The following is a 55,736-nucleotide window of genomic DNA, read 5'->3' on the forward strand; positions in this document are numbered from 1 at the left end:
ACCTGCGAAAATGCGCGGATGTTCACCGGAATCATCACCGGCGTGGGGCGTATCGCCGCCATCCACGACCTCGGCTCCTCCTCCTCCCACGGCAAGAGACTCGGCATCGCGGCGCCCGACGGCTACCTCGACGACGTCGGCCTCGGCGACAGCATCGCGCTCAACGGCGCCTGCATGACCGTCACCAGTTTCGACCCCGCACAGAGGCTCTTCACCATCGACATCTCGGCCGAGTCGCTCGACAAGACCGCGGGCCTGACCGAGGAAGGTGCGCGCATCAACCTCGAGAAAGCCCTGCGCGCGAGCGACCGCCTCGGCGGCCACATCGTCTCGGGCCACGTCGACGGCATCGGCACCGTGAGCCGCTTCGAGCCCGTGGGCGAGAGCTGGGAGCTGCGCGTAGTCGCGCCGCAGGCGCTGGCGCGCTTCCTGGCCTACAAGGGCTCGATCACCATCAACGGCGTGAGCCTCACGGTCAACACCGTCGCCGACGCGGCCGACGGCAGCAGCGAGATCAGCATCAACCTGATCCCGCACACCGTGCAGAACACCTCGCTGGGCGACCTGCGCGCCGGTTCGCGCGTGAACCTCGAAATCGACACCGTGGCGCGCTACGTGGAGCGCATGCTCCAGGCGGGCGTGCTGCAGCCGGCCCGGCCGGCCTGACACCGACATTCCCCGCATCCAAGGACCCCGCCCCATCATGAACGCATCCGTCACGCCGATCGGCGCCTCGCGCGCCAATCGGACGCCCGCGCCGATCTCCCCGGTCGAGGAGATCGTGGCCGAACTGGCCGCCGGCCGCATGGTCATCCTCGTCGACGAGGAAGACCGCGAGAACGAGGGCGACATCGTGGTCGCCGCCGACCACATCACGCCCGAGGCCATCAACTTCATGGCACGCCATGCGCGCGGCCTGATCTGCCTCACGCTGTCGCGCGAGATGTGCGAACGCCTGCACCTGCCGCCGATGGTGGCGCGCAACGGCACCAAGCACGCCACCGCCTTCACGGTCTCGATCGAGGCCGCCGAGGGCGTGACCACCGGCATCTCGGCCGCCGACCGCGCCCGCACCGTGCAGGCCGCGGTGGCGCGCAACGCCGTGGCCGCCGACCTGGTGCAGCCGGGCCACATCTTCCCGCTGCAGGCGGTCGACGGCGGCGTGCTGATGCGCGCCGGCCATACCGAGGCCGGCTGCGACCTCGCCGCCATGGCCGGCTGCTCGCCCGCCTCGGTGATCTGCGAGGTGATGAACGAGGACGGCACGATGGCGCGCCTGCCCGACCTGCAGCTGTTCGCGGCCGAGCACGGGCTCAAGATCGGCACCATCGCTGCGCTGATCGAGCACCGCAGCCGCACCGAATCGCTGATCAAGAAGGTCGGCTGCCGCGAGATCCAGACCGCCTGGGGCGCCTTCACGGCCCATGCCTTCGTCGACCAGCCCAGCGGCGGCGTGCACCTCGCGCTGGTGCGCGGCAAGTGGGCGCCCGAAGACACGGTCGACGTGCGCGTGCACGAGCCGCTGTCGGTGCTCGACGCGCTCGAGATCAACCGCTCGCTGCACTCGTGGAGCCTGGACGCCAGCCTCTCGCACATCGCGCAGCTCGACCGGGGCGTGGCCGTGCTGCTGAATTGCGGCGAAACGGCCCACGAGCTGCTGGCCCAGTTCGACGGCACCGCGCGCCCCGCGCAGGCGCCCGAGCGCGGCCGCATGGACCTGCGCAGCTACGGCATCGGCGCGCAGATCCTGCGCGAATGCGGCGTGCAGAAGATGACTTTGCTCGGCACGCCGCGGCGCATGCCCAGCATGGCGGCCGGCTACGGCCTCGAGATCGCCGGCTATCTGGCAAAGGACTGAACGACATGCAAGGTGCAAACCAGGGCGCGGCCGACAAGCCGCTGGACGGCAACAGCGGCAAGGGACTGCGCATCGGCATCGTGCAGGCGCGCTTCAATGCCGACATCACCGATGCGCTCGCCAGCGCCTGCCTCGACGAGTTCGCGGCGCTGGGCGTGGCCGCCAACGACATCCACCACGTGCGCGTGCCCGGCGCGCTCGAAGTGCCGGTCGCGCTGCAGGCGCTGGCCGAGCGCGGCGGCTACCACGCATTGGTCGCGCTGGGCTGCATCATCCGCGGCGAGACCTACCACTTCGAGCTGGTGGCCAACGAATCGGGCGCGAGCGTGAGCCGCGTGGCGCTCGACTACAAGCTGCCCATCGCCAACGCCATCCTCACCACCGAGAACCTCGAGCAGGCCGTCGCCCGCCAGACCGACAAGGGCCGCGACGCGGCCCGCGTGGCGGTGGAAATGGCGCGACTGCTGGCCGACCTTTCATGACCGACGACACCAACCAAGAAGACCAGGGAGGCGCTGCGCCGCAGCGTTCCGCACGACCGGACAAGGCGCGAGCGACGCGCACCGGCCTGACCTCCACCGGCGCGCGCAAGGCCTCGGCCAAGTCCAACCGCACCCGCGCGCGCGAGTTCGCGCTGCAGGCGCTCTACCAGCACCTGGTGGGCCGCAACGAGGCGGCCGCCATCGACAGCTTCACGCGCGACCTCGCGGGCTTCCACAAGGCCGATGCCGCGCACTACGACGCGCTGCTGCACGGCTCGATCGAAGGCGCCGAGCAGCTCGACGCGCTGATCGTGCCGCTGCTCGACCGCAAGCTGGCCGAGATCTCGCCGATCGAGCATGCCGTGATGTGGATCGGCGTCTACGAGTTCCAGCATTGCCTCGACGTGCCGTGGCGCGTGGTGCTCAACGAGTGCATCGAGCTCGCCAAGGAGTTCGGCGGCACCGACGGCCACAAGTACGTGAACGCGGTGCTCAACGGCCTCGCGCCCCAGCTGCGTCCGCTCGAGGTCGAGGCCGACCGCGCGACCGGCAAGGCGCGGCCCTGATCCCTTCTCCTCTTCTCTCTTCTTTCGCGAAGCACCCCGCATGAGGATTTCGACCCGGGCCGAGCGCATCGAGCCCTTCTACGTGATGGAAGTGGCCAAGGCCGCCGGCAAGCTGGCGCGCGAGGTGGCCCACACCGACCGGCCGATGATCTTCCTGAACATCGGCGAGCCGGACTTCACCGCGCCGCCGCTGGTGCAGGAAGCCGCGGCGCGCGCGGTGCGCGCCGGTGCCACGCAGTACACCCAGGCCACCGGCCTCGACCATCTGCGCGAACGCATCAGCCAGTGGTATCGCGACCGCTTCGGCGTCGACGTGCCGGCGCGCCGCATCGTGGTCACGGCCGGCGCCTCGGCCGCGCTGCAGCTGGCCTGCCTCACGCTGATCGAGGCCGGCGACGAGATCCTGCTGCCCGACCCCAGCTATCCCTGCAACCGCCACTTCGTGAGCGCGGCCGAGGGCAAGGCGGTGCTGATCCCGACCACCGCCGAGGAGCGTTTCCAGCTCAGCGCCGACAAGGTCGAGGCCGCCTGGACCGACAAGACCCGCGGCGTGCTGCTGGCCTCGCCGTCGAACCCGACCGGCACCTCGATCGCGCGCGACGAGCTGCGGCGCATCCACGAGGTGGTGAGTTCGCGCGGCGGCATCACGCTGATCGACGAGATCTACCTGGGGCTGTCCTACGACGATGCCTACGGGCAGACGGCGCTGGCGATCGACGACAACGTGATCAGCATCAACAGCTTCAGCAAGTACTTCAACATGACGGGGTGGCGGCTGGGGTGGCTGGTGGTGCCGGATGTTCTGGTGCCTGTGGTGGAGCGGCTGGCGCAGAACCTGTTCATCTGCGCGAGCACGGTGGCGCAGTACGCGGCGCTGGCTTGCTTCGAGGCGGAGAGCATTGCGGAGTACGAGCGGCGGCGCGGCGAATTCAAGGCGCGGCGCGACTGGTTCATTCCGCAGCTCGAGGCGTTGGGGCTACCGGTTCCGGTGGTTCCGGATGGAGCCTTCTATGCCTGGGCCGATTGTTCGGGGCTGGCGGCTCGGCTCGGGATTTCGGGGAGCTGGGATTTTGCGTTCGAGGCTATGAAGCGGGCGCATGTGGCTGTGACTCCTGGTCGCGACTTCGGGACTGCTGATACTGCTAGCTTCATTCGGTTCTCTACTGCCAGTTCTATGGCGCATCTTGAGGAAGCTATTGGTCGGTTGCGTGGTTTGGCTGGATGAAGGTTTCGGCTTTCTGGTTTGAAGCTGCTTTTTTGTTAAGGCTGTTGGCCGGGATTTCGCCCCGGCGGGCGAGTCACTTTCTTTTGCTTCGCCAAAAGAAAGTAACCAAAGAAAAGGCGACCCCGCTGTCTGTGTCCCTTCGCTTCGCTACGGGCAACCTGCGGTGCTCGGGGAAAGCGGGGGTCCGCAGAACTCGCTGCGCTGCGCTTCGCTCAGACAGCTGCGGCCCTTATCCCGCTTTCCCCTGCGCTCCTCGGCACAGCCAGAGGGGACTAGGGTCAACGCGCCGTGGCGCGTCCTTGTGTGGGTTGCAGGAGTGCTTCCGCTCCGGGTCTTCTTTCAAGGCCGAGCGAAGCGAAGGCCCGTTGGGCCTTGGTGGCCGAGCGCAGCGATGGCCCGAACCACCCCTCTGGCTGCGCCGAGGAGCGCAGCGTTTCGCGGATAAGGGCTCGCAGCTGTCTGAGCGCAGCGCAGCGGAGCGAGTTCTGCGAGACCCCGCGAAACGCGAGCACCGCAGGTTGCCCCGTAGCGAAGCGAAGGGGTCGCAGACAGTGGGTCGCCTTTTCTTTGGTTACTTTCTTTTGGCGAAGCAAAAGAAAGTGACTCGCCCGCCGGGGCGAGACCCGGCCAACAGCCTAAAAGAAGAACACAACAAGCAATGACCTACGAGTTCCCCCTACGCGTCTACTGGGAAGACACCGACGCCGGCGGCATCGTCTTCTACGCCAACTACCTCAAGTTCATGGAACGCGGCCGCACCGAATGGCTGCGCTCCCTCGGCGTAGAGCAGAACAAGCTGCGCAACGAAACAGGCGGCCAGTTCGTCGTCAGCGAGACCCAGATCAAGTACCACCGCCCCGCCCGCCTCGACGACCAGCTCATCGTCACCGCCGACCTGCGCCAGATGGGCTCCGCCTCACTGATAATCGCGCAGACCGTGCTGCTGAAGCCGGAGCAGGCGGGCGCCACCCCCACCCTGCTGTGCGAAGGCACGATCCGCATCGGCTGGGTCGACGCCGCCAGCCTGCGCCCGGCACGGATTCCGGCGCAGGTTTCGGGAACCCTCGAACGCTATCGCGGCTCCATGACTCAACCCTTCAAGCCATGAATCAAGATCTCTCCATCATCAATCTCCTGCTCCATGCCAGTTTCATGGTGCAAGCGGTCGTGCTCCTCCTGGTGATCGTCTCGATCGCGAGCTGGGCCGCGATCATCCGCAAGTACTTCGCGCTCAAGCGCATGCGCGCGCTCAACGACGACTTCGAACGCGAGTTCTGGTCGGGCACCAGCCTCAACGAGCTGTTCGCCTCGGCGGCGCAGAACGCCAAGTTCGCCGGCCCCATGGAACGCATCTTCGCCTCGGGCATGCGCGAGTACCAGAAGCTGCGCGAACGCCACGTGAGCGACGCGCCCACGCTGCTCGATGGCGCCCGCCGCGCGATGCGCGCGAGCTTCCAGCGCGAGCTCGACGCGGCCGAACAGAACCTGTCCTTCCTCGCCACCGTGGGTTCGGTCTCGCCCTACGTCGGCCTGTTCGGCACGGTCTGGGGGATCATGCATGCCTTCACCGGCCTGGCCGCGCTGACCCAGGTCACGCTCGCCACCGTGGCGCCCGGCATCGCCGAAGCGCTGGTGGCCACCGCCATCGGCCTGTTCGCCGCCATCCCGGCCGTGGTGGGCTACAACCGCTTCGCGCGCGAGATCGACAAGATCGCGATCGCCCTGGAGACCTACATCGAGGAGTTCTCGAACATCCTCCAGCGCAACCTGTCCTCCAACCCGTCCGCGGCGGCCCCGGCGGGCCCCTCGGCCACCAACCGCTGAACCGGAGCGCGCACGCATGCCCGCCGTTTCGTCCCGCGGCCGCGGTCGCCGCACGATCAACGAGATCAACATGGTCCCGTTCATCGACGTGATGCTGGTGCTGCTGATCATCTTCATGGTCACCGCGCCGCTCATCACGCCGAGCGTGATCAACCTGCCCACGGTCGACCGCGCCAACAAGCAGCCCGACAAGCCGATCGAGATCGTCATCAAGAGCGACGACGAGGTGCAGGTCAAGAAGGACCCCTCCCAGGGCACCGGCGGCGCCTCGGTGCCGATGACGCAGATCGGCAGCATCGCCAAGGCCGCGCAGAACGGCGACGACCAGCGCCCGGTGGTCATCAGCGCCGACAAGTCGGTCAAGTACGAGACCGTGGTGAAGGCCATGAACCAGCTCAAGCGCGCCGGCATCGAGCGCGTGGGCCTGTCGGTCCAGACCACCAACGCCAAGCCGTAGCGCCAGCCGGACCCCGAAACGCATGTCACTTGCCCTCGATCGCCCCGAGTTCGCGCCGCCGCCGCAGCGCGGCACGCCGCGCGCCGTGGTGCTCGCCCTGATCGCGCACGCGCTGCTGATCGCCGCGCTGACCTGGGGCGTGCGCTGGAAGAGCGAAGGCGACGACGACGCGGTGGAAGCCGAGCTGTGGTCGCCCACGCAGCAGGTGGCCGCGCCGCGCATCGCCAACCCGCCGCCGGCCCCCGAGCCCACGCCCGCACCGCCGCCTCCCCCGCCCCCGCCGCCTCCTCCGCAGGCCGTGCGGCCCGATCCCACGCCGGCGCCCAAGGCGCCCGACATCGCGCTCGAGCGCGAGAAGAAGCTGCGCGAGGAAAAGGAACAGCGCGAGCGCGAACAGGAACAGCAGCGCCAGCAGGAGAAGAAGCGCCAGGAAGCCCAGGCCAAGAAGGAAAAGGACCAGCTCGAGGCCAAGAAGCGCGAGGAAGACCGCCAGAAGGAACTGCAACAGCAGAAGCAGGCCGAGCAGCAGAAGCTCGCGGAACAGAAGAAGCGCGACGACGCCAAGAAGCTCGAGCAGCAGAAGGCGCAGCTCGACAAGGACCGCCAGGACAACCTGCGCCGCCTGATGGGCCAGGCCGGCTCCACGGCCGAGCAGACCACCGGTCCGCGCTCGGGCAAGGGCGCGGGCAGCGGCGGTCCGTCGGCCGGCTACTTCGGCCGCGTGGCCGCGCTGATCAAGCGCAACGTGGTGTTCGATCCGAACTCGATCAGCGACAACCCCGCGGCCGAGATCCAGATCCAGACCTCGCCCGACGGCACCATCGTCGGCACGCCGCGCCTCGTGAAGTCCAGCGGCAATGCCGCCTGGGACGACGCCGCCCTGCGCGCGGTGCAGAAGACCGAGGTGATGCCGCGCGACGTCGACGGCCGCGTGCCCTCGCCGTTCCCGATCATCAGCGTGCGGCCGAAATCGCAGTGATGCACTGAAGAAGCAAGCGGCGCGGTGCTTCGGCCCCGCGCCGCCGCAGTCTTAGCGCCGAATGAGCGCGCGCGCCGGCCCGGAACTCGCGGCCTCCGGCCCCCTCTACCGCCCACAACAACACGGCGGGGAAGAGCGCTCCCTCAGAAGAACGATGAAGCCCAACGGACACATCCGGTATGGCAGCAGCCCCCTGCTCGCGAGCAGGACACCGGTCTGGCGCAGCAAGCTCATCGTCGCGGCCGTGGCCTTCGGCTTCCTGCTGCTCGCGGTGCGCGCGGCCTACGTGCAGGTCTTCGACAACGACTTCTTCCAGCACCAGGGCGAGGTGCGCTACCTGCGCACGCTCGAGCTGCCGGCCAACCGCGGCCGCATCCTCGACCGCAACGGACTGATCCTGGCCTCCGACATTCCCGCGCCCAGCATCTGGGCTATTCCCGAGGACATCGAGCGCGACGACCCCGCCGTGCAGGCCCGGTTGCGTGAAGCGGCACGGTTGCTCGGCATGCCGCAGAAGGACTTCGACAAGAAGCTCGAGGACGAGGACAAGAGCTTCGTCTGGATCCGGCGCCAGGTCGATGAATCCGTGGCCAAGCAGGTGGCGGCGCTCGGCATCAAGGGCCTCTACCTGCGCCGCGACTACCGCCGCCAGTACCCCGAGGGCGAGGCTGCGGCCCACCTGGCCGGCTTCACCAACGTCGAGGACATCGGCCAGGAAGGCGTGGAGCTGGCCTTCGACAAGGACCTGGCCGGCAAGGCCGGCTCGCGCCATGTGCTGAAGGACCGGCTCGGCCACATCGTCGAGGACACCGAGGACCAGGTGCCGCCGACCGACGGGCGCGACATCCAGCTGAGCATCGACGACCGCGTGCAATCGCTGGCCTACGAGAAGATCCGCGACGCCGTGGTCGCGAACAAGGCCCGCGCCGGCAGCGTGGTGGTGGTCGACGCGCGCACCGGCGAGCTGCTGGCGATGGCCAACTACCCGAGCTACAACCCCAACGACCGGCGCAACCTCAGCGGCGAGCAGTTGCGCAACCGCGCCATGACCGACGTCTTCGAGCCCGGCTCGACGATGAAGCCGATCACCATCGCGACCGCGCTGCAGCTCGGCCGCGTCACGCCCAAGACCATCATCGACACCAATCCGGGCCGCATCACCGTCTCGGGCGCCACCATCCACGACGACGAGAACTTCGGCGTGCTCACGGTCGAGGGCGTGATCCAGAAGTCGAGCAACGTCGGCGCGACGAAGATCTCGCAGCGCATGTCGGCGCAGGAGATGTGGAACTCGCTGACCGCGGTCGGCCTGGGCCAGAAGCCGCAGACCGTGTTCCCGGGCGCGGTGACCGGGCGGCTGCGGCCGTGGAAGTCGTGGCGGCCGATCGAGCAGGCCACCATGTCCTATGGCTACGGCCTCTCGGCCTCGCTGTTCCAGATCGCCCATGCCTACACCGCCTTCGCGCACGACGGCGAGGTGATCCCGGTCAGCCTGCTGAAGAACGACGGCACGCCGCCCACGGGCGTGCAGGTGTTCTCGCCGCTGGTGGCCAGCGAGGTGCGCCAGATGATGCACCTGGCGGCCGCGCCCGGCGGCACCGCGCCGCTGGCGCAGACCATGGGCTATTCGGTCGGCGGCAAGACCGGCACCGCCCACAAGCAGGTCGGCAAGGGCTATGCCTCCGACAAGTACCGCGCCTGGTACACCGGCATGTCGCCGATCGACAAGCCGCGCATCATCGTCGCGGTGATGGTCGACGAGCCCGGCGCCGGCAAGTACTTCGGCGGGCTGGTGGCCGCGCCCGTGTTCAGCCAGGTGGTGCAGGAGACCTTGCGCATCATGAACGTGCTGCCCGACCTCGCGGTCGCGCCGATGGCGCACTGAGGAAGGACGGCACCGCCACGGTGCTCGTTTAGGATCGTCGGCAACTCTTGTTACCGGCGATCCCGACATGGTCGACTCCTCTCCCGGCGCCCCCTCCCCCACGCTTTCTCCCGTCGGCCTGGCCGACCTGGTGCCGCTGCCCTACCAGCAGGCGCTGGCCGCCCATCTGCAGGCGAACGAGCCCGAGGCCTGGCGCTGGGCCGCCTCGGCCGAGGCGCGGGAGGAGCATGCGGCCGCCGTGCGTGCCGAGCTGCTGCGCCAGTCGTACCGGCTCGACGCCGACGCGCATCCCGAGCTGCATGCGCATGCCGCGCTGGTCGCGCAGCGGCTCGGCGTCACGGTGCCGATCACGCTCTACCAGGGCCACGACGGCGCGATGAACGCCGCCATCCACATGCTGCCGGGCGAGGCCCACATCGTGCTCTCGGGCCCGCTGCTCGAGCGGCTGCAAGGGCCCGAGCTGCAGGCCGTGCTCGGCCACGAGCTGGCCCATCACCTGCTGTGGACGCGCGACGACGGCCGCCACCTGGCGGTCGACCGGCTGCTGCAGGCGACCGCGGCCGATCCGCGCGCCGACGCGAGCCACCTGCAGACCGCGCGGCGCCACAGCCTCTACACCGAGGCCTTCGCCGACCGCGGCGCCTGCGTGGGCTGCGGCGCGCTCGAGCCCGCGGTGAGCGCGCTGGTCAAGGTGCAGACCGGCCTCGCGCAGGTCCATGCCGCGAGCTACCTGCGCCAGGCCGACGAAATCAGCGCCGGGCCCGACGCGGCCACGCGCGGCACCAGCCATCCCGAAGTCTTCGTGCGCGCCCGCGCGCTGCGGCTGTGGAGCGAGCGCGATCCGCAGGCCGATGCCTGGCTGGCCGGCGCGCTCGAAGGCCCGCTCGACCTCGGCACGCTCGACGTGCTGGGCCAGGAGCGCGTGGGCGGCCTGACCCGCGCCGTGGTCGCGCGGCTGCTGCGCGAGCCCTTCATGCAGTCCGATCCGTTGCTCGCGCATGCGCGGCGCTTCTTCCCGGGCTTCGTGCCCTCGCTGCCGCAGGCCGTCGAGCCGCCGCCGCCCGATCCGCTGCCCGCCGGGCTGCACGACTACATGGCCAGCGTGCTGGTCGATTTCGTCGCGGCCGATCCCGAGCTCGACGACGCCGCGCTGGCCGCGGCGCTCGCGCTGGCCGAGCCGCTGGGCTGCGCCGCGCCGTTCGAGCAGCGGCTCGCGCAGGACCTCAAGCTGGCCAAGCGCAGCCTCGCGCGCGTCAAGCGCGACGCCGCCACCGTGCTCGACAAGGCCCGGGCCCAGCACGCACGGAGCGCCACGGCATGACGAGCATCGCACCGCTGTTGCAGTTGCTCGACACCGCCAATGCCCACGGCGGCCTGCAGACCGACGACGTGCTGGCCCTCGCGCTGCCGTTGCTGCGCGAGGTCTCGGCACTGCACGAGCAGGGCCGGGTCGCCGCGCTGGGCCATGCGATGGCCTACCGCGTGAACGAGCTGCCCGCGCTGGAACTGGCCCAGCCCGCGGGCGCCGAGCCGAAGCGCAACCCGCAGGCGATCGCGCCGCTCGAGCGCCCGGTGGCCTCGGTGCTGCGCGTGGTGGGCGAGGAACGCGTCACCGTCGAGGCCGGCATCGGCGTCGCGCGCGAGAACCTCGAGGTGCTGCCCGAGGCCACGCCCGACACGGTGCCGCAGCGCCCGGCCTACCTGCCCGGCTACGGCGCCTGGGAGCAGCGCTTCGCGCACCACGACGCGCTCAGCGACATGCTGTGCCTGGGCCAGGTGCTCGCCAGCCTGGCCTGCGGACTCGACTTCACGCAGGGCGAGGAGCTCGCGCGCTTCGCCGAGCACCGCGGCAACCTGTTCGAGATCAACCGCCGGCTGCACCCGGTGCTGGCCGCGGTGATCGTCGAGATGACGGCGCTCGATCGCCACGAGCGCGCGCGCGACCTGCCCTCGGTGATCCGCCGCCTCGAGACCTACCGCGACCAGCCGCTGGACCTGGGCCTGGAGCGCCTCGCGAACCCGAAGGACGGCGCGGGCCAGCGCCGCCAGGCGATCCAGCTGCACCTGCGCGACCGGCTGTTCGACCTCTCGCGGCGCAACCGGCTGCTGTACTTCAAGCCCACGCAGGCGCACGTCAACCTCACGGTGGCCAGCGTGCCGCTGGTGGTCGACCTGCAGAGCATCCGCGTCGACCAGCTCTGCGTGTGGGACGGCCGCTTCGCCGCCGAGGTCGCGAGCGGCGACCCGGTGCCGCTCGCGCGCTGGCTGCGCTTCGAGGACCAGCCCTACCTGCCGGGCGCGCTCGACCGCATCCTGCAGGAGGCGCGGCGCGACCGCGCCGAATACGGCCTGTCGCAGCTCTCGCTGGTGATCGCTTTCCTGCGCTGGCACAACCTCAAGGAGGACGCCGACGAGCGCATCGTCTCGCCGCTGCTGATGCTGCCGGTGGAGCTCTCGCGCAAGAAGGGCGTGCGCGACCAGTACCTGCTCGAAGCCGCGGGCCCCGAGGCCCAGGTCAACCCGACGCTGCGCCATCACCTGCGCCAGCTCTACGGCATCGTGCTGCCCGAGAGCATCGACCTGCGCGAAACCTCGATCGAGCAGTTCCATGCCGAGCTGGCCGCGCAGATCGCGCGCACCGAGCCCGGGGTGCAGTTGCGGCTGCTGCGGCAGCCCGAGATCGCGCTGATCCACCAGCGCGCGCGCCAGCGGCTCGAGCAGTTCAAGCGGCGCGTGCGCGAGCGCGCGCCCTCGGCCGTGCCCATCGCGGCCACCGACTACAGCTATGCGCAGGACGATTTCCGCCCGCGCGGGCTGCAGCTGTTCCATGCCCGCGTGCAACGCGTGCCGCTGCCGCTGGCCGGCGCGGTGGGCGCGCGCCCGACGCCACGTGCACCGCAGATGGCACCGCAGACGGCGCCCGCCGAGGCCGAGCGCCAGACCTTCGCGCTGCGCGAGAACGCCGGCAATCCCTACCAGTGGGACGTGGACCTCACGGCCGTGACGCTCGGCAACTTCAACCACCGCAAGATGTCGCTGGTGCGCGACTACAGCGGGCTGGTCGAATCGGACATGGCGAGCGAGGCCTTCGACCGCGTGTTCTCGCTGCAGCCGCGCCAGGTCGACGCCGAGACGCCTGCCGTGCTGCCGCTGGCCGAGCAATGGCCGGTGGTGCAGGCCGACGCGACCCAGACCGCCGCCGTGGCGCTGGCGCGCACCGGGGCCAGCTACATCATTCAGGGGCCGCCGGGCACCGGCAAGTCGCAGACCATCACCAACCTGATCGCCGACTACGTGGGGCGCGGCCGCCGCGTGCTCTTCGTCTGCGAGAAGCGCGCCGCGATCGACGTGGTGTTCCACCGCCTGCGCCAGCAGGGGCTGGACGAACTCTGCTGCATGATCCACGACTCGCAGGGCGACAAGAAGGCCTTCGTGCAGAACCTGCGCCAGACCTACGAGCAGTGGCTCGAGGCGCCCTCCACGCTCGAGGCCGAGGGCGGCGAACGCACGCGGCTGCTCGATGCGATGGACCTCGACCTGCGCGCGCTCGAGCGCTTCGACGCCGCGATGCGCGAGGTGCCCGCGCACCTGGCCGTCACGCTGCGCGAACTGGTGGCGCGGCTGGTTGCGCTCAAGACCGTCGACCCCAAGCTCACGCCGCTGCAGGCCGAGGCCCTGCCCGACTACGCAGCCTGGCGCCGCCATGCCGAGCTGGCCGCGCGGCTGCACCTGGCCGTGACCGAGAGCCTGGGCGCGCCCACGCTCGCGCAGCATCCGTTCGCGCTGCTCGCGCCCACGCTGCTGCGCCAGCCCAAGCCGCTGGCCGCGCTGGTCGAAGGCTCGGAACGCGCCGCGACGCAAAGCGGGGCCTGCCGCGATGCGCTGGTCGAGGCCTGGCCGCCGCTGGCCGAAGCCGGCGTGACATGGCGCGACGCGCTCGCGCTGGTGGCCGATGCGCGCCGCGTCGCGACGCTGGCCGCGCGCGGGCAGCTCGCGCTGCTCGATGCGGCCCATCCCGCGAGCCAGGCGCTGAACGCCGCGCTCACCGAACGCCGCGGCCTGCAGCAGGCGCTCGACGAGAAGCTGCAACGCACCACGCATTGGCGCGACAGGCTCTCGCACGCCGACACCGAGGCCGGCCTCGCGCAGGCCCGCGCGCAGCAGCACTCGCTGCTGCGCTTCCTCCAGCCCTCGTGGTGGCGGCTGTCGGGCGAACTCAAGCGCCGCTACGACTTCGCCGCGCATGCGGTGCGGCCGAAGCCCGCGCAACTGCTCGAGGAACTGCTGGCCGAGCACACGGCCCGCGCCGCGCTGCGGAAGCAGGCCGCGCAACTCGAAGCCGACTACGGCTGCACCGACCCCGAGGCCTATGCGCAGCAGATGCAGGCACTGCGCGGCCTCGACGATGCCGGCAGCCTGCGCGTCGCCTTCCAGGCCCATCTGCGCAGCGCGCCCGGCGCGAGCCGCGACGTCGAACGCCTGGTCGCCGCGGGCTCACGCTGCGACGTGCTCGATGCGCTGTGGCGCGACCTGGTCCACGATCCCGCAGCCCTGCCGCTGGCCACGCTCGAGGAGCTCGCGCGCACGCTGCACGACCAGGCCGATGCGCTGCCCGCGGTGCTCGCGCCGCTGCAGGAACTCGCCGATGCCGATCCGGCCGTGGCCGCCGCGCTGCGCGGCCTGCCGCTCGCGCCCGAGGCGATCGAGTTCGCGGTCGCGCGCGAGGGCCTCGAGCGCGTCTACCGCGCCGAGCGCTGGCTGCCGCGCTTCGATGCGGCCACGCTCGCGCGCCATGCGCAGCGCCTGGGCGATGCCGAGCGCCAGTTGCTCGGCCGCAATGCGCGCACCTTGGCCGCCGCCGTGCGCCAGCGCTTTCGCGACCATGTGCAGAAGAGCACCCTGCCCGCGAGCCAGCTCGATGCCGAGGGCAAGGCGTTCAAGAAGAGCTACAACGCCGGCCGCCGCGAGCTCGAGCACGAGTTCGGCAAGACCATGCGCTACAAGGCGATCCGCGAACTCGCGAGCGGCGAGACCGGCCAGGTGGTGCGCGACATGAAGCCGATCTGGCTCATGAGCCCGCTGTCGGTGTCCGACACGCTGCCGCTCGCGGCCGACCTGTTCGACGTCGTGATCTTCGACGAGGCGAGCCAGATCCCGGTCGAGGAAGCCGTGCCCGCGCTCTACCGCGCGCCGCAGATCATCGTGGTGGGCGACGAGATGCAACTGCCGCCGACCAGCTTCTTCTCGTCGGGCCGCGATGCCGAGGACCAGACCGTGTCGGTCGAGGATGAGGACAACGAGGGCGACCGCATCGCGGTGGTGCTCGATGCCGACAGCCTGCTCAACCAGGGCGCGCGCAACCTGCCGGCCACCCTGCTGGCCTGGCACTACCGCAGCCGCTACGAGTCGCTGATCGGCTTCTCGAACGCGGCCTTCTACGCCGGCAACCTCTACACCATCCCCGACCGCAGCCTGCCGAGCGAGGAGCGCGCCGAGATCCTGGTGCAGTCGAACGCCGCCTCGGCCGAGTCGGTGGCCGCACAGGCCGATGCGCTGCTCTCGCGCGCCATCAGCTTCCACCGCGTGACCGACGCGGTCTACGACAGCCGCCGCAACACCGGCGAGGCGCGCCACATCGCGCAGCTGGTGCGCGAGCTGCTGCGCCGCGGCACCGGGCGCAGCCTCGGCATCGTGGCCTTCTCGGAGGCGCAGCAGGGCGAGATCGAGGCCGAGCTGGACAGCCTCGCCGCGGCCGACGCCGAGTTCGCGGCACGGCTCGAGGCCGAGTACGTGCGCGAGGAGGACGACCAGTTCTGCGGCCTGTTCATCAAGAACCTCGAGAACGTGCAGGGCGACGAGCGCGACATCATCCTGCTGAGCATCTGCTACGGCCCGAATGCCGAGGGCCGCATGCTGATGAACTTCGGGCCGATCAACCAGCGCGGCGGCGAGAAGCGGCTCAACGTGATCTTCAGCCGCGCACGCCACCACATGGCGGTGGTCTCGACGATCCGCCACGAGGCGATCACCAACGACCACAACGAGGGTGCCGCGGCGCTGAAGAATTTCCTGCGCTATGCCGAATGCCTGTCGCGCGGCGACGATGCCACCGCCACGCGCGTGCTCGAGGGCATGAACCCGCTGACGCGCGGCGCGGTGCGAGCGGGCCACGTGCCGGCCGACGCGGTGAGCGTGCAGCTCGCGGCCGCGCTGCGCGCGCGCGGCCATGCGGTGGACGAGCAGGTGGGCCAGTCGCGCTTTCGCTGCGACCTGGCGATCCGTGCCGCCGGCACGGATTCAGGTGCGGGAAACAGCCACTACGCGCTCGGCATCCTCGTGGACACGGCGGCCCACTACGAGAACCGCAACGTGCTCGAGCGCTATGTCTCGCGCCCGCGGATCCTCGATGCCTTCGGCTGGGAGGTGCGGCAGGTGCTCGCGAAGGACTGGCTGCACGCACCGGAGGCGGTGCTCGACGGGATCGAGCACGCGCTGGTCGAGAAGGGCGCGCTCAGCGCACCACGACCAGCTGCTTGACGTCGAGCTCGACCTTGTTGCCCACGAGGTCCTTGTCGAACTCGCCGGTGATCTCGACGCGCACCTTGTCGTCGATCCTCACGCCGGGCGGGAAGTACTTGGCGTCGATCTCGACCTTCATGCGGCCGGTGTCGTCGGCGAAGGTGTAGTGCTCGCCGCCGTCGTGCGAGACGATGAAGCCGCGCAAGGTGGCGTGCTGGTCGTCCTTGCCGGTGTCGAGCAATTGCTTGACGGTCATGGCGGGCACCGAGCTCGGGCCGGCGTACTGGGCCAGGCTGCTCAGGGGCAGTGCCAGCGCCAGGGCGGCTGTGGCCAGGAAGGCCTGCTTGATGGATGCGTTGCGGGTGCCGGTGGCGGTCTTGTATGGCATGGCGAATGTTCCTCCTCGAACTTGCCGGTTGAAAACGCGCAGGCGCGAAGCCTGCCCCGGTAAGAAGGCCCGGCCCGCGAGGAGTTCCCGCTATCGCTTTTCGCCGTCCCTGCGCGCCGCGCGGTTATTCGTAGATGACCGCGGCCTTGCCCGCCTCGGCCTGCGCGGTCCAGCTCGCGAGCGCCGCATCGGTCGGGAAGAACTTCGCGCGCTCGCCGAGCTGCAGCTCGACCTGCGCGCCGCCGCGCGCCATCGACAGCCGCACCGGCAGGCCCTGCACCAGCTCGCCATGTTCGCTCTGCTCGGTACGCGCCGGGAAGTCCTTGAGCAGGCGCGCGATGTCGGGCGCCTTGCCGTTGACCGCCACGCGCAGGAACTTGCCGAAGCGGCAGCGCGCGCTGGCCAGGTCCCAGACCTGCTGCACCTGGAAGCGCGCCTCGAAGCCACCGCGCGCGGGCTGCAGGCGGCCCGAGACGATCACCAGCTCGTCGTCCTTGAGCGTGTTGCGGTTGGCGTTCATCAGCGCCTCGTCGGCGGTGGCGTCGATCGAGTCGGACTTGTCGTCGAGCTTGAAGATCGCGAGCCGGCCGCGCTGGCCGTTGATGACGCGGAAGTCGCTCACGATGCCCGCGATCACCTGCTGGTCGCGGCTGTCGAGCAGGTCGGTGATCTCGCGCTTGCAGAAGCGCCGCACCTCGTGCGAGACCTCGTCGAACAGGTGGCCCGAGAGGTAGAAGCCGACCGCCGTCTTCTCGAAGGTCAGGCGTTCCTTCACGCCCCAGGGCGTGGCGTCGACCAGCTCGGGCTCGGCCGTGGCCGAGCCGTGCTCGCTGTCGCCGAAGATGTCGACCTGCGCGGCATTGGCCGCGGTCGCGTTGGCGAATTCGAAGGCGCGGTCGACCGAGGCGATCAGCGAGGCGCGGTTCTGCTGGATGGCATCGAAGGCGCCGGCCTTGATCAGCGCCTCGACCGTGCGCTTGTTGATGCGCTGGCGGTCGATGCGCACGCAGAAGTCGTACAGGCTCTTGAACGGACCGCCCTCCTCGCGCGCGCGCACCACGGCCTCGACCGCGAGCTGGCCCGTGCCCTTGACGGCGCCCAGGCCGTAGCGGATGACCTTGTCGGTGACCGGCTCGAAGCGGTAGTTGCCGCGGTTCACGTCCGGCGGCTCGAAGGTGAGGCCGAAGTTCTTCTGCGCGTCCTCGAACAGCACCTTGAGCTTGTCGGTGTCGTCCATTTCCACCGTCATGTTGGCGCAGAAGAATTCGGCCGTGTAGTGGACCTTGAGCCAGCCCGTGTGATAGGCCAGCAGCGAGTAGGCGGCGGCGTGCGACTTGTTGAAGCCGTAGCCCGCGAACTTCTCCATCAGGTCGAAGATCTCGTCGGCCTTGTCCTGCGCGATGCCGTGCGTGCTCAGGGCACCCGCGCGGAATTTCTCGCGGTGCTCGGCCATCTCCTCGAGCTTCTTCTTGCCCATCGCGCGGCGCAGCAGGTCGGCGCCGCCGAGCGAGTAGCCGCCCAGGATCTGCGCGGTCTGCATCACCTGCTCCTGGTAGACCATGATCCCGTAGGTCTCCGAGAGCATCTGGGCCACGGCCGGGTGCGGATACTCCACGTCCTCGCGGCCGTGCTTGCGCGCCACGAAGCTGGGGATCAGGTCCATCGGGCCCGGACGGTACAGCGCGTTGAGCGCGATCAGGTCCTCGAGCCGGGTCGGCCGCGCGTCCTTCAGCATGCCCTGCATGCCGCGCGATTCGAACTGGAACACGGCCTCGGTCTTGCCCTCGGAGAACAGCCGGTAGGTCGGCCCGTCGTTGAGCGGGATGTTCTCGTAGGCGAAGTTCTCGCGGCCCTTGTGCCGCTTCATGATGAACTCGCGCGCGATCTCGAGGATCGTCAGCGTGGCCAGGCCCAGAAAGTCGAACTTCACGAGGCCGATGGCCTCCACGTCGTCCTTGTCGTACTGGCTCACGGCCGAGTCGCTGCCGGGCTGCTGGTAGAGCGGGCAGAAGTCGGTGAGCTTGCCGGGCGCGATCAGCACGCCGCCGGCGTGCATGCCGATGTTGCGGGTCATGCCTTCGAGCTTCTGCGCCAGCTCGACCACGGTCTTGACCTCTTCCTCCTTCTCGAGCCGCTCCGCGAGCTGCGGCTCCATCTCGAGCGCGTAGTTGTTCTTGTCGCCCTCGATCTTCTGCGCCGGCGGGTACTGCAGCGTGACCGACATGCCGGGCTTGTTCGGGATCAGCTTGCTGATGCCGTCGCAGAACATGTAGCTCATGTCGAGCACCCGGCCCACGTCGCGGATGGCCGCGCGCGCGGCCATGGTGCCGAAGGTGGCGATCTGGCTCACGGCATTGCGGCCGTACTTGTCCTTCACGTAGTCGATCACGCGGTCGCGGTTGCCCTGGCAGAAGTCGATGTCGAAGTCGGGCATCGAGACGCGCTCGGGATTCAGGAAGCGTTCGAACAGCAGGTTGTATTCGAGCGGATCGAGGTCGGTGATCTTCAGCGCATAGGCCACCAGCGAACCCGCGCCCGAGCCCCGGCCCGGACCGACCGGGCAGCCGTTCTGCTTGGCCCAGTTGATGAAGTCGCCCACGATCAGGAAGTAGCCCGGGAACCCCATCTTCAGGATGGTGTTGATCTCGAACTCGAGCCGCTCGACATAGCGCGGCCGCTGCGCATCGCGCTTGGCCGCGTCGGGGAACAGGTGCTCGAGGCGCTTCTCGAGCCCCTCGAACGATTCCTGGCGGAAGAACTCGTCGATCGGCATGCGCACGCCTTCGCTCACGAAGGGCGTGGGGAAGTCGGGCAGCTGCGGCTTGCCGAGCACCAGCGTCAGGCTGCAGCGCTTGGCGATCTCGACCGTGTTGGCCAGCGCGCTCGGGATGTCGGCGAACAGCGCCTGCATCTCGGCGCTCGACTTGAAGTACTGCTCGGGCGTGAAGCGGCGCACGCGCCGCGGGTTGCCGAGGATCTCGCCCTCGGAGATGCACACGCGCGCCTCGTGCGCCTCGTAGTCCTCGCGCGTGGCGAACTGCACCGGGTGCGTGGCCACCACCGGCAACCCCAGCCGCGCGGCCAGTTGCACCGCGGCCAGCACGTGCGGCTCGTCCTCGGGACGGCCGGCACGCTGCAGCTCGATGTAGAAGCGGTGCGGGAAGATGCCCGCCAGGCGCAGCGCGAGCTCGGCCGCGCGTTCGCCCTGCCCCGCGGCCAGCGGCGCGCCGAGCGGACCGGCCTGCGCGCCCGACAGCGCGATCAGCCCGCCCTGCAGTTCCTCCACCCATTCGAGCTTGCAGGCCGCCTGGGCCTGGCCGCGGCCGACGTTCTGCGTCCAGGCGCGTGCCAGCAGCTCCGAGAGGTTGAGGTAGCCCTGCTTGTTCTGCACCAGCAGCACGATGCGCGTGAGCGTCGCAGCGTCCTTGCCCATGCCCTCGAGGAAGATCTCGGCGCCGATCACGGGCTTGACGCCCTTGCCGCGCGCTTCCTTGTAGAACTTGATCCCGCCGAACAGGTTGTTGAGATCGGTGATGGCCATCGCGGGCTGCTTGTCGGCAGCGGCGGCCTTGACGACTTCGTCGATGCGGTTGGTGCCGTCGACGACGGAGAACTCGGTGTGCAGGCGCAGGTGAACGAACATCCGTCCATTGTAGGAAGGCGGGCCTCCACGATGTGAGTTGGCGCGGCCCCTATTGACACCCGAGCCGCCGGTGGTTCGAGAGTGCCCGAGTCAGGAACGGGTCAACCTGCGGCGCCTAGAATTCCCGCCGTGCAAGAGACCCAAGAGATATTGAACATCGCGGCCTACAAGTTCGTGGCCATCGACGACGGCCCGGTGCTGCGCGAACGCCTGCTGGAGCGCAGCCGCGCGCTCGGGCTGATGGGCACGATCCTGATCGCGCCCGAGGGTATCAACATGTTTCTGGCCGGCGAACCCGGCGCGATGGCGGACTTCCTGGCCGGCGTGCGCGCCGATGCGCGCTTCGCCGACCTCGAGACCAAGGACAGCTGGTCGACCGCCCAGCCGTTCCGGCGCATGCTCGTGAAGCTCAAGCGCGAGATCATCCGCATGGACCATCCCGCGATCCAGCCCGCGGCCGGCCGCGCGCCAGGCGTGGACGCGCCCACGCTCAAGCGCTGGCTCGACCAGGGCCACGACGACGCGGGCCGCGCGATCGCGCTGCTCGACACGCGCAATGCCTTCGAGGTCGACCACGGCAGCTTCGAGGGCGCGATCGACTGGCGCATCGAGAAGTTCACCGAGTTCCCGCCCGCGCTGCGCGCGCACCGCGCCGAGTTCGCGGGCAAGACGGTGGTGAGCTTCTGCACCGGCGGCATCCGCTGCGAGAAGGCCGCGATCCTGATGCGCGAGGAAGGCGTCGACAACGTGCTGCAGCTCGAGGGCGGCATCCTCAAGTACTTCGAGCTGGTGGGCGGCGCCCACTACCAGGGCGACTGCTTCGTGTTCGATGGCCGCGAGGCGCTCGCGCCCGACCTCAGCGCCCGCGCGGCCAAGGCCAGCGCGCGCGCCGCCGAAGACCCCGATCTCCACAAGAAACGATAGGCCGACCGCCCCGCGATGCGCATCCTGCTGGTGGAAGACGAACTGGACATGGCCTCCTGGCTGGTGCGCGCGCTCACGCAGAGCGGCTTCGTCACCGACCATGCGCCCGATGCGCGCACCGCCGAGGCCTTCATGGCCGGCACCGAGTACGACGCGGTGGTGCTCGACCTGCGGCTGCCCGACAAGCACGGCCTCGCGGTGCTGGCCGACATGCGCAATGCCGACGACCGCACGCCGGTGCTGATCCTCACCGCGCAAGGCGCGCTGCAGGACCGCGTGCGCGGCCTGCATCTCGGCGCCGACGATTTCCTCACCAAGCCCTTCGAGCTGGTCGAGCTCGAGGCGCGGCTGACCGCGCTGGTGCGGCGCAGCCGCGGCCGGCAGCATCCGCGGCTGCAGTGCGCCTCGCTGGCCTACGACGGCGAGAGCCATGCCTTCACGCTGCGCGGCACGCTGCTGGCGCTCACGCCGCGCGAGCACGCGGCCCTGAGCGCGCTGCTGATGCGCAGCGGCTCGCCGGTCGGCAAGTCGCAGCTGTTCGGCAAGGTGTTCACCAACGACAGCACCGCCGGACCCGATGCGATCGAGGTGGTGCTGCACCGGCTGCGGCGCAAGCTCGCCGACAGCGACGTGCGCATCGTCACCGTGCGCGGGTTGGGCTACATGCTCGAAGGCATCGCCGATGGACCCGCACGCGCCGCCGCCGTCTCCACCCCCCACTGAAAGCTGGCGCTTCGGCATCCGCGCGCGCCTGCTGGCGCTGCTGCTGCCGGGCATGGTCGCGCTGCTCGCGCTCGACAGCTGGAGCAACTACCAGGCGCTGACCGAGAGCCTGGTCGACGCCTACGACCAGAGCCTGCTCGAGCCCGTGCAGGCGCTGGCCAACGGCATCGTGGTCGCGAGCGACGGCAGCGTGCGCGTGCAGGAGGCCTTCTCGGTGCAGGCGATGTTCGAGTCGACCCACCTGCGCTACAAGTACCTGCACGTGGGCGCGGCGCCGCTGGCCAGGGGCGCGGCCGGCACCGAGGAGACGCTGATGGGCGTGCCCGACCTGCCCGCCCCGCCGCCGAAGACCGCGACCGGCGCCGACGACGCGCCGGTGTTCTACGACGCGGTCTACCAGCAGCACCCGGTGCGCGTGGCCGCGCTGCGCCAGACGGTCTACAACAGCCACGCGGGCAGTGCCTACACCGTGCTGATCCAGGCCGCCGAAGGCACCGGCCCGCGCCAGCGCGCGGTGGACGAATCGCTGCGCCAGGAACTGCTGCGCGCCGCGCGCATGGTGCTGGTGATGGCCCTGCTGGTGTGGCTGGGCGTGGCCTGGACCTTGCGCCCGCTCGAGCGGCTGCGCCGCTCGCTGCGCGAGCGCGCGCGCGACGACATCAAGCCGCTCGACCCGGCCGGCGTGCCGCAGGAGGTGGTACCGCTGGTCGATGCGGTCAACCACCACATCGGCCGCCATCGCCGCATGGTGGCCGAGCATTCGCAGTTCCTCGCCGATGCCTCGCACCAGCTGCGCACGCCGCTGGGCATCCTGTCGATCCAGGCCGGCTACGCGGTGCGCGAGACCGACCCCGAGCGCATGCGCGAATCGCTGCATGCGATCGTCGCGCAGCTCGCGCGCACGCGGCGCCTGAGCGAACAACTGCTGGCGCTCGCGCATGCGACGCACGAGGACGAGACCGAGGCCGCCGCGCCCGGGATCGTCGACCTCAACGCGATCGCGCGCGCCGTGGTGCTGCAGTACCTGCCGCTCGCGCGCGAGCACGACCAGGACCTGGGCTGGGTCGATGCGCGCGGCGACACCGCGGCCGAGGGCCTCGCCGCGCCCGACGAGGAAGAGGACGCGGCATCGCCCGTGATCCCGGTGCGCGCCAATGCCGAGGAGCTGCACGAGCTGCTCGCGAACCTGGTGCACAACGCGATCAAGTACACGCCGCGCGGCGGCAACATCACGGTGACGGTGCGGCGCGATGCCTCGCAGGCGCTGGCCGAGGTCTGCGACAGCGGCCCCGGCATCGCGCCCGAGCGGCGTGCCAGCGTGTTCGAGCGCTTCCAGCGCGACCCGGCCTCGCATGGCGCGAACGCACCCGCGATGCAGGGCGCCGGCCTCGGCCTCACCATCGCGCGCGGCTATGCGCGGCGCAACGGCGGCGAGATCCTGCTCGACAGCGCCGACATGCCCGAGAGCGCCAACGGCGGCGGGCTGCGCGCGATCCTCCGGTTGCCGCTCGCTCGTACGTGATAACACGTATTTTGGGCCTCGAAGGCCCTTGCAAGCGTGTTGCGAAAGGGGATTGAAAGGCCCGCTTCCTAGACTGCATTGCTTCAGCCCGAAGGAGACATATGCAGCACAGCACGGGTGGTGGCGCGGCCTCGCAGGCATCGCGCGCCCCATCGAAATTCAAGAAAGACTATTACGGCGGAGCCCTGATGGTGATCGTCGGACTGGCCGCCGCCTATGCCGGCTACGGCTACCGGGTCGGCGAACTCGCGCACATGGGACCGGGCTTCTTCCCGGTCGCGCTCGGGCTGCTTTTGGCCTTCATCGGCCTCTTGATGGTGATCTCGGCGCGCGGCCAGCAACCGGCGCCCGAGGCCGCCGTCTCGCACGGCCATCCCGCCGGCCTGCCCGACCTGCGCGGCTGCGTCTGCATCGTGCTGGGCATCCTGGCCTTCCTGCTGCTCGGCGAGTACGGCGGGCTGCTGCCCGCGACCTTCGCGATCGTGTTCATCTCGGCGCTCGGCGACCGCGACAACACGCTGCGCGAAGCGCTGCTGCTCGCGCTCGCGATGATGGCCATCGCGGTGGTGGTGTTCTGGTGGGCGCTGAGCCTGCAGTTGCCGCTGTTCCAGTGGGGAGGCTGAGACCATGATCGGACAATCGCTCCACGACCTCTGGTTCGGCTTCGGCGTCGCGTTCCAGGGCTCCAACCTGCTCTGGTCCTTCTTCGGCGTGCTGGTGGGCAACCTCATCGGCGTGCTGCCCGGCATGGGCGCGCTGCAGGCCATCTCGATCCTGCTGCCGCTCACCTACGTGATGCATCCGGTGCCCGCCATCCTGATGCTGGCCGGCATCTTCTACGGTTCGCAGTACGGGGGCGCGATCGGCGCCATCCTGATGAACATGCCCTCGCATCCGCCGCATGCGGTGACCTGCCTCGACGGCTATCCGATGACCAAGCAGGGCAAGGGTGGCGTGGCGCTCGGCGTGACGATGATCTCCTCGTTCTTCGCCGCCTCGGTGGGCATCGTGGTGATGATCTTCGCCTCGCCGCTGCTGGTGCAGATCGCGTTCAAGTTCGGTCCGACCGAGATCTTCTCGATCATGATGCTGGGCCTGCTCGCCGGCTCGACCATGTCGCGCGGCTCGGCGCTCAAGGGCGTGGCGATGACGGTGTTCGGCCTGCTGTGCGGCGTGGTCGGCACCGACGTCAACAGCGGCAGCTTCCGCTTCGCCTTCGACCTGCCCGAGCTCAGCGACGGCCTCGAGCTGGTCGCGATCTCGATGGGCCTGTTCGGCGTCGCCGACTTCCTGCTCAACGTGAACCGCATGAAGAGCATCGGCGACACCGGCACGCTCAAGCTCAGTGACATGCGCCCGAGCAAGGAGGAGCTCAAGCGCGCCTTCCCCGCGATGATCCGCGGCACCATCGTGGGCACGATCTTCGGCGCGATGCCGGGCACCGGGCCGACCATCACCACCTTCATCGCCTATGCGCTCGAGCGCAAGGTGTCGAAGACGCCCGCGGCCTTCGGCACCGGCATGATCGAAGGCGTGGCCGGGCCCGAGGCCTCGGCGCATTCGAAGACGCAGGTCGACTTCATCCCGACCATGAGCCTGGGCATCCCGGGCGACGCGGTGATGGCGCTGATCCTCGGCGCGCTGCTGATCCAGGGCATCCAGCCCGGCCCGCAGCTGATCACCGAGCACCCGGACATCTTCTGGGGCCTGATCGCCAGCTTCTGGATCGGCAACGTGATCCTGGTGGTGCTCAACGTGCCGCTGATCGGCGTCTGGGTGAAGCTGCTGAAGGTGCCCTACAAGTACCTGTTCCCGGCGGCGATGTTCTTCATCGCGGTGGGCGTGTTCAGCACGCAGAACAGCCTGTTCCAGATCTGGGAGGTGCTGGTGTTCGGCATCATCGGCGCGCTGCTGATGTCGCTCGAGTTCTCGGTCGCGCCGATCCTGCTGGGCTTCGTGCTCGGGCCGATGGTGGAGGAGAACTTCCGCCGCGCGCTGCTGCTCTCGCGCGGCGACATGTCGGTGTTCGTCACGCGCCCGATCAGCGGCACCTTCATCGGCCTGTGCGTGCTGCTGCTGATCGGCGTGGGCTACTCGGCCTGGCGCGGCTCGCGGCGCAAGTCGCAGCTGCTGCCCGATGCGCCCGACGGTGCGCCACCGGCCGAAGCGGTGACGCTGGGCAAGTAGTTCAGAGGCCTTCGGCGAAGGCCAGCACGCGGCGCCCGTCGGCTTCGGTGTAGACCGCGGCCGGCGTGAGCCCCACATAGCGGCCGCCCTCGTGCGGCCGCGCCTCCACCAACTGGAAGCCCACGACCTCGCCCGACTTCACGTAGCGGGTCTCGATGTAGATGCCGGTCTGGCCGGCCTTGTTGATCGGCAGTTGCGCGACCGCCGCATAGTCCTCGGCCTTGAGCAGCGCGGTCAGGCGGTCCTTGAGGTGGAAGTCGTACCAGGCCTGCTTGTAGACCTGCGACTCGCCGGTCTTCACGTGCTTGAGCATCACCAGCAGCTTGCGCTGGAACAGCTTGAGTTCCTTCATCAGGAATTCGAACAGGTCGCCGTACTCGCCCGGTGCCGTTTCCGGCGTCTTCTGAATGGCCATCTCGCCTCGCTCGCTTTCTTCAACGTCGTTGTGGTTGTGGGTCGCGAGGCCGGTGTTCCCTCCCCCGCGGCGGGCGCACTTTACTATCGGACGATGGCATTTCGCGCCGCCTGGCGCGCGAACGATGCAACAGAGTTTCACAAGTGAACCCAATAGTTTTCAGAACCGCGACGCGCGCCGACCTGGCCGCCATCGTCGCCCTGCTCGCCGACGATCCGCTGGGCCGCGAACGCGAGGCCGCGGGTGCTTCACCCGATGCCGTCGATGCGCGCTACGTCGCCGCCTTCGAGGCCATCGCGGCCGATGCGAACCAGCAACTGGTGGTGGTGACCGAGGGCGACACGGTGGTCGGCACGCTGCAGCTCTCGTTCATCCCGGGCATCGCGCGCCAGGGCGCATGGCGCGGCCAGATCGAGGCCGTGCGCATCGCGGCGCAGCGGCGCGATGCGGGACTGGGCCAGCGGATGTTCGAGTGGGCGATCGCGCGCTGCCGCGAGCGGGGCTGCACCCTGGTGCAGCTCACGACCGACAAGCGCCGGCCCGATGCCCATCGCTTCTACGAGCGACTGGGCTTCGTGGCGAGCCACGAGGGCTACAAGCTCGCGCTGTAGCCGCGCAACGCGCTCAGGTGGGCGTGCTGCCCGTGTCGGGCTCGCGCACGCCGAAGGGCTTGCCCGGCAGCGGAATGAACTCGGTCTCGCCGGGCACGTGGCCCATGCGCTGCGCGGCCCAGTCCTCGCCGGCCTGCAGGATGCGTTCGCGCCGGCTCGAGACGAAGTTCCAGGTGATGTAGCGCGGACCGTCGAGCGGCTCGCCGCCGATCACCACCAGCCGCACCGGCGCGGTCACGGGTGCCGTGAGGTTGGCACCCTGCCCGTCGGCCAGCACCGCCATGGTGTGCATCGGTGCCACGACGCCGTCGATGCCGACGTCGCCATCGATCGGGTAGACCGCGAGCTCGGGCGCCAGCGCGGGCAGCGCGAAGCTCGCGCCGGCCGGCAGGGCGATGTCGAGGTAGACGGTCTGCGAGAAGGTCGTGACCGGCGAGCGCACGCCGAAGGCCTCGCCCACCAGCACGCGCACGCCCACGCCCTGCTCGAACAGGGCAGGAATGGCGTCGGACGCGGTGTGCTCGAAGCTGGGCTCGACCTCTTCATGGGCCTGCGGCAGCGCGGCCCACAGCTGCAGGCCGTGATTGACGAAGGTCTCGGCCAGCAGGCGCTCGGGCTTGCGCTCGGAGTGCACGATGCCGCGGCCCGAGGTCATCCAGTTGATGGCGCCCGGCAGGATCTCCTGCACGCTGCCGATGCTGTCGCGGTGCATCATCGCGCCCTCGAACAGGTAGGTGACGGTGGCCAGGCCGATGTGCGGATGCGGGCGCACGTCGTGCGAGTTGCCCGGCTGCTCGGTGGCCGGGCCGAAATGGTCGAAGAACACGAAGGGGCCGACCGAGCGGCGCACGGCCGCGGGCAGCAGGCGCCGCACGTTGAAGCCGCCCCCCAGGTCCTTGTCATGCGGTTGCAGCAAACGGGTGGTGGGGGTGGCGTCGGTCATCGTGTTCTCTCCGTGGGTGCCCCGGGCCGGGGCGGCCCGCGCAGGCGGTGGTCAGCCGCGCGATCTTGCCACCGCGGCCACGCGCTCGCCGAAAGACCGCGCGGTGTCGAGGTCACCACGGGGAATCTCGGCCGGGCTCGCGTCCGAGGGCGACTGCGTCAGCAGGCCGCCGTAGCCGCCGATGTAGTTGGTCGAATCGCGCGTGGCGGCCTTGTTGTTGGTCGGCAGGATGCCCATGCTGACCCAGATGCCGCTGTGCTGCATCGCGAGCGTCCACAGGTAGGTCATGGTCGTGACCTTGTCGCCGTTGATGGTGGCGCTGTTGGTGAAGCCGGCGAACAGCTTGTCCTTCCAGCCCTGCGTGTACCAGACCTTCGACGATGCATCGGCGAATTTCTTGAACTGCCAGCTCACGCCGCCCATGTAGGTGGGCGAGCCGAAGATGATCACGTCGGCCGCGGCCAGGGTTTCCCAGCCGCCCTCGGGCAGGTTGCCGTCGGCGTCGATGGCGAGCAGTTGCGCGCCGGCGCCGTCGGCCACGGCCTGCGCCACGCGCTGGGTATGGCCGTAGCCGGAATGGAAGACGATGACGATGTTGGCCATGTTCGATTGGTCCTTGTGGTGGATGGATGGGCGCGGCTCAGCGCTTGTCGATGCTGAAGCGGCCCGGGCCGAAGGCGGCGAAGGCGAGCAGGCCGCCGGCGATGGCCATGTTCTTGTTGAAGTTGATCTGCTGCATCATCTTCATCGCATCGGGCACGGCCCAGTACTTGTGGAAGAACAGCGCGGTCACGACGGTGAAGATGGCCATGACGATCGCGGTCCAGCGGGTCTTGAAGCCCAGCAGCAGCGCGATGCCCAGGCCGAGTTCGATGACGATCGCGACCGCGGCCGCCACCTCGGGCAGCGGCAGGCCGGCCGAGGTGATGTAGCCCACGGTGCCGCCGAAGCCCATGAGCTTGCCGATGCCGGCCGGGATGAACAGGTAGGCGATCAGGATGCGGCCGATCAGCGCGAGCGTGTCCTGCGCGCCGTTGGGGGTTGCGGTGGTGGTGGTCATTGCTGGGAACTCCTCTGTGGTTGTGGATGGGAAACGGGGAAAAACAAGGAGGGTGAGCAGGAAGACGCGCCCCGCGGACGGGGCGCCTCCCCTTCTACACCGCTCAGGCGGCCAGGTCGAACACCAGCACCTCGGCGTCCTTGCCGGCGGCCAGCGTCAGTTGCGATTCGCCTTCGAGCAGCGCGGCGTCGCCGCCCAGGAGCTTCTGGCCATTCACTTCGAGCTCGCCGCGCACCAGGTGCACATAGCTCTTTCGCGTCGGGTCGAGCACTAGGCTGGCCTGCTCTTCGCCGTCGAGCAGACCCGCGAAGAGGCGCGCATCGGCATGCACCGTCACCGAGCCGTCCCTGCCGTCGGGCGAAGCCACGAGACGCAGCTTGCCGCGCTTCTCGGCGTTGCTGAACTGCTTCTGCTCGTAGCCCGGCTCGATGCCGCGCACGTTGGGCTGGATCCAGATCTGCAGGAAGTGCGTGGTCTCGTCGGCCTTGTGGTTGAACTCGCTGTGCATCACGCCGCGGCCGGCGCTCATGCGCTGCACGTCGCCGGGCGGGATCGACTCCACGTTGCCCATGCTGTCCTTGTGCGCCAGCTCGCCCGAGAGCACGTAGCTGATGATCTCCATGTCCTTGTGGCCATGGGTGCCGAAGCCGGCACCGGCGGCCACGCGGTCCTCGTTGATCACGCGCAGGTTGCCGAAGCCCATGTGGGCCGGGTCGTAGTAGTTGGCGAAGGAAAAGCTGTGGAACGACCGCAGCCAGCCGTGGTCGGCATAACCGCGTTCCTGGGATTTACGGACTTGCAACATCGTCGGACTCCTTGGGCCGGGCCCCGTGGGGGAAACCTTCGGCCTTCTTCGTATGCCGCGCCGGATGCGCAGCGGATGGGAAGAACTTTAGGCCCGCGCCCCCGAGGGAAAAGCGCCGCGCTTTGATGGCATCATTCAAATTTTTTGAACGATGGAGCCGCGACCATGCCCAGCCCCCGCGACGTGCTGACCCCCGATGCGCTCGCCATGCTGCAGACCGTGGCCCACACCGGCAGCTTCGCTGCGGCGGCGCGCGCGCTCGACCTGGTGCCCAGCGCGCTGAGCTACCGCGTGCGCCAGATCGAGGACGCGCTCGACGTGCTCTTGTTCGACCGCAGCGCACGGCAGGCGAAATTGACCGAGGCCGGCGCCGAACTGCTGCGCGAGGCGGCGCGGCTGCTCGGCGAGATCGACGCGGTGGCCAACCGCGTGAAGCGCGTGGCCACCGGCTGGGAGCCGATGCTCACGATCGCGGTCGACAGCGTGATCGCGCGCGATCCGCTGCTCGACCTCGCCACCGCCTTCTTCGCGCTCGAGCCGCCGACGCGCCTGAAGCTGCGCGACGAGACCCTGCTCGGCACCATCGAGGCGCTGACCAGCGGCGAGGCCGACCTCGCGATCGGCGCGGTGCTCGATGCCGCCAGCCTGGCCCTGACCGCCACCGGCCTGCGCAGCCGGCCGCTGGGCACCTTGCGCTTCGTCTATGCGATGGCGCCGCACCATCCGCTCGCGCGGCTCGAGGAGCCCCTGAGCGACGCGGTGCTGCGCCAGTACCGCGCCGTGGCCGCGGCCGACTCGGCGCGCAGCAGTCCCGGCCTCACGGTCAACCTGGTCGGCGGGCAGGACGTGCTGACGGTGCCGACCATGCAGGCCAAGCTCGCGGCGCAGCTGCACGGCCTGGGCGGCGGCTTCCTGCCCGAGCCGATGGCGCGGCCCTACATCGAGGCCGGCCACCTGGTCGAACGCCGCACCGAGCGCCAGCCGCCGCTGGGCACCATGCACTGCGCCTGGCGCGTGCGCGCGGCCGGCAAGCCCGGGCGCGCGCTCGAATGGTGGCTCGCGCAGTTCGAGCACGAGGGCACGCGGCTCGCGCTGCTCGAACGCCATCGCGGCCGCTGATGCCCGCGAGGCGCGCATCGTCGTTTGCCCCAGGGTGGCTGCGGCGCGCGCGAAGACCGGGTTAGAGTCGGCGCAGCATCCAACCGTCTTCACCTCGTCACAAGAAAAGGGTCCAGCAATGACCACTCGTCCTCGCGCCAAGGCAGACCGCCACCGAACCCCGGCCCCCTCCCCCGACACAGCCCCCGACACGGCCTCCGCCACCGCGCCGCGCCACTACGCCGTCGTCGGCGCCGGCATGGCCGGCGTGGCCTGCGCACGCACGCTGGTGCAGGCCGGCCACCGCGTCACGCTGTTCGAGCGCGGCGACGGGGCGGGCGGCCGCATGGCCAGCGTCGACACCGCCTTCGGCCGCTTCGACAGCGGCGCGCAGTACTTCACCGTGCGCGACGCGCGCTTCGCGCTGGCGCTCGAGACCGTGCCCGGCCTGTGCCGGCGCTGGAGCGCCAACCTCGTGCGCGTGCTTGACGCCCACGGCCGCGTGGCCGAGGCCGCGCTGCCCTCGCTCGAATCGCACTGGGTGGCCCAGCCCGGCATGGACTCGCTGGTGGCGCAATGGGCCCGGCCGCTGGGCGACAGCCTGGTCACCGGCACGCAGGTCACGCGCATCGAGCCCGACGCGCTCGATGCCGCGCGCTGGCAGCTGCGCACCGCCGGTGCCGGCGACTCGCAGCGCGTGTACTCGGGCTTCGACGCGGTGCTGCTCGCGGTGCCGCCTTCGCGCGCCCGCGCGCTGCTCGAGGACGGCAAGCTGTCCCGGACCATCAGCCGCCAGGTCGAGCCGGTGCGCATCGCGCCGTGCTGGACGCTGATGATCGCCTTCCCGCAGGCCAACCAGCCGACCATGTCGCACCTCGGCCCGCAATGGAATGCCGCGCGCAGCACGCACCACCGCGTGGCCTGGCTGGCGCGCGAATCGTCCAAGCCCGGCCGCGAACGCATCGAGCGCTGGACCCTGCAGGCCAGCGCCACCTGGTCGCAGGAACACCTGCGCGACGACGCGCCGCGCATCGAGGCCAAGCTGCTGCGCGCCTTCTCCGAGATCACCGGCATCCATGCCACGCCGGCCCATGCGCAGGCGCTGTGCTGGACCGAGGCCCAGACCCAGGTGCCGGTGGGCCAGAGCCACCTGTGGGACGCCAAGGCGCGCATCGGCGTGGCCGGCGACTGGTGCATCGGCCATCGCGTCGAGGACGCCTTCGTCTCGGGCCTGTCGCTCGCGCTCGCGGCGCTGTAGTTCGCGTTCCGGGGCCGGCCGCGGCCCCTTGCCGTTTTTTCATGCCTCCCGTCGGCCGCTTCGCTCCCTCGCCCACCGGCCCGCTGCATGCGGGCTCGCTGGTCGCCGCGCTCGCGAGCTGGCTCGACGTGCGCGCGCATGGACCGCAGGCGCGCTGGCTGGTGCGCATCGAGGATGCCGACACCGAGCGCTGCCTGCCGGGCATGGGCGAGCGCATCCTGCGCCAGCTCGCCGACTGCGCGCTGATCCCCGACGAGGAACCCGTGTGGCAGACCGCGCGCACCGCGCGCTACGAGGCGGCCCTGGCGCGCCTGCGCGAACGCGGCCTCGCCTACCCCTGCGGCTGCTCGCGCAAAGACATCGACGCCGCGCTCGCGCGCCTGGGCCAGCAGCACGAGCGCCATGGCGAGCGCGTCTACCCCGGCACCTGCCGCGACGGCCTGCACGGCAAGCCCGCACGCGCCTGGCGCTTCGCCACGCAGAAGTTCGAGGCCGCGGCGCCGGGCGAGCTCCACTGGACCGACCGCCGCCTCGGCGCGCAAAGTCAGGACGTGAGCCGCGAGGTCGGCGACTTCGTGCTGCGCCGTGCCGACGGCCCCTGGGCCTACCAGCTCGCGGTGGTGGTCGACGATGCAGACCAGGGCGTGAGCGACGTGGTGCGCGGCGAGGACCTGGCCGACAACACGGCGCGCCAGATCCTGCTGCAACGCGCGCTCGGCCTGCCGACGCCGCGCTACCTGCACACGCCGCTGGTGCGCGGCGCCGACGGCCACAAGCTCTCGAAGCAGAACGGCGCGGCGGCCTTCGACACCGCGACGCCCGAGGCCGCGCGCGCCGCGCTCGATGCCGCGGCGCGCGTGCTCGGCCTGGGCCCGGCCGCAGGTGCTTCGTGCGCCGAGGCGCTGGCCGGCTGGGTGCCCGCATGGCGCGCTCTCTACAATTCGCGGCCGCAATGACCTCTCCCGACACCGTGTCCCACGACCTTCCGCCCGCCGCCGACGACGCAGGCGACAGCACCACGCCCCATCCGCTGCACCGCCGCCTCAAGAGCTTCGTGAAGCGCGGCGGCCGCACCACCGACGGCCAGGCACGCGCCTTCGCCGAGCTGGGCCCGCTGTACCTGCTGCCCTACCGCGAGGAGACGCTGGACCTGGCCGCGGCCTTCGGCCGCGAGGCGCCGACCGTGCTCGAGATCGGCTTCGGCATGGGCGAGGCCACGGCCCACATCGCGACCGTGCGGCCCGACACCAACTTCCTCTGCTGCGAGGTGCACGAGCCCGGCGTGGGCGCGCTGCTCAAGCGCATCGGCGAACAGGCCATCCCCAACATCCGCATCTGCGCGCACGACGCCGTCGAGGTGCTCGACCACATGCTGCAGCCCGCCACGCTGGCCGGCGTGCACGTGTTCTTTCCCGATCCCTGGCACAAGAAGCGCCACAACAAGCGCCGGCTGATCCAGGCCGAGTTCGTGACCAAGCTGGCACAGCACCTGCGCCCCGGCGGCTACATCCACTGCGCCACCGACTGGCAGCCCTACGCCGAGCAGATGCTCGAGGTGCTGTCGGCCGAGCCGCTGCTGCGCAACACCGCCGCCGACTACGCGCCCAAGCCCGATTACCGGCCGCTGACCAAGTTCGAGAACCGCGGCCTCAAGCTGGGCCACGGGGTCTGGGACCTGGTGTTCGAGCGCGCCTGAGCGCGCGCCTGCGTCAGTCCTCGACCACGAAGCGGAACGGCAGCCGCATCGCGCTGCGCAGGCCCTGGCCGTTCGCGTCGCGCGCCGGCTCGAAGCGCCAGGCTTCGAGGGACTTCGTCACCACCTGCGACAGCAGCGGATGCGGCGAGCTGACGATCCGGATCCGGTCGGCGCGCCCCTCGGGGTTCACGTCGAAGGCCGCGACCACCGTGCCCGCCACGCCCTGCTCGGCCAGTTGCGAGGGATAGCTCGGGATCGAGCGCTGCAGCACGCGCGCATCGGACACCGGCGCTGGCTGCCGCGCCGGTGTCGGATCCGCCATGGGCGGAGGCGCGATCGTGGGCGGCGCGGCGATCTCCAGCGTCGGCGTCCCGGTCCCGCCCTGCGAGAAGTCGGCCTCCTGCGCCTGTGGCGCCCTGTTCCGGGCCAGGTCGGTGCAACCGGCCACCACGGCACATCCCAGTGCCAGCACAGCGATCTTGTTCATGCCGGCGATTCTGCAGTGCGCAAAACTTCCCGCCGGGCATCCAAATTGCTACACTTTTTTACTATTTTGAGCAAAGGGTGTCCGATGAACGACGCACGCAGACAGTGGCTGATCAAGACGGGCGCCCTGTTGGCCCTGGGCACGGCCGGGCCGCGCGCGTTCGCGCAGGCCACCCGCGCGGCCGCGGCCGGCGGCGCCCGCGTGGTGCTGCTGGGCCAGTCGGTGCCGCTGACCGGCACGGCCGGCGAGATCGGCCTGGCCTTCGCGGCCGGCAGCCGGCTCGCGGTGAGCGACTTCAACGAACGCAATGCCGCCAGCGGCCTGCAGCTCAAGCTGCTGCAGCTCGACGACGGCTACGACGCGAGCCGCGCGGCGGCCAACGCCCGCACCCTGCTGTCGCGCGACAAGGCCGACATGCTGTTCGGCTTCGTCGGCACCGCCAGCAGCAATGCCGGCGCCGAGGTCGCCACCCAGCAGGGCAGCCTGCTGTTCGCGCCCTTCGCGGCCTCGGACACCTTGCGCGGCCCCGCGCATCCCAACGTGTTCCATGTGCGCCCCGGCATGATCGACGAGGCACTGAAGATCGTGCGCCAGTGCGCCACCGTGGGGCAGACCCGCATCGCATTGGTCGGCGACGACGACGCGATGGGCCATGCCGGCCTCGCGGCGGTGCAGCAGGCCGTGAGCGAACTCAAGCTGCCGCCGCTGGTCGCCACCGCGCTGGTGCCCGCGGGCGGCGGCAAGCCGCTCGAGGATGCGCTCAAGGCCGTGCAGCAGCCCTCGCCCCAGGCCATCGTGCTGGTGTCGCTCTCGGGCACCACGGCCCAGGCCATCCGCACGCTGCGCAAGAACGGCTACACCGGCAGCTTCATGGCCTTCTCGATCGTGGGCATCGATCCGCTCTACGCCGAGCTCGGCAAGGACATCGGCGGCATCGTGATCTCGCAGGTCGTGCCCTCGCCGCGGCCCTCGGCGATCCCGATCGTCAAGGAGTACCGCGCCGCGGTCGACAACTCCGACCAGGCGCCTTCGTACGAGGGCCTCGAGGGCTTCATCGCCGCCAAGACCGTGGGTGAGGCGGTGCGCCGCGCGGGCCGCGGCTTCACGCCGCAGAGCCTGCAGCGCGTGATGAGCGCGATGACCGACTACGACGTCGGCGGCTTCCGCATCAACCTGCGCCCGGGCCTGCGCGACAACGTGCGCAGCATCGACCTGATCAGCATCTCGGCCGACGGGCGCGTTCTGCGCTGAGGTTTCAGGCCAGGTTCGGGTGGTAGCCCACGGGCGAATAGATCACCACCAGCGCCGTGGCCGGCCCCGCGAGCGCATGCCCGCGGTGCGGGATGCGCGCGTCGAAATGCAGCGTGTCGCCGGGTTCGAGGATGAACTTGTCGACCCCGACCTGCCACTCCACGCGGCCCGTGAGCACGTGCATCATCTCCTCGCCCTCGTGCTCGAAGAACACGAACTTGTCGACCTTGTCGGGAAAGGTGAACAGGAAGGGCTGCAGCGCGCGGTCGGTGGTGGCGTCGGTCAGCGCGAAGTAGTCGTAGCCAAAGGCGCTGCCGCCCATCACGGTCGGGCGCTTGTCGGCATGCCGCACCAGGCTCACGCCGCGCCAGCTCTGCTGCGCATGCGTGTTGTCGGTCAGCAGGCTCGCGGCCTCGATGCCCAGCACGCTCGCGATGCGCGCCAGCGAGCCGATCGGCGGCACCTTCTGGCCGCTCTCGATGCGCGAGAGATAGGCCTTGCCGAAGCCGGCCTGCTCGGCCAGCGCCGCGAGCGTGAGGCCCGCCTCGAGGCGCCGCTGCTTGAGGCGCACGCCGAGGTCCACATGGGCCGGCACCTCGGCGGGGGCCGCTGCAACGGCAGCAGCGGCGGGGGCCGCCGCGCGCTTCGGCGCGCGAACGGTTTTCTTTGAAGCAACCATGTTCCGAATTTAACGGAACCGGTTTACCCGCCGGCACACCCGGTTGCCCGGATGGCCGGCACCGCGCAGGAAGAACTCAGTTCTTGTCGGCTTCGAAACCCGCCGCGTTGAAGAACACATTGGGCTTGCGATAGATCGCGAGGATGGTGCAGCCCTCGTCCGAGCGCGTCTCGTGCAGAGAGCCCGGCTGGCGCCAGACGAACTGGCCCGCGCGGCAGATGCCGTCGTGGTCCGAGAACGAACCCTCGAGCACCCAGCTCTGCTCGATCTCGGGATGCTTGTGGAACGGCAGCACCGCGCCGGGTTCCCACTTGAGCAGCACCGTCATCTCGCCCGATGCGTCGTTGCGGTAGAGCACCTTCATCTGGATCTTCGGAAACTGCGAGGGCCGCCATTCGAGCGTGGCCGGGTCTACGTAGACCGAACCACCGGGGGTGGGTTGCAGCTTGCCGGAGAGGCGTTCCTTGAAGACGGCGGACATGGTGTTTGACTCCTGTGGATGAATGGATGGGTGAGGGACGGGGGACATCGCCGCAGCGGGTGGATTCGATTCTAGATCGAAGTTTCCCATTGGACAACTTTTGAAAATCGAAAGCGCTCAGCCCGCGAAGCGCAGCCGGTTGGCCTCGCGCGCGGCGCCGTATTCCATGATCCGGGCCACCTCGGCCGCGGGTGCGGGGCCGAAGCGTTTCTCGATCAGGTACAGCACGGCGTCGATGCACAGCGTGACGCCGCCGCCGGTGACCACGCGGCCGTTGTCGACCACGAGCGCGGGCTCGGTGCGGATCGCTGGATAGCGTTGCCGCAACTCATCGAGCGGCGAGGTCTCGGGTGGCACCACCTCGAACTTGGTGGTCGCGCGCAGGCCGTCGAGCACGCCGGCCTCGGCCAGGATCATCGCGCCAGTGCAGACCGAGCAGACCAGCGCTTCGGGCGCGGCCCGGCGCACGAACTCGAGCACGCGTGCGTCCTGTGAAGCAGCACGCCAGCCGGGCCCGCCGGGCACCAGCAGCACGTCGACCTCGCGCACCTCCTCGAAGCTTTTGTTCGGCAGCACCTGCAGCCCGTTGGCGAGCGTGACCGGCGCGCGGTCGAAGGACACGGTCTGGTAGCCGAGCTCGGGGATCACGCGCCGCGCCATCGAGACCACGCCGATGGCGGCGAGGTCGACGGGCTCGATGCCCTCGTAGAGCAGGAAGGTCATGTGCATTCGCGGGTCTTTCGTTCTGGATGAAAAGGCGTCGGGGTTCATGGTTCGAGGATCAGGCGCTCGCGCTTGGCCGTGTCGAAGGCATGCGCGTCGGCGTCGGCCAGCGGCCGGGTGTCGGCCGCCACTGGCCACTGCGCCGCGAGCCGCGCATTGAGCGCGATCCAGTCGCGCTGGTCGGGCGCGAGGTCGGCCGCGGGATGGATCGCCTGCACCGGGCACACCATCTCGCACAGGCCGCAGTTGGCGCAGGCGCGCGGGTCGATGACCACGAAGTTCGGTCCTTCGTGGAAGGCGTTCTGCGGGCACACCGACACGCACTCGCCATAGCGGCACGCGATGCAGGCTTCGGTCACGACGAAGGTCATGCGGCCGCGCTCAGAAGTTGCGCACCGAGTCGTCGCGCGTCTCGTGCGCGAAGAAGGCCGCCACCAGGGTCACGCAGGCCAGGCCGATCAGCATGATCGACACGCCCGCGGTGCCGCCGAGCTTGCCCACCAGCAGGGTGGCGAGGATCGGCGCCAGCCCGCCGCCGAGCGCGGCCGACACCTGGAAGCCGAACGAGGCGCCGGTGTAGCGCACGCGTGCGCCGAACAACTCGGGGAAGTAGGTGGCCTGCGGGCCGAACATCAGGCCGTGGCCGAAGCTCAGCGCCACCGCGGTCGCGGCGATGATGATCCACGGATCGCGCGTGTCCACCAGCCAGAACAGCGGGAACGCGAAGACGATGGTGAAGAGCGTGCCCGCGAAGTAGAACGGGCGGCGGCCGATGATGTCCGACAGCCAGCCGAACAGCGGAATCGTCACCACCTCGATCGCCGCCGCGACCATGATCGCGTTGAGCAGCATCTCCTTGGGCAGGCCGAGGTTCTTGGTCGCGTAGACCACCATGAACACCGTGAGCATGTAGACCCACGACACCTCGCAGATCTTCAGGCCCACCGCGATCAGGAAGTTCTTCGGATCGCGGAACACGGCCTCGGCGAAGGGGTTGCGCGCAATCTCCTTCTTGGCCTTCATCTCGAGGAACACCGGCGACTCCGACACCCGCGTGCGGATGAAGGCACCGAGCGCCACCAGCACCACGCTCAGCAGGAAGGGCACGCGCCAGCCCCAGGCCATGAAGTCCTCCTCGGGCAAGGTCGACACCATCGAGTAGACGCCGGCCGACAGGATCAGGCCGATCGGGAAGCCGACCTGCACCAGGCTGCCGCAGAGCCCGCGCCGGCGCTTCGGCGCATGCTCGAGCACCATCAGCGCCGCCCCGCCCCACTCGCCGCCCAGGCCGATGCCCTGCACGATGCGCAGCACGATCAACAGGATCGGCGCCCAGACGCCGATCTGCTGGTAGGTCGGCAGCAGGCCGATGGCGAAGGTGCCGAGTCCCATGATCGCGAGCGTCAGCAACAGCATCGACTTGCGGCCCAGCCGGTCGCCGAAGTAGCCGAACACCGCGCCGCCGAAGGGCCGCGCGAAGAAGCCCACGGCCGCGCTGCCGAGCGCGGCCAGCGTGCCCATCAGCGGGTCGTCGGCGGGAAAGAAGATCTTGTTGAAGACCAGCGCGGCGGCGGTGCCGTAGATCAGGAAGTCGTACCACTCGATGATGGTTCCGACCGAGCTGGCGAACACGACACGGCTGACTTCGGAGCTGTCGGTCTCGGCCGACCGTCCCTCCTGGGCCAGCGCGGGATTGGCGGGGTGATTCATGGTGGTGGCTCTCCGATGCGAGGTTGATGGCTCTGCTGACGGGGACCGCCCGCCTCGACGGCGGCGGCGGCGTGGGTTGCCCGTTTTCGTGCACGGGCGGTGAAGCTGCGCGAAGATTAGTTTTGTTTCCCAATGGGAAACATATCGCTTTCCCTGAGAAGCGAAATCCACCGTTTCAGGGGTAAATCCTGTATCAGGAGTTGCCCAAGATTGGTGAATAAGTTTCCCATCGGGCGACTTCTTCGCAAGAGCCATGCCACCGGACAGGCGTGCGCACGCCGCCGCCCGCGGGCGGAATGCATCGGTTCAGGAAAGTCGGGGCGAAGCCGCGCGGACGGCTCAGGCCGTGCTGTCGAGCAGCAGCTCCGCGAAGCGCTGCTGCACGTAGCGCGCGGTGGCGCCCAGCGGCCGCCCCTGCAGCCACAGCATGCGCACCGACAGCCGCGGCAATGCCAGCGCGGGGCACGGCAGTTCCTTGAGGGCCTGGCGGTAGCCCTCGTAGTGCGCGATGTTGACCGGCAGCACGGCCCATCCGAGCTTGTCGGCCACCATCTCGGCCGTGCTGTAGAAGCTGTCGGAGCGCCACACGCGCGGGCTGTAGGCCACCTCGTGCACGTCGTCCGCATGCATCAGCAGTTGCCGGTGCCCGACCAGGTCCTTGCGCCGCACGGTGCGGCCATCGGCCAGCGGATGGTCGACCGCCACGAACACGCCCTGCGGCACGCTGCCGATGCGGCGCAGCTCGAAGCAGGCGCGCGCCGGGCCGCGGTCGAAATGGAAGGCCACGCTCGCGCGCTCCTGCTCCACGTAGTCGGCCACCTCGGTGGCGGTGCCGTTGAGCAGCGTGAGCTCGAGGCTCGGGTACTTCACCGAGATCTCGCGCAACAGCGTGGCGATGGCGGTGTACGGCAGCGCCTCGTCGAAGGCCATCGAGAGCGCGGCCTCGCTGCCGTCGTGCAGCGAACGCGCGCGCTGGTCGAGCTGCTCGGCCTGGCGCAGCAGCTCGCGCGCCTCGAGCAACAGCACCTGCCCCGCCTCGGACAGCTGCGCATTGCGTCGCGAGCGATCGAACAGCGCCACGCCGAGGTCGGCCTCGAGCAGGCCGATGGCGGTGCTCACGGCCGACTGCGCCTTGCCGAGCCGGCGCGCGGCCGCCGAGAACGATCCGCAGTCGGCGGTGGTGACGAACTGGCGCAACTGGTCGACGGTCCATTCCATGGCAGGCCTCTTCTATCTATTTATCAGATGGGTTTCATCTTTATTCATCCATTCTATTGAAGCAAGATCGGCGGTCCAGGCGAGGCGACCTCGCCCCGTCCCTGAAAAGAGAAGTCCGTTCGTATGCCGATCTCCCGTCTCGCGATGCCCCGCATCCACACCGCCCCCCTGACCCTGCGCTGGTGCCACGACCCCGCGCAGGAAGCCGCCATCGCCGCGCTGTTCATGCGCCAGCTGAGCCCGCGCTACATCTCGCATTCCGAGCTGCAGGGCGCGCGCGCCGTCGCGCCCGGCGAATGGCGCCGCGACCTGCCCGAAGTGCTGCGCGCCGAACTGCGCGAAACGCTCGTGCTGCCGCCGGCGACGGCCGCTTCGCTGATCGCCACCGCGCATGCCGGCGATGCGCTGGCCGCGATCGCGCTGGTGTCCATCGACGAGGCCCGGCGCGCCGCGCGCGCCTTCGCCACGCTCGACGACCTCGTGGTCGATGCGCCGTTCCAGTCCGCCGGCGTCGGCGGCCAGCTGTTCGACTGGGTCTGCGCCGAACTGCGGCAGCGCGGCATCGCGCGCCTGTTCCTCGAGAGCGGCATCGGCAACCAGGGCGCGCACCGTTTCTTCGAGGCGCGCGGCTGCATGCCGGTCTCGGTCACGATGCTCAAGGAACTGGAGGCCTGAGCGATGAATACCGTGTTCAAGAAATGGATCACGCTGGTGATCGTCTCGATGGCGCTGCTGCTGATCGTGGTCGACATGACCGTGCTCTACACGGCGCTGCCCACGCTCACGCACGACCTCGCGGCCTCCTCGTCCGAGAAGCTCTGGATCGTCAACGCCTACACGGTGGTGGTGTCGGGCTTCCTGCTCGGCATGGGCGCGCTCGGCGACCGCGTGGGCTACAAGCGCATGTTCCTCGCGGGCCTGATCGTCTTCGGCGCGGCCTCGCTGTGCGCCGCCTATGCCGGCAGCCCCGCGGCGCTGATCGCGGCGCGCGGCCTGCTGGGCGTGGGCGCCTCGATGATGATGCCGGCCACGCTGGCCATCATCCGGCTCGCCTTCGCCGACGAGCGCGAGCGCGCGGTCGCCATCGGCGTCTGGGCCTCGGTCGCCTCGGGCGGCGCCGCGTTCGGCCCGGTGGTCGGCGGCGTGCTGCTCGAGTACTTCTGGTGGGGCTCCGTGTTCCTCATCAACGTGCCCGTGGTCGTGCTCGCGCTGGTGCTCGGCGCCTGGCTGCTGCCGGGGCGGCGCGCGGGCGCCACCGCGCAGCCGAAGCCCTTCGACGTCATCGGCTCGGTGCAGGTGTTCGTGGCGCTGGTCTGCCTGGTGCTCGCGATCAAGGAATTCGCCAAGCCCGTGCCCTCGGGCCTCGCGATGGGTATCAGCGCCACCGCGAGCCTGCTGGCCATGGCGCTGTTCGTGCGGCGCCAGCGGCGCAGCGCGAGCCCGCTGGTCGACTTCCGGCTGTTCCGCGACCCGTATTTCTCGGGCGGCGTGATCGCGGCCATCGTGGCCTCGGTGGCGCTGATCGGCGTCGAGCTGGTGTTCAGCCAGCGGCTGCAGCTGGTGAGCGGCCTCTCGCCGCTGCAGGCGGGCCTGGCGATCCTGCCGGTGCCGCTCGCCGCCTTCGTGGCGGGGCCGCTCGCGGGCATGGTGCTGTCGCGCACCGGCTCGCGCCCGCTGATCCTCGGCGGCCTGCTGGCCACCGCGCTCTCGCTGTGCGGGCTGGCGCTGGCCGTCGATGCCACGGGCGTGCTCAAGCTCGCGGTGCTGGTGCTGCTGGGCCTGGGCGTGGGCGCGACCATCACGGCGGCCTCGAACGCGATCATGAACAACGCGCCGGCCGAACACGCGGGCATGGCGGCGTCGATCGAGGAGGTGTCGTACGAACTGGGCGGCGTGCTCGGCATCGCGCTGCTCGGCAGCGTGCTCTCGTCGACCTACACGGCCACGCTGGCCATTCCCGACACTCTGGCGGTGCCGGCCTCGGCGCGCGACGGCATCGACGGCGCGCTGCTCGCGGCCGAGACGCTGCCCACGCAGATCGGCACGCAGCTGGTGGCGCTCGCGCACACGGCCTTCGACCAGGCCTTCTTCGCGGTGATGGCCGTGGCCGTGGCGATCGTCGTCGCGGCTGCCTGCTCGGTGGCGCTGCTGGGCCGGCGCGTTCAGCCGGCGCGCACCAGCTGCTGAAGCGCGTCGAGCGACACCAGCTCGATGCGCCCGTAGCCCAGCGACACCACGCCCTCGCCCGCCAGCGCATTGAGTTCCTTCGACAGCGTCTGGCGCGTCACGCCGAGCATCATCGCCAGCGCTTCCTGCGGCAGCGCCACGCGCTGGCGCGTGTGCTGCGACTGCGTGGCATCGCCGCGCGCCAGCACCAGCAGGCGGTGCGCGACGCGCGCGCGCAGGCTGCGCAGCGTGGCGTCCTCGGCCAGGCCGTAGAGCATGCGCACGCGCGCGGCCAGCATGGCGGCGATCGCGTTGGCGAACAGCACGTCGCGCATCAGCTGGCCGAAGGCCTGCGGCGAGATCACCAACAGGTCGAGCGCCTCGAGCGCGGTGGCATCGTGGGTGCGCGGCGAGCCGTCGATCAGCGTGATCTCGCCGAACCAGTTGCCGGGCTCGAGCACCGCGAGGATCGCCTCGCGGCCGTCCTGGCGCAGCGACGATATCTTGATGGTGCCCGCCGCCAGCCCGAAGAAGCCGCCATCGGCGATCACCGGATCGCCCTGGCGGAACACCATGGCGCCGCGCCGCAGGTGGATCAGCTCGGCCGCGCCCAGCAGGTTCTCGCGCTGCGCGCGCGGCATGCTCATGAACCAGGGGTTGGACTCCATCGCCGCGCGGTGGGCGGCGGACAGGCGCGGTTTGGCGGGAGCGGACATGCGGTGCGGCGGTGGCCGGAAAAAGGTGGAGGCCGATGGCGCGAGACAAGTCGGCGACAGGCGCGGGCGGGGTTTACCAGCAGCCTCAATTGTCAAATTCTTGACAGTTGAGCGTCAAGCCCGGGTCTACAGTGCCCTCACCCACGAACGAGAGACCCACCGGAGACGACAACGATGAATGCACGGGCAAGCTTCAAGACCATGCAGGACAGCACGCGCGAGGACTGGCAGCTGATCGGCGGCGAATTCATGCAGTTCACGCGCGGCCTGCCGGAGCGCGTGATCAAGCACCTGCAGATCCTCGAGGGCGACTACGGCGGCTTTCCGGTCGACCGCTACACCCACTCGCTGCAGACCGCCACGCGCGCGCTGCGCGACGGCCGCGACGAGGAGTACGTGGTGTGCGCGCTGTTGCACGACATCGGCGACACGCTCGGCAGCTTCAACCATCCCGACATCGCCGCCGCGATCCTCAAGCCCTTCGTGAGCGAGGCCAACCACTGGATGGTGCAGAACCACGGCATCTTCCAGGGCCACTACTTCTTCCACCACATCGGCCTGGACCGCGACATGCGCGACAACTTCCGCGACCATCCGCACTACGAGCGCACGGCCGAGTTCTGCGCGCTCTACGACAACCCGGCCTTCGACCCGAAGGCCGAGACCCTGCCGATCGCCGAATTCGAACCGCTGCTGCGGCGCGTGATGGCGCAGCCCAAGCAGAGCATCTACAAGTCGGCACTGAAGGAGCCGGCCACGGCCTGAACCCATACCTCCAAAGGACCCACACCATGAACGCCACCACCCAATCCGAAGTCCAGAAGCTCGTTTCCGCCGAGGAATGGCAGCTGCGCGTCGACCTCGCCGCCTGCTACCGCCTGGTGGCGCTGTACGGCTGGAGCGACCTCGTGTTCACCCACATCAGCGCGCGCGTGCCCGGCCCCGAGCACCACTTCCTGATCAATCCCTACGGCCTGATGTTCGACGAGATCACGGCCTCGAGCCTGGTCAAGGTCGACCAGCAGTGCAACAAGATCATCGACTCGCCCTACCCCGTGAACCCAGCCGGCTTCGTGATCCACAGCGCCGTGCATGCCGCGCGCGAGGACATCCAGTGCGTGCTGCACACGCACACCAAGGCCGGCATCGCGGTCAGCGCGCAGAAGAACGGCGTGCTGCCGATCAGCCAGCAGTCGACCTTCGTGCTGGCCTCGCTGGCCTACCACGACTACGAGGGCGTGGCCTTCCGCGACGACGAGAAGCCGCGGCTGCAGGCCGACATGGGCCACGCCAACTTCCTGATGCTGCGCAACCACGGCCTGCTGACCTGCGGCAAGACCATTGCCGATGCGTTCCTTTCGATGTACACCTTCGAGAACACCTGCCAGATCCAGATCGCGGCCCAATCGGGCGGCAGCGAACTCACGCACGTGAACCCGCAGATCATCGAAGGCGTGGGCCAGGCCATGAAGGTGCAAAGCGGCGGCCTCGGCGGCATGTTCGTCTGGCCCTCGCTGATCCGCAAGCTCGACCGCATCGACGACAGCTACAAAAACTAAGACGCGTCGACCCCGGTTTCCCAGGCTGCCAGCACCCGCGCGACGGGGGCCGGCAGCCATTTTTTTAGAACGACGAATGAGGAGACAAGACCCATGGATGCCACGCTCATCGTGACCCGCTTCCTGTTCGGCGCGCTCGCGCTCGTGATGTTCGGGCTCGGGCTGTCGCTCTCGCTCGACGACTTCCGGCGCCTGTTCCGGCATCCGAAGGCCGTGACCATCGCGCTGCTGCTGCAGGTCATCGGCCTGCCGCTGGCCTGCTACGCGATCATCGTGGGCTTCGGGCTCTCGCCGGTGTTCGCGATCGGGCTCATGCTGCTCGCGGCCTCGCCCGGCGGCATCTCGGCCAACCTGTTCTCGCACCTGTTCGGCGGCAACGTGGCCATGAACATCTCGCTGACGGCCGTCAACACGCTGCTGTCGATCGTCACGCTGCCGCTGATCGCCAACTGGGCCATCCACCATTTCGCGCAGAGCGGCCAGGTGGTGCCGCTGCAGACGCGCAAGCTGGTCGAGGTGATCGCCATCGTGCTGATCCCGGTGGCCATCGGCATGTTCGTGGCCTCGCGCCGGCCCGGCTTCGCGGCGCGCATGGAGAAGCCGACCAAGATCTTCAGCGGCGTGGTGCTCGCGGTGGTCACGGTGCTGGCGATCGCGAACGAGTGGAAGACCATGGCGGCCACCTTCGCCGAGATCGGCCTGCCGGTGGTGCTGTTCAACGTGCTGAGCCTGCTCGCGGGCTACTACCTGAGCCGCGCCGCGGGCCTCGAGAAGCCGCTGGCCACCGCCATCAGCTACGAGATCGGCATCCACAACTCCACCTTGGCGATCTTCGTCGCGGTCAGCGTGCTCGGCAGCTTCCAGCTCGCGCTGCCGGCCGCGGTGTATTCGGTGGCGATGTACGTCACCGCCCCGCTGTTCGGATGGTTGCTGCTGCGCCGCCGCACGCCCGAGGTGGCGCCTGCGCGATGATGCGCGCATGGAACTGAGGCAACTGCGCTACTTCGTCAAGGTCTGCGAACTGCGCAGCATGGGCCGCGCGGCCGTCGAGCTCGGCGTGGTCACCTCGGCGCTGAGCCAGCAGATCAGCCGGCTCGAGAGCGAGCTCGCCACCCGCCTGCTGCAGCGCAGCTCCACGGGCGTCACGCCCACCGATGCCGGCCTGGCCTTCCTGCAGCAGGCCCAGCTCACGCTGCGCCATGCCGACGACGCGGTGCGCGCGGCGCAGCAGGCGCGGCTGTCGGGCCACGTGAGCGTGGGCCTCGCGCCCACCACCGCCACCGTGCTCGGCGTGCCGCTGATGCGCGCCATGCAGGAGCGCTATCCCGAGGTGCGGCTGCACATGGTCGAGGCGCTGTCGGGCCATCTCACGACCATGCTGCATGCGCGCCAGCTCGACCTGGCCGTGCTGTTCCAGACCGACACGCCGCGGCGCTGGAGCGTCTCGCCGCTGCTGGCCGAGAAGCTCTTCGTGGTCGCCTCGCCCACGCTCGCCAGGCGCCCCATGGGCACCAAGGTGCGGCTCTCGCAGCTGGCCGAGGTGCCGCTGATCCTGCCGAGCGGCAGCCACGGCCTGCGCGCCACGCTGATGGCGGCCTTCCTGCGCGCGCGCGTGCAGCCGAACATCGTGGCCGAGGTCGACGGCCTCGCGCTGCTGATGGACGCGGTGCGCGCCGGCTACGGCGCCACCGTGCAGCCCGGTGCCGCCACCGCGCGCCACGACCGCGACGACCTCGAGCTCACGCAGATCGCCGATGCCCACGTGGGCCGGCGCAACCTGCTCGTGAGCCTGTCGGACGACGAGCTCTCGCCGGCCGCGCTGGCCACGCGCGTGGTGGTGGCCGACACCGCGCGCAGCCTCGTTCGCGACGGCCGCTGGACCGGCGCCAGTCTTCTCGAAAACTGAACACCCGTTGCCGCTTTCGGCCTTTCGCGTGAAGGCCGCGCTGCCTAAAGTCTCCTGGATTCCAAGGAGACCCACGAGTGATAGACGTACTGGTTGTCGGCGGCGGCAATGCCGCGCTGTGCGCCGCCCTGATGGCGCGCGAGGCCGGCGCTTCGGTGCTGCTGCTGGAGGCCTCGCCCAAAGCATGGCGCGGCGGCAATTCGCAGCACACCCGCAACCTGCGCTGCATGCACGACGCGCCGCAGGACGTGCTGGTCGATGCCTACCCTGAAGAGGAGTACTGGCAGGACCTGCTGAAGGTGACGGGCGGCCTCACCGACGAGCACCTCGCGCGGCTCGTGATCCGCGCCTCGTCGAACTGCCGCGACTGGATGCGCGGCCACGGCGTGCACTTCCAGCCGCCGCTGTCGGGCGCGCTGCACGTGGCGCGCACCAATGCCTTCTTCATGGGCGGCGGCAAGGCGCTGGTCAATGCCTATTTCCGCAGCGCCGAGAGGCTCGGCGTGCAGATCCGCTACGACACGCCCGTGGCCTCGGTCGAGCTCGACGGCGAGCGCTTCGTGGCCGTGCGCACCGAGGCCGGCGAACGCATCGCGGCGAAGAGCTGCGTGCTCGCGGCCGGCGGCTTCGAGTCGAACCGCGAATGGCTGCGCGAGGCCTGGGGCCAGAACGAGCGCGGCGAATGGCCGGCCGACAACTTCCTGATCCGCGGCACGCGCTTCAACCAGGGCGTGCTGCTCAAGCACATGATCGCCGCGGGCGCCGACAGCATCGGCGATCCCTCGCAGGGCCACATGGTCGCCATCGACGCGCGCGCGCCGCTCTACGACGGCGGCATCTGCACGCGCATCGACTGCGTCTCGCTCGGCGTGGTGGTCAACCGCGAAGCACGGCGCTTCTACGACGAGGGCGAGGACTTCTGGCCCAAGCGCTATGCGATCTGGGGCCGGCTGGTGGCGCAGCAGCCGGGGCAGATCGCATGGTCGATCATCGACCAGAAGGCGGTCGGCCGCTTCATGCCGCCGGTGTTCACCGGCACGCAGGCCAGCACGCTCGGCGAACTCGCGCAGAAGATCGGTCTGGACGAAGCCACCTTCGTGCGCACCGTGCAGGACTACAACGCCGCCTGCCGTGTCGGCCGCTTCGACCACACCGCGCTCGACGACTGCCACACCGAGGGCCTCGCGCCCGCCAAGACGCACTGGGCCCGCCCGCTGGACACCGCGCCCTTCCACGCCTACCCCGTGCGTCCCGGCATCACCTTCACCTACCTGGGCCTGAAGGTGGACGAGACCGCGGCCGTGCGCTTCGGCGGCCGGCCCAGCCCCAACCTGTTCGTGGCCGGCGAAATGATGGCCGGCAACGTGCTCGGCAAGGGCTACACGGCGGGCGTCGGCATGAGCATCGGCACGGCCTTCGGCCGCATCGCCGGCACGCAGGCAGCGAAGGCCGCCAAGAACATTTCGAAGAATTCCCCGGAGACCGCCCTTGCAGCAGCTCACTGATCTCGTCGCCCGCGCGCGTGCCGATGCGGACGGCATCGGCGCCACCCCGTCGCGCGTGATCCCGATCCAGCCCGCCCTTCCGCTGACCGCCCCCGAGGGCGAGGTCGCGCGCATCCTGCAGATCTGCAACGCCTGCCGCTACTGCGAGGGCTTCTGCGCCGTGTTCCCCGCGATGACGCGGCGGCTCGAGTTCGGCAAGGCCGACACGCACTATCTGGCCAACCTCTGCCACAACTGCGGCGCCTGCCTGCATGCCTGCCAGTACGCGCCGCCGCACGAGTTCGCGGTCAACGTGCCGCAGGCCATGGCCCAGGTGCGCGTGCAGACTTACCACGACTACGCCTGGCCCGCCGCGATGGGCTCGCTCTACGAGAAGGCCGGGCTCACGGTCGCGCTGGCCCTGGCCGGCGGCCTCGCGCTGTTCCTCGTGCTCGCGGTCGCGATGAGCGGCTCGCTGCTGCACGAGCCGCTGGCCGGCAACTTCTACGCGATCTTCCCGCACAACTTCCTCGCGCTGCTGTTCGGCGCGGTGTCGCTGTTCGTGCTGCTCGCGCTGACGCTGGGCGTGCGGCGCTTCTGGCGCGAGGTCTCGCCGGCCAACGACCCCGGCAACGCGCCGGCGATGGCGGGCGTGCGCGGGCCCGCGAGCGCGGAGGCGGCGCACGATGCGCTGCGCCTGAAGTACCTCGGCGGCGGCCACGGCGAGGGCTGCAACAACGAGGACGACCGCTTCACGCTGTGGCGCCGGCGCTTCCATCACTTCACCTTCTACGGCTTCATGCTGTGCTTCGCCTCGACCTGCGTGGCCACGCTCTACCACTACCTGTTCGACCTGCATGCGCCCTATGCGCTGACCAGCCTGCCGGTGCTGCTGGGCACCGCCGGCGGCATCGGCCTGGTGGTCGGCCCGATCGGCCTCTTGTGGCTCAACCTGCGGCGCGACCCGGCGCATGGCGACGTCGCGCAGCGGCCCATGGACCGCGGCTTCATCGCGCTGCTGCTGCTGACCAGCCTCACCGGCCTGGCGCTGCTGGCCTGGCGCGACACGCAGTTCATGGCGCTGCTGCTGGCCGTGCACCTGGGCGTGGTGATGGCGCTGTTCCTCACGCTGCCCTACGGCAAGTTCGCGCACGGCATCTTCCGCTGCGCGGCGCTCTTGAAGTTCGCGATCGAGAAGCGCCTGCCCAGCCGCCTGCAGCTCGGCGCCGACTGAACCCCCACCCGATATCGAAGAAAGGACCCGTGCGATGACCAACCCTGGCGTGCTCCAGATCCCCTCCATGAAGGACCAGTGCTCCCCCGCCGAATGGCAGGCGCGCATCGACCTCGCCGCCTGCTACCGGCTGGTCGACCTCTACGGCATGTCCGACATGATGGCCAACCACATCTCCTCGCACGTGCCCGGCGAGAAGGGTGCCTTCCTCATCAACCCCTACGGGATGATGTACGAGGAGATCACCGCCTCGAGCCTGATCAAGGTCGACCAGGACGGCAACATCCTGTCCTCGCCCGACTTCGGCGAGCTGAACTACGGCATCAACAAGGCCGGCTACGTGATCCACAGCGCGGTGCATGCCGCGCGGCCCGACGTGGCCTGCGTGATCCACACCCACAGCTGGGCCTCGATGGCGGTGTCCTCGCTCGAATGCGGGCTGCTGCCGCTCACGCAGACCGCGATGCGCTTCCTCAAGATCGGCTACCACGACTACCAGGGCGTGGTGCTCGACACCGCCGAGCAGGCCTCGCTGCTCGAGGACCTGGGAGACCGCGAGGCCGTGATCTTCCGCAACCACGGCGCGCTGGTGGTGGGCCGCAGCGTGGGCGAGGCCTTCAACTGGATGCACCGGCTCGAGCTGGCCTGCCGCGCGCAGATCGGCGCGATGTCGTGCAACACGCCGCTCAAGGCCGTGCCGCAGGAGGTGCTCGAGGAGACCTGGAACAACTACCAGCCCGGCACGCGCCGCCCCTACGGGCTCATGGAATGGCCGGCGCTGCTGCGCAAGCTCGACCGCATGGATCCGGGCTTCCGCGACTGAAGCCCCCGCCTCCCTCGAAGAACCAAGACGACTCCCGATGAAAAGAAGACTGTTCCCCGCCGTATTGGCGCTGCTCGCCGCGGCCGTGGCCGTTCCCGCCTTCGCGCAGAAATTCCCGCAGAAGCCCGTGACGCTGGTCGTGCCCTTCGCGCCCGGCGGCAACCTCGACGTGGTCGCGCGCACGCTCGCGCCCGCGCTCGGCCAGATCCTGGGCCAGTCGGTGATCGTGGACAACCGCGCCGGTGCGGGCGGCGCCATCGGCGCTTCGTATGTCGCACGCGCGCAGCCCGACGGCTACACGTTGCTGGTCAGCACGCCCAATGCGCTGGTCGTGCTGCCGCTGATGACGAAGACCACCTACGCGCTCGACAACTTCGCGCCCATCGGCCTCGCCGCCACCACGCCGCTGGTGATCGCGGTGCGCGGCCAGGGTCCGTACAAGGACATCGAGACACTGCTCACCGCCGCGCGCGGCAAGCCGGGCCAGGTCACGGCCGGCCATGCGGGGCCGGGCACCACCAACCACATCGCGCTGCTGCAGCTCGAGCAGGCCGGCAAGCTGAGCCTCAACACGGTTCCCTACAAGGGCTCGGCCCCAGCGCTCACCGACCTGCTGGGCGGCCAGATCGACCTGGTGGTGGACCAGCTCACGAGCTCGGCCGCCCACATCCAGTCGGGCATGTTGCGCGCGGTGGCCGTGATGTCGAAGGAACGCGACCCCGCACTGCCGAACGTGCCGACCCTGCGCGAGGCCGGCCTCAAGGACTTCGACGCCACCACCGCCACCGGCCTGCTCGCGCCGGCCGGCACGCCACCCGACGTGGTGCAGGCGCTCAATGCCGCGCTGCGCAAGGCGCTGGCCGACGAGAACGTGAAGCGCCGTTTGATCTCCGTCGGCAGCCCCGGCCAGGCCTCCTCGCCCGAGGAATGGCTCGCCACGCTGAAGAAGGAAGACGCGGGCGCCCGCCTGCTCGCGAAGAGCGGCAAGCTCAAGGTCGACTGAGGAGGCACGCCGCATGACCCGCCCCTGCCTGCCTCCGCACGAGGCCTTCGCACCCGTGGCCTTCGCGCCGCCGACCGGCGCCTGCGACAGCCATGCCCACGTCTTCGGTCCCTACGCACGCTTTCCGCTCGCCGAGGACCGCAGCTACACGCCCGCCGAGTACCCGGGCGCGGCCTTCATCGCGCACCTCGACCGGCTCGGCCTCGCGCGCGGCGTGCTGGTGACCGGCAGCGCCAGCGGCACCGACAACGGCGCGGTGCTCGAAGCCCTGTCGCAGTACCCCGGGCGACTGCGCGGCATCGCCGTGCCGCGCGCCGACACCGGCGATGCCGAGCTCGACCGCTGGCATGCGGCGGGCATCCGCGGCGTGCGCTTCAACCTGTTCCAGCGCGACGGCCATGCGGTCTACCGCAACGGCGTGGGCATCGAGGTGCTGGAGGCACTCGCGCCGCGCCTCGCGGAACGCGGCTGGCATGCGCAGATCTGGATCCACGCACCCGACCTGGTCGAGCTCGCGCCGCGCCTGCTGCGCCTGGGCCTGCCGCTGGTGATCGACCACATGGGCCGCATGGCGGCCGCGCGCGGCATCGAGGACCCGGGCTTTCGCACGCTGTGCCGGCTGCTGGCCGACGGCAAGGCCTGGACCAAGATCTCGGGCGCCGACCGCAACACCGGCCTGGGCCCGCCCTATGCCGACATCGATCCCTTCGCCGAAGCGCTGCTGCGGGCCAATGCCGAGCGCGTGGTGTGGGGCAGTGACTGGCCGCACATCAACTACTTCGAGGCGCAGCAGGTGCCCGACGACGGTGCCTTGCTGAACCTGCTGGCGCGCTGGCTGCCCGACGCGGCGCAGCGCCGGCGCGTGCTGGTCGACAACCCGGCCGCGCTGTACGACTTTCCCCCGCCCGTGTAGAGCCCCCCACCCAGAGGATCACAAGAATGAAACGAGACAAGCCCTCCCTCCTGCCGCGACGACTCCTGGGCCTGGCCGCGGCCCTGCTGCTGGCCGCCGGCCTCGGCGCCGTGCCGCGCGCGCAGGCGCAGGCCGCCTATCCCGCCAAGCCCGTGCGCGTGGTCGTCGCCTTCACCGCGGGCGGCACCACCGACATCCTCGCGCGCGCCGTCACGCAGCAGCTGTCCGAGAAGCTGGGCCAGCCCTTCGTGATCGACAACAAGCCCGGCGGCGGCGGCAACATCGGCACCGAGTTCGTGGTGCGCGCGCCGGCCGATGGCTACACGCTGATCGTCAACTCGGTGGGCCCGATGGCCGTCAACCAGACGCTCTACAAGAACCTGCCCTACGACCCGCTGCGCGACCTGGTGCCCGTGGTGCAGATCGCCGACGTGCCCAACGTGCTGGTGGTGAACCCCGAGGTGCCCGCGAAGACGCTCGAGGAATTCATCGCCTACGCCAAGGCCAACCCGAACAAGCTCAACTACGGCTCGACCGGCATCGGCACCTCCTCGCACCTGTCGAGCTACATGCTCGGCAAGCGCATCGGCGCCGACACGCTGCACGTGCCCTACAAGGGCGCCAATGCGCTCACCGACCTGCTCGCGGGGCGCATCCAGTTCATGTTCGCGACCATTCCCTCGGTGATCCCGCACATCCGCGCGGGCAAGCTGCGCGCCATCGCGGTCAGCAGCCTCAAGCGCTCGCGCTCGTTGCCCGACGTGCCGACCGTGGCCGAGAAGGGCTTCGGCGATTTCTCGGCCGGCTCCTGGTTCGGCTTCTTCGCGCCCAAGGGCACGCCCGCGCCGGTGATCGCGCTGCTCAACAAATCGGTCAACGACGCGCTGCCCTCGCTCGAAGCGCAGATGATCCGCGAGGGCGCCGACCCGGTGGGCGGCACGCCCGAGCAGTTCGGCAGGTTCACGCGGCAGGAGTACGAGAAATGGAAGAGCATCGTTCGCGAGTCGGGCGCGACGGCCGAATGAGCGGGCCGCTGCGCATCCTCATGACCGAGGCCGCCGCGCTCCAGGCCGGCACCGGCCTGGCCGAGGCATTGGCCGGCCGCGCGTACGTGGTGGTGGCCGAGGGCGACGATGCCGACGTGGCCTTCGTCTCGCGCGACGTCACGGGCCTGTCGACCAAGCACGAGCTGCTGCCGCAGACCCGACGCTTTCACGATGCGCTGCGCCATGCGCCCTCGCTGCGCTGGGTGCATGCCCATTCCTCGGGCGCCGACCGGCCCGTGTACGGCGAGCTGCGCGCGCGCGGCGTCGAAGTGACGACCTCGTCGGGCGCCAACGCGGGCGTGGTGGTGCAGACCGCGCTGGCCGGCGTGCTGATGCTCGCGCGCCGCTTTCCGCAACTGCTCGCGGCGCAGCGCGACAAGACCTGGGCGCCGCTCGTGGGCAGCGGGCTGCCGCGCGACCTCGCGGGCCAGACCGCGGCGATCGTGGGCTGGGGCCCGATCGGTCAGGGCCTGGGCGCGCTGCTGTCGGCGCTCGGGCTGCGCGTGGTCTCGGTGCGCAGCAGTGGCGATGCAGCGCTCGCGCCCGCCGTCGAGAGCCTGCGCTTCGAGGACATCGGCCAGGTGCTGCCGCGCGCCGACTGGCTGCTGCTCGCCTGCCCGCTGACCGAACGCACGCGCGGGCTGGTCGATGCCGCCGCGCTCGCGCTGCTGCCACCGGGCGCGCGGCTCGTGAACGTCGCGCGCGGCGAGGTGGTCGACGAAGCCGCGCTGATCGAGGCGCTGCGCGGCGGCGCGCTCGCGGGCGCGTACCTCGACGTGTTCGCGCACGAACCGCTGCCCGCCGACTCGCCGCTGTGGTCGCTGCCGAACGTCATCGTCACGCCCCACACGGCCGGCCATTCGGACGGCAACGAGGCGCGCGTGGCCGCGCTCTTCCTCGACAACCTGCGGCGCTGGAACGCCGGCCTGCCGCTGCGCAACCGCGTGGCCTGACCACCCTCTTCACAACAACACCAAGACCCCCACGACCATGAAAAGACAAGCCTTCCTCCGCACCGCCCTCGCGACCCTGCTGCTGGCCGTGGGCACCCTGCCCGCGCTCGCCGCCGACTGGCCGGGCAAGCCCATCACCCTCGTCGTTCCCTTCGTGGCCGGCGGCACCACCGACATCGTCGCGCGCACCGTGGGCCAGAAGCTCTCGGAATCGCTCAAGCAGCCGGTGATCGTCGACAACCGCGGCGGCGCGGGCGGCACCGTGGGCGCGACCCTCGCGGCCAAGGCGCCGGCCGATGGCTACACGCTGTTCCTCGCCACCATCGCGCACTCGATCGCGCCGGGCCTCTACAAGAAGCTGGCCTACGACTTCCAGCGCGACTTCGACCCGGTGGCGCTGGTGGCCTCCACGCCCAACGTGCTGATCGTCAACGACAAGGTGCCCGCGAAAACCGTGGCCGAACTCGTGGCCTACATCAAGGCCAATCCCGGCAAGGTCAACTTCGGCTCGGCCGGCAACGGCAGCACCGAGCACATCTCGGGCGAACTGTTCCGCGCGATGACGAAGACCGAGATCGTGCACGTGCCCTACAAGGGCGGCGCGCCGATGATGGCCGACCTGATGGGCGGACAGATCCAGATGGCGATCGAGACCAGCCCCTCGGCCTCGCCGCACGTCAAGGCCGGCAAGGTGCATGCGCTGGCCGTGACCACCAAGGCGCGTTCGCCCGCCTACCCCGGCGTGCCCACGCTCGACGAGGCCGGGCTCAAGGGCTACGACATGACGACCTGGTTCGCGCTCATGGCGCCGCACGGCACGCCCCCGGAGATCGTGCAGCGGCTCAACGCCGAACTGGCGCGCGCCCTGCAGCAACCCGATGTCGTGAAGCGCTTCGAGGAGCAGGGCGTGACGGCCGGCAACATGAAGCCCGCCGAGCTCGCGGCCTTCATCGGCAGCGAGACCACCAAGTGGGTCAAGGTGGCGAAGGAGTCGGGCGCGACGGCCGAATAGCCCACGGCTCGTGTGAACGGGTCGGACATCGCCCTACGGGCGGGGCGGAAACCCGCTTGCGGCTGCGGCGGGCGATGTCTGCAAAATGGGCGCCCATGCACGTCGGAAAAAAAGCCCCGCTCCTCTTTCTTGCTCTCGGTCTCCTCGCCAGCCTCCTCGCCTCCGCCCAATCTCCCGTCTCGCCCGCCCCGGCCGTCACCGATCCGCGCATCGAAGCGCTGATCGCGCGCATGACGGTCGAGGAGAAGGTCGGCCAGCTGAGCCTCTACGGCCCGGCCGATACCAACATTCCCGGCAACCCGCAGGCCAACCGGCGCAATGCGCAGCTCGAGGCCGACGAGGTGCGCGCGGGCCGCGTGACCGGCCTCTTCAACAACGAGGGCCTGACGCGCAAGCGCGAGCTGCAGCGCATCGCGGTCCAGGAATCGCGCCTGGGCATTCCGCTGATCTTCGGTGCCGACGTGATCCACGGCTTCCGCACCATCTTCCCGATGCCGCTGGCCGAGGCCGCGAGCTGGGAGCCCGCGCTGGCCGAGCGCACCGCGCGCGCGGCGGCGGTCGAGGCCAGCGCCGACGGCTTCCGCTGGACCTTCGCGCCCATGGTCGACATCGCGCGCGATGCGCGCTGGGGCCGCGGCATCGAGGGCGTGGGCGAGGACCCGCTGCTCGCGAGCCGCTTCGCCGCCGCGCGCGTGCGCGGCTTCCAGGGCGACGACCTGTCGCGCGCCGATGCCATGCTCGCCACGCCCAAGCATTTCGCGGGTTACGGCGCGGCCGAGGGCGGGCTCGACTACAACACCGTCGACATCTCCGAGCGCACGCTGCGCGAGGTCTACCTGCCGCCGTTCCGCGCCGCGCTCGACGCGGGCGCGCTGTCGCTGATGAGCGGCTTCCACGAGATCTCGGGCATTCCCTCGACCGCCAACCCGGCCCTGCTGACCGGCGTGCTGCGCGGCGAGTGGGGCTTCCGCGGCTTCGTGGTGTCGGACTACACGGCCGACGAGGAACTGATCGCGCACGGCTACGCGGCCAACGGCCGCGAGGCCGCGAAGCAGGCCTTCCTCGCGGGCACCGACATGAGCATGCAGAGCGGCCTCTACATGCGCGAGCTGCCGGGCCTGGTCGCCGCGGGCGAGGTGCCGATGGTGCGGCTCGACGACGCGGTGCGCCGCGTGCTGTACGCCAAGCTCAGGCTCGGCCTGTTCGACCAGCCGATGCGCGGACTCGACGGCCCGCCGGCCGCGCAGCGCGCCGAGGACCCGGCCTTCATCGCGCTGGCGCGCGAGAGCGCGCGCCGCTCGATC

General features: G+C 69.9%; 53 protein-coding genes (1 of these 53 cut by a window edge). 38 read left to right on the top strand and 15 right to left on the bottom strand.

All coding sequences use genetic code 11. From position 1 onward, the window contains the following. The first annotated feature begins 18 nt into the window (after window positions 1–18). The 12 genes from BM109_RS16310 (at window position 19) to BM109_RS16375 (ending at window position 15,813) form a co-directional block, all read left to right on the top strand. Window positions 19–666: a riboflavin synthase gene (locus BM109_RS16310; RefSeq protein WP_057594483.1), complete on the top strand. Its 648-nt coding sequence runs from the start codon at window positions 19–21 to the stop codon at window positions 664–666. 37 nt (window positions 667–703) lie between these two features. Further along, complete coding sequence (ribBA, locus tag BM109_RS16315) at window positions 704–1,858, top strand: bifunctional 3,4-dihydroxy-2-butanone-4-phosphate synthase/GTP cyclohydrolase II (protein WP_093344326.1); 1,155 nt, start codon at window positions 704–706, stop codon at window positions 1,856–1,858. 5 nt (window positions 1,859–1,863) lie between these two features. Further along, window positions 1,864–2,340, top strand: coding sequence for a 6,7-dimethyl-8-ribityllumazine synthase (gene ribH / locus BM109_RS16320; protein WP_057594485.1), 477 nt, complete (start codon window positions 1,864–1,866; stop codon window positions 2,338–2,340). Then, window positions 2,337–2,906 (top strand): transcription antitermination factor NusB, encoded by a 570-nt coding sequence (gene nusB / locus BM109_RS16325; RefSeq protein ID WP_093344327.1) that lies wholly within the window; start codon window positions 2,337–2,339, stop codon window positions 2,904–2,906. The genes ribH and nusB overlap by 4 nt, the downstream gene beginning before the upstream one ends. Window positions 2,907–2,946: 40 nt before the next feature. Continuing rightward, window positions 2,947–4,131 carry a pyridoxal phosphate-dependent aminotransferase gene (locus tag BM109_RS16330; RefSeq protein ID WP_093344328.1) on the top strand — a complete coding sequence of 395 codons (1,185 nt, stop codon included), beginning with the start codon at window positions 2,947–2,949 and terminating at the stop codon, window positions 4,129–4,131. A gap of 658 nt (window positions 4,132–4,789) precedes the next feature. After that, window positions 4,790–5,239, top strand: coding sequence for a tol-pal system-associated acyl-CoA thioesterase (ybgC, locus tag BM109_RS16345; RefSeq protein ID WP_093344330.1), 450 nt, complete (start codon window positions 4,790–4,792; stop codon window positions 5,237–5,239). Continuing rightward, a complete protein-coding gene (gene tolQ, locus BM109_RS16350; protein WP_093344331.1) occupies window positions 5,236–5,955 on the top strand; it encodes a protein TolQ in 720 nt (239 codons plus the stop codon). The genes ybgC and tolQ overlap by 4 nt, the downstream gene beginning before the upstream one ends. A gap of 16 nt (window positions 5,956–5,971) precedes the next feature. Further along, a complete protein-coding gene (locus BM109_RS16355) occupies window positions 5,972–6,412 on the top strand; it encodes an ExbD/TolR family protein (RefSeq protein WP_093344332.1) in 441 nt (146 codons plus the stop codon). A 22-nt stretch (window positions 6,413–6,434) separates the two neighbouring features. Beyond that, entirely contained in the window at window positions 6,435–7,391 is a 957-nt protein-coding gene (locus tag BM109_RS16360) for a cell envelope integrity protein TolA (protein ID WP_093344334.1), read from the top strand. A gap of 154 nt (window positions 7,392–7,545) precedes the next feature. Next, window positions 7,546–9,276: a peptidoglycan D,D-transpeptidase FtsI family protein gene (locus BM109_RS16365; protein WP_093344335.1), complete on the top strand. Its 1,731-nt coding sequence runs from the start codon at window positions 7,546–7,548 to the stop codon at window positions 9,274–9,276. A 67-nt stretch (window positions 9,277–9,343) separates the two neighbouring features. Beyond that, entirely contained in the window at window positions 9,344–10,597 is a 1,254-nt protein-coding gene (locus BM109_RS16370) for a M48 family metalloprotease (protein ID WP_143129179.1), read from the top strand. Beyond that, on the top strand, window positions 10,594–15,813 hold the full coding sequence (locus BM109_RS16375) for a DUF4011 domain-containing protein (RefSeq protein WP_093344338.1): 5,220 nt from the start codon (window positions 10,594–10,596) through the stop codon (window positions 15,811–15,813). The genes BM109_RS16370 and BM109_RS16375 overlap by 4 nt, the downstream gene beginning before the upstream one ends. On the opposite strand, the gene BM109_RS16380 is transcribed toward BM109_RS16375, so the two are convergent. Further along, window positions 15,788–16,183, bottom strand: a complete 396-nt coding sequence (locus BM109_RS16380; protein WP_093344340.1) for a YgiW/YdeI family stress tolerance OB fold protein — start codon at window positions 16,181–16,183, stop codon at window positions 15,788–15,790. The genes BM109_RS16375 and BM109_RS16380 overlap by 26 nt on opposite strands. A 124-nt stretch (window positions 16,184–16,307) precedes the next feature. Next, window positions 16,308–19,826 (bottom strand): DNA polymerase III subunit alpha, encoded by a 3,519-nt coding sequence (gene dnaE / locus BM109_RS16385; protein ID WP_093344342.1) that lies wholly within the window; start codon window positions 19,824–19,826, stop codon window positions 16,308–16,310. Between the two features lie 129 nt (window positions 19,827–19,955). Between dnaE and BM109_RS16390 the strand changes: the two genes are divergently transcribed. The 5 genes from BM109_RS16390 to BM109_RS16410 all read left to right on the top strand — a co-directional run bounded on the left by BM109_RS16390 (window position 19,956) and on the right by BM109_RS16410 (window position 25,182). Further along, window positions 19,956–20,750: a sulfurtransferase gene (locus tag BM109_RS16390; protein WP_093344344.1), complete on the top strand. Its 795-nt coding sequence runs from the start codon at window positions 19,956–19,958 to the stop codon at window positions 20,748–20,750. A gap of 15 nt (window positions 20,751–20,765) precedes the next feature. Further along, window positions 20,766–21,473: a response regulator gene (locus BM109_RS16395; protein WP_093344346.1), complete on the top strand. Its 708-nt coding sequence runs from the start codon at window positions 20,766–20,768 to the stop codon at window positions 21,471–21,473. Continuing rightward, complete coding sequence (locus BM109_RS16400; RefSeq protein WP_093344348.1) at window positions 21,433–22,995, top strand: sensor histidine kinase; 1,563 nt, start codon at window positions 21,433–21,435, stop codon at window positions 22,993–22,995. The genes BM109_RS16395 and BM109_RS16400 overlap by 41 nt, the downstream gene beginning before the upstream one ends. Before the next feature lie 101 nt (window positions 22,996–23,096). Continuing rightward, window positions 23,097–23,618, top strand: coding sequence for a tripartite tricarboxylate transporter TctB family protein (locus BM109_RS16405; protein ID WP_371268817.1), 522 nt, complete (start codon window positions 23,097–23,099; stop codon window positions 23,616–23,618). Between the two features lie 4 nt (window positions 23,619–23,622). Then, window positions 23,623–25,182 (top strand): tripartite tricarboxylate transporter permease, encoded by a 1,560-nt coding sequence (locus BM109_RS16410; RefSeq protein ID WP_093344351.1) that lies wholly within the window; start codon window positions 23,623–23,625, stop codon window positions 25,180–25,182. Window position 25,183: 1 nt separating this feature from the next. Here BM109_RS16410 and BM109_RS16415 read toward each other — a convergent pair whose 3' ends face one another. Next, complete coding sequence (locus BM109_RS16415; protein WP_093344353.1) at window positions 25,184–25,597, bottom strand: hypothetical protein; 414 nt, start codon at window positions 25,595–25,597, stop codon at window positions 25,184–25,186. 143 nt (window positions 25,598–25,740) lie between these two features. Here BM109_RS16415 and BM109_RS16420 point away from each other — a divergent pair, with 143 nt between their 5' ends. After that, window positions 25,741–26,208, top strand: a complete 468-nt coding sequence (locus BM109_RS16420) for a GNAT family N-acetyltransferase (RefSeq protein ID WP_093344355.1) — start codon at window positions 25,741–25,743, stop codon at window positions 26,206–26,208. A gap of 13 nt (window positions 26,209–26,221) precedes the next feature. Here the strand turns inward: BM109_RS16420 and BM109_RS16425 are convergent, their stop codons facing one another. From BM109_RS16425 to BM109_RS16440, 4 genes are all read right to left on the bottom strand, one after another. Then, window positions 26,222–27,151 (bottom strand): pirin family protein, encoded by a 930-nt coding sequence (locus tag BM109_RS16425; RefSeq protein ID WP_093344357.1) that lies wholly within the window; start codon window positions 27,149–27,151, stop codon window positions 26,222–26,224. A gap of 51 nt (window positions 27,152–27,202) precedes the next feature. Beyond that, complete coding sequence (locus BM109_RS16430; protein ID WP_093344359.1) at window positions 27,203–27,754, bottom strand: flavodoxin family protein; 552 nt, start codon at window positions 27,752–27,754, stop codon at window positions 27,203–27,205. Window positions 27,755–27,791: 37 nt separating this feature from the next. Further along, window positions 27,792–28,211: a DoxX family protein gene (locus BM109_RS16435; RefSeq protein WP_093344361.1), complete on the bottom strand. Its 420-nt coding sequence runs from the start codon at window positions 28,209–28,211 to the stop codon at window positions 27,792–27,794. Between the two features lie 103 nt (window positions 28,212–28,314). Beyond that, window positions 28,315–29,016: a pirin family protein gene (locus BM109_RS16440; RefSeq protein WP_093344362.1), complete on the bottom strand. Its 702-nt coding sequence runs from the start codon at window positions 29,014–29,016 to the stop codon at window positions 28,315–28,317. A gap of 165 nt (window positions 29,017–29,181) precedes the next feature. Between BM109_RS16440 and BM109_RS16445 the strand changes: the two genes are divergently transcribed. The 4 genes from BM109_RS16445 (at window position 29,182) to trmB (ending at window position 33,068) form a co-directional block, all read left to right on the top strand. Continuing rightward, window positions 29,182–30,135, top strand: a complete 954-nt coding sequence (locus BM109_RS16445) for a LysR family transcriptional regulator (protein ID WP_093344364.1) — start codon at window positions 29,182–29,184, stop codon at window positions 30,133–30,135. A gap of 118 nt (window positions 30,136–30,253) precedes the next feature. Next, window positions 30,254–31,372: an NAD(P)/FAD-dependent oxidoreductase gene (locus BM109_RS16450; protein WP_093344366.1), complete on the top strand. Its 1,119-nt coding sequence runs from the start codon at window positions 30,254–30,256 to the stop codon at window positions 31,370–31,372. A 41-nt stretch (window positions 31,373–31,413) separates the two neighbouring features. After that, the gene (gene gluQRS / locus BM109_RS16455; protein WP_093344368.1) at window positions 31,414–32,328 is read left to right on the top strand and encodes a tRNA glutamyl-Q(34) synthetase GluQRS; all 915 of its coding nucleotides are present in this window, start codon (window positions 31,414–31,416) and stop codon (window positions 32,326–32,328) included. After that, window positions 32,325–33,068, top strand: a complete 744-nt coding sequence (gene trmB, locus BM109_RS16460; protein WP_093344370.1) for a tRNA (guanosine(46)-N7)-methyltransferase TrmB — start codon at window positions 32,325–32,327, stop codon at window positions 33,066–33,068. The genes gluQRS and trmB overlap by 4 nt, the downstream gene beginning before the upstream one ends. A gap of 13 nt (window positions 33,069–33,081) precedes the next feature. Here trmB and BM109_RS16465 read toward each other — a convergent pair whose 3' ends face one another. After that, the gene (locus tag BM109_RS16465) at window positions 33,082–33,555 is read right to left on the bottom strand and encodes an energy transducer TonB (RefSeq protein ID WP_093344372.1); all 474 of its coding nucleotides are present in this window, start codon (window positions 33,553–33,555) and stop codon (window positions 33,082–33,084) included. 84 nt (window positions 33,556–33,639) lie between these two features. Between BM109_RS16465 and BM109_RS16470 the strand changes: the two genes are divergently transcribed. Beyond that, window positions 33,640–34,806 carry an ABC transporter substrate-binding protein gene (locus BM109_RS16470; RefSeq protein WP_093344374.1) on the top strand — a complete coding sequence of 389 codons (1,167 nt, stop codon included), beginning with the start codon at window positions 33,640–33,642 and terminating at the stop codon, window positions 34,804–34,806. Between the two features lie 4 nt (window positions 34,807–34,810). Here the strand turns inward: BM109_RS16470 and BM109_RS16475 are convergent, their stop codons facing one another. The 6 genes from BM109_RS16475 to BM109_RS16500 form a co-directional block, all read right to left on the bottom strand. Then, on the bottom strand, window positions 34,811–35,485 hold the full coding sequence (locus tag BM109_RS16475; protein WP_093344376.1) for a helix-turn-helix domain-containing protein: 675 nt from the start codon (window positions 35,483–35,485) through the stop codon (window positions 34,811–34,813). A gap of 76 nt (window positions 35,486–35,561) precedes the next feature. Beyond that, on the bottom strand, window positions 35,562–35,966 hold the full coding sequence (locus BM109_RS16480; RefSeq protein WP_093344378.1) for a cupin domain-containing protein: 405 nt from the start codon (window positions 35,964–35,966) through the stop codon (window positions 35,562–35,564). 117 nt (window positions 35,967–36,083) lie between these two features. Further along, the gene (locus tag BM109_RS16485; RefSeq protein ID WP_093344380.1) at window positions 36,084–36,695 is read right to left on the bottom strand and encodes a DJ-1/PfpI family protein; all 612 of its coding nucleotides are present in this window, start codon (window positions 36,693–36,695) and stop codon (window positions 36,084–36,086) included. 38 nt (window positions 36,696–36,733) lie between these two features. Then, window positions 36,734–37,060 (bottom strand): ferredoxin family protein, encoded by a 327-nt coding sequence (locus tag BM109_RS16490; RefSeq protein WP_093344382.1) that lies wholly within the window; start codon window positions 37,058–37,060, stop codon window positions 36,734–36,736. Window positions 37,061–37,070: 10 nt separating this feature from the next. Further along, window positions 37,071–38,399 (bottom strand): MFS transporter, encoded by a 1,329-nt coding sequence (locus BM109_RS16495; RefSeq protein ID WP_093344384.1) that lies wholly within the window; start codon window positions 38,397–38,399, stop codon window positions 37,071–37,073. A gap of 339 nt (window positions 38,400–38,738) precedes the next feature. Next, on the bottom strand, window positions 38,739–39,617 hold the full coding sequence (locus BM109_RS16500; protein WP_093344386.1) for a LysR family transcriptional regulator: 879 nt from the start codon (window positions 39,615–39,617) through the stop codon (window positions 38,739–38,741). 123 nt (window positions 39,618–39,740) lie between these two features. On the opposite strand from BM109_RS16500, the gene BM109_RS16505 reads away from it, so the two are divergent. Both BM109_RS16505 and BM109_RS16510 read left to right on the top strand, forming a co-directional pair. Next, window positions 39,741–40,292, top strand: coding sequence for a GNAT family N-acetyltransferase (locus BM109_RS16505; RefSeq protein ID WP_093344388.1), 552 nt, complete (start codon window positions 39,741–39,743; stop codon window positions 40,290–40,292). Window positions 40,293–40,295: 3 nt separating this feature from the next. Beyond that, window positions 40,296–41,804, top strand: coding sequence for an MFS transporter (locus BM109_RS16510; protein ID WP_093344390.1), 1,509 nt, complete (start codon window positions 40,296–40,298; stop codon window positions 41,802–41,804). Here the strand turns inward: BM109_RS16510 and BM109_RS16515 are convergent. Beyond that, entirely contained in the window at window positions 41,780–42,499 is a 720-nt protein-coding gene (locus tag BM109_RS16515) for a Crp/Fnr family transcriptional regulator (RefSeq protein WP_093344391.1), read from the bottom strand. The two genes, BM109_RS16510 and BM109_RS16515, sit on opposite strands and share 25 nt — an antisense overlap. A gap of 174 nt (window positions 42,500–42,673) precedes the next feature. On the opposite strand from BM109_RS16515, the gene BM109_RS16520 reads away from it, so the two are divergent. The 13 genes from BM109_RS16520 to BM109_RS16580 all read left to right on the top strand — a co-directional run. Then, window positions 42,674–43,264 carry an HD domain-containing protein gene (locus tag BM109_RS16520; protein ID WP_093344393.1) on the top strand — a complete coding sequence of 197 codons (591 nt, stop codon included), beginning with the start codon at window positions 42,674–42,676 and terminating at the stop codon, window positions 43,262–43,264. A gap of 26 nt (window positions 43,265–43,290) precedes the next feature. Continuing rightward, window positions 43,291–44,058 (top strand): class II aldolase/adducin family protein, encoded by a 768-nt coding sequence (locus tag BM109_RS16525; RefSeq protein WP_093344395.1) that lies wholly within the window; start codon window positions 43,291–43,293, stop codon window positions 44,056–44,058. Window positions 44,059–44,151: 93 nt separating this feature from the next. Next, window positions 44,152–45,030, top strand: a complete 879-nt coding sequence (locus tag BM109_RS16530; protein WP_093344397.1) for a bile acid:sodium symporter family protein — start codon at window positions 44,152–44,154, stop codon at window positions 45,028–45,030. Between the two features lie 7 nt (window positions 45,031–45,037). Continuing rightward, window positions 45,038–45,964, top strand: coding sequence for a LysR family transcriptional regulator (locus BM109_RS16535; RefSeq protein WP_057597474.1), 927 nt, complete (start codon window positions 45,038–45,040; stop codon window positions 45,962–45,964). Between the two features lie 77 nt (window positions 45,965–46,041). After that, window positions 46,042–47,469, top strand: a complete 1,428-nt coding sequence (tcuA, locus tag BM109_RS16540) for an FAD-dependent tricarballylate dehydrogenase TcuA (RefSeq protein ID WP_093344399.1) — start codon at window positions 46,042–46,044, stop codon at window positions 47,467–47,469. After that, a complete protein-coding gene (gene tcuB, locus BM109_RS16545) occupies window positions 47,453–48,682 on the top strand; it encodes a tricarballylate utilization 4Fe-4S protein TcuB (protein ID WP_093344401.1) in 1,230 nt (409 codons plus the stop codon). Before tcuA ends, tcuB begins: the two co-directional genes overlap by 17 nt. Window positions 48,683–48,716: 34 nt before the next feature. Next, window positions 48,717–49,505, top strand: a complete 789-nt coding sequence (locus BM109_RS16550; RefSeq protein ID WP_093344402.1) for a class II aldolase/adducin family protein — start codon at window positions 48,717–48,719, stop codon at window positions 49,503–49,505. Window positions 49,506–49,542: 37 nt separating this feature from the next. Then, window positions 49,543–50,508 (top strand): tripartite tricarboxylate transporter substrate binding protein, encoded by a 966-nt coding sequence (locus tag BM109_RS16555; RefSeq protein WP_093344404.1) that lies wholly within the window; start codon window positions 49,543–49,545, stop codon window positions 50,506–50,508. A 13-nt stretch (window positions 50,509–50,521) separates the two neighbouring features. Beyond that, entirely contained in the window at window positions 50,522–51,421 is a 900-nt protein-coding gene (locus tag BM109_RS16560; protein WP_093344405.1) for an amidohydrolase family protein, read from the top strand. A 26-nt stretch (window positions 51,422–51,447) separates the two neighbouring features. Then, window positions 51,448–52,446: a Bug family tripartite tricarboxylate transporter substrate binding protein gene (locus BM109_RS16565; protein WP_093344407.1), complete on the top strand. Its 999-nt coding sequence runs from the start codon at window positions 51,448–51,450 to the stop codon at window positions 52,444–52,446. Next, complete coding sequence (locus tag BM109_RS16570) at window positions 52,443–53,420, top strand: D-2-hydroxyacid dehydrogenase (protein ID WP_093344409.1); 978 nt, start codon at window positions 52,443–52,445, stop codon at window positions 53,418–53,420. Before BM109_RS16565 ends, BM109_RS16570 begins: the two co-directional genes overlap by 4 nt. 37 nt (window positions 53,421–53,457) lie before the next feature. Further along, window positions 53,458–54,432, top strand: coding sequence for a tripartite tricarboxylate transporter substrate binding protein (locus BM109_RS16575; protein WP_093344411.1), 975 nt, complete (start codon window positions 53,458–53,460; stop codon window positions 54,430–54,432). 230 nt (window positions 54,433–54,662) lie between these two features. Further along, on the top strand, window positions 54,663–55,736 hold the 5' portion of the coding sequence (locus tag BM109_RS16580; RefSeq protein ID WP_256222605.1) for a glycoside hydrolase family 3 N-terminal domain-containing protein. 1,065 nt of this gene lie beyond the right edge of the window; 1,074 of the gene's 2,139 nt are visible here — the first part of the coding sequence; its start codon is at window positions 54,663–54,665; its stop codon lies beyond the right edge, outside the window.

The organism is Variovorax sp. PDC80 (genome assembly GCF_900115375.1).
Lineage (GTDB): Bacteria > Pseudomonadota > Gammaproteobacteria > Burkholderiales > Burkholderiaceae_C > Variovorax.

What these genes read in the sequence shown, in the direction of transcription:
- BM109_RS16310 (WP_057594483.1), top strand. Translation starts at nt 19, where the DNA reads ATGTTCACCGGAATCATCACCGGCGTGGGGCGTATCGCCGCCATCCAC.
- ribBA (WP_093344326.1), top strand. Translation starts at nt 704, where the DNA reads ATGAACGCATCCGTCACGCCGATCGGCGCCTCGCGCGCCAATCGGACG.
- ribH (WP_057594485.1), top strand. Translation starts at nt 1,864, where the DNA reads ATGCAAGGTGCAAACCAGGGCGCGGCCGACAAGCCGCTGGACGGCAAC.
- nusB (WP_093344327.1), top strand. Translation starts at nt 2,337, where the DNA reads ATGACCGACGACACCAACCAAGAAGACCAGGGAGGCGCTGCGCCGCAG.
- BM109_RS16330 (WP_093344328.1), top strand. Translation starts at nt 2,947, where the DNA reads ATGAGGATTTCGACCCGGGCCGAGCGCATCGAGCCCTTCTACGTGATG.
- ybgC (WP_093344330.1), top strand. Translation starts at nt 4,790, where the DNA reads ATGACCTACGAGTTCCCCCTACGCGTCTACTGGGAAGACACCGACGCC.
- tolQ (WP_093344331.1), top strand. Translation starts at nt 5,236, where the DNA reads ATGAATCAAGATCTCTCCATCATCAATCTCCTGCTCCATGCCAGTTTC.
- BM109_RS16355 (WP_093344332.1), top strand. Translation starts at nt 5,972, where the DNA reads ATGCCCGCCGTTTCGTCCCGCGGCCGCGGTCGCCGCACGATCAACGAG.
- BM109_RS16360 (WP_093344334.1), top strand. Translation starts at nt 6,435, where the DNA reads ATGTCACTTGCCCTCGATCGCCCCGAGTTCGCGCCGCCGCCGCAGCGC.
- BM109_RS16365 (WP_093344335.1), top strand. Translation starts at nt 7,546, where the DNA reads ATGAAGCCCAACGGACACATCCGGTATGGCAGCAGCCCCCTGCTCGCG.
- BM109_RS16370 (WP_143129179.1), top strand. Translation starts at nt 9,344, where the DNA reads ATGGTCGACTCCTCTCCCGGCGCCCCCTCCCCCACGCTTTCTCCCGTC.
- BM109_RS16375 (WP_093344338.1), top strand. Translation starts at nt 10,594, where the DNA reads ATGACGAGCATCGCACCGCTGTTGCAGTTGCTCGACACCGCCAATGCC.
- BM109_RS16380 (WP_093344340.1), bottom strand. Translation starts at nt 16,183, where the DNA reads ATGCCATACAAGACCGCCACCGGCACCCGCAACGCATCCATCAAGCAG.
- dnaE (WP_093344342.1), bottom strand. Translation starts at nt 19,826, where the DNA reads ATGTTCGTTCACCTGCGCCTGCACACCGAGTTCTCCGTCGTCGACGGC.
- BM109_RS16395 (WP_093344346.1), top strand. Translation starts at nt 20,766, where the DNA reads ATGCGCATCCTGCTGGTGGAAGACGAACTGGACATGGCCTCCTGGCTG.
- BM109_RS16400 (WP_093344348.1), top strand. Translation starts at nt 21,433, where the DNA reads ATGGACCCGCACGCGCCGCCGCCGTCTCCACCCCCCACTGAAAGCTGG.
- BM109_RS16405 (WP_371268817.1), top strand. Translation starts at nt 23,097, where the DNA reads ATGCAGCACAGCACGGGTGGTGGCGCGGCCTCGCAGGCATCGCGCGCC.
- BM109_RS16410 (WP_093344351.1), top strand. Translation starts at nt 23,623, where the DNA reads ATGATCGGACAATCGCTCCACGACCTCTGGTTCGGCTTCGGCGTCGCG.
- BM109_RS16415 (WP_093344353.1), bottom strand. Translation starts at nt 25,597, where the DNA reads ATGGCCATTCAGAAGACGCCGGAAACGGCACCGGGCGAGTACGGCGAC.
- BM109_RS16425 (WP_093344357.1), bottom strand. Translation starts at nt 27,151, where the DNA reads ATGACCGACGCCACCCCCACCACCCGTTTGCTGCAACCGCATGACAAG.
- BM109_RS16430 (WP_093344359.1), bottom strand. Translation starts at nt 27,754, where the DNA reads ATGGCCAACATCGTCATCGTCTTCCATTCCGGCTACGGCCATACCCAG.
- BM109_RS16435 (WP_093344361.1), bottom strand. Translation starts at nt 28,211, where the DNA reads ATGACCACCACCACCGCAACCCCCAACGGCGCGCAGGACACGCTCGCG.
- BM109_RS16440 (WP_093344362.1), bottom strand. Translation starts at nt 29,016, where the DNA reads ATGTTGCAAGTCCGTAAATCCCAGGAACGCGGTTATGCCGACCACGGC.
- BM109_RS16445 (WP_093344364.1), top strand. Translation starts at nt 29,182, where the DNA reads ATGCCCAGCCCCCGCGACGTGCTGACCCCCGATGCGCTCGCCATGCTG.
- BM109_RS16450 (WP_093344366.1), top strand. Translation starts at nt 30,254, where the DNA reads ATGACCACTCGTCCTCGCGCCAAGGCAGACCGCCACCGAACCCCGGCC.
- gluQRS (WP_093344368.1), top strand. Translation starts at nt 31,414, where the DNA reads ATGCCTCCCGTCGGCCGCTTCGCTCCCTCGCCCACCGGCCCGCTGCAT.
- trmB (WP_093344370.1), top strand. Translation starts at nt 32,325, where the DNA reads ATGACCTCTCCCGACACCGTGTCCCACGACCTTCCGCCCGCCGCCGAC.
- BM109_RS16465 (WP_093344372.1), bottom strand. Translation starts at nt 33,555, where the DNA reads ATGAACAAGATCGCTGTGCTGGCACTGGGATGTGCCGTGGTGGCCGGT.
- BM109_RS16470 (WP_093344374.1), top strand. Translation starts at nt 33,640, where the DNA reads ATGAACGACGCACGCAGACAGTGGCTGATCAAGACGGGCGCCCTGTTG.
- BM109_RS16475 (WP_093344376.1), bottom strand. Translation starts at nt 35,485, where the DNA reads ATGGTTGCTTCAAAGAAAACCGTTCGCGCGCCGAAGCGCGCGGCGGCC.
- BM109_RS16480 (WP_093344378.1), bottom strand. Translation starts at nt 35,966, where the DNA reads ATGTCCGCCGTCTTCAAGGAACGCCTCTCCGGCAAGCTGCAACCCACC.
- BM109_RS16485 (WP_093344380.1), bottom strand. Translation starts at nt 36,695, where the DNA reads ATGCACATGACCTTCCTGCTCTACGAGGGCATCGAGCCCGTCGACCTC.
- BM109_RS16490 (WP_093344382.1), bottom strand. Translation starts at nt 37,060, where the DNA reads ATGACCTTCGTCGTGACCGAAGCCTGCATCGCGTGCCGCTATGGCGAG.
- BM109_RS16495 (WP_093344384.1), bottom strand. Translation starts at nt 38,399, where the DNA reads ATGAATCACCCCGCCAATCCCGCGCTGGCCCAGGAGGGACGGTCGGCC.
- BM109_RS16500 (WP_093344386.1), bottom strand. Translation starts at nt 39,617, where the DNA reads ATGGAATGGACCGTCGACCAGTTGCGCCAGTTCGTCACCACCGCCGAC.
- BM109_RS16505 (WP_093344388.1), top strand. Translation starts at nt 39,741, where the DNA reads ATGCCGATCTCCCGTCTCGCGATGCCCCGCATCCACACCGCCCCCCTG.
- BM109_RS16510 (WP_093344390.1), top strand. Translation starts at nt 40,296, where the DNA reads ATGAATACCGTGTTCAAGAAATGGATCACGCTGGTGATCGTCTCGATG.
- BM109_RS16515 (WP_093344391.1), bottom strand. Translation starts at nt 42,499, where the DNA reads ATGTCCGCTCCCGCCAAACCGCGCCTGTCCGCCGCCCACCGCGCGGCG.
- BM109_RS16520 (WP_093344393.1), top strand. Translation starts at nt 42,674, where the DNA reads ATGAATGCACGGGCAAGCTTCAAGACCATGCAGGACAGCACGCGCGAG.
- BM109_RS16525 (WP_093344395.1), top strand. Translation starts at nt 43,291, where the DNA reads ATGAACGCCACCACCCAATCCGAAGTCCAGAAGCTCGTTTCCGCCGAG.
- BM109_RS16530 (WP_093344397.1), top strand. Translation starts at nt 44,152, where the DNA reads ATGGATGCCACGCTCATCGTGACCCGCTTCCTGTTCGGCGCGCTCGCG.
- BM109_RS16535 (WP_057597474.1), top strand. Translation starts at nt 45,038, where the DNA reads ATGGAACTGAGGCAACTGCGCTACTTCGTCAAGGTCTGCGAACTGCGC.
- BM109_RS16550 (WP_093344402.1), top strand. Translation starts at nt 48,717, where the DNA reads ATGACCAACCCTGGCGTGCTCCAGATCCCCTCCATGAAGGACCAGTGC.
- BM109_RS16555 (WP_093344404.1), top strand. Translation starts at nt 49,543, where the DNA reads ATGAAAAGAAGACTGTTCCCCGCCGTATTGGCGCTGCTCGCCGCGGCC.
- BM109_RS16560 (WP_093344405.1), top strand. Translation starts at nt 50,522, where the DNA reads ATGACCCGCCCCTGCCTGCCTCCGCACGAGGCCTTCGCACCCGTGGCC.
- BM109_RS16565 (WP_093344407.1), top strand. Translation starts at nt 51,448, where the DNA reads ATGAAACGAGACAAGCCCTCCCTCCTGCCGCGACGACTCCTGGGCCTG.
- BM109_RS16570 (WP_093344409.1), top strand. Translation starts at nt 52,443, where the DNA reads ATGAGCGGGCCGCTGCGCATCCTCATGACCGAGGCCGCCGCGCTCCAG.
- BM109_RS16575 (WP_093344411.1), top strand. Translation starts at nt 53,458, where the DNA reads ATGAAAAGACAAGCCTTCCTCCGCACCGCCCTCGCGACCCTGCTGCTG.